The organism is Nonomuraea sp. NPDC049625 (genome assembly GCF_040675285.1).
Lineage (GTDB): Bacteria > Actinomycetota > Actinomycetes > Streptosporangiales > Streptosporangiaceae > Nonomuraea > Nonomuraea angiospora_A.
The window spans coordinates 1-55,837 of record NZ_JBFAOQ010000016.1 but is presented as its reverse complement, the minus strand read 5'-3'; the positions used below and the strand labels follow the sequence as shown (position 1 = coordinate 55,837).

The window sequence follows — 55,837 nt, the reverse complement described above, 5'->3', positions numbered from 1 at the left end:
GCCTGCGTCCGGGGGCGGAGGGCATGGACGTGCCGGATCGCATCGAGGTCCACGGGCATTTCGTAGTAGTCCTCGGCGAAGCGCTGGAACGCCTCTGGCGACGGATCCATGAGCAGCGCGAACAGGTGGGCCGACCCGTCGGGGTCGCGCTCGCCGTCCGGATAGTCGATCTCGCCCACCCGCCAGGCGTCGTCGCCGGCCTCCCGCCACAGGCAGGCGGTCACGACGGGCATGCCGTCCTCGTCGCGGAACGCCGGCTCCTCCACGCAGCGGCGGAAGACATCAGGCACCGAGTCGAGCACACCCGGCCACGGCCCGTCGTTCCCGTAGGGGCTCATCGCCGCCTCGTGGTCGAAACCGCGCACGTACGCGCCGCCCGCCACGAAGACGATGGAGTATTCGTCTCCGGAACCGTTCCGCATGGACGCCATCTCCTCCCCTGGGGCCCAACCGGCGTCGAAGGAGTGGCGGCGGCTCTCCCAGTCCGGGCTCAGGATGGCCTCCAGCACCGCCATGGATCGGCAGAAGTCACGGAGCGCGGGAATCTCGGGAAGAAGCCGGGCAACGTCATGAGCATTCATGCGCCCCATCCAACCGGCAAAGAGGCCCTTAAATAAGAGGTGGCCAAATCTATAATTTTGGGCGTACATAAACTAGGCTCACCATCGGATTGGCCGAAGTGGGCTGCGGTTTTGATAAGTACTTGACGGCAAGTTGAAGAGCCGCAAAATTTCATCTCCGTAGAGATTGATGAAGAGAACTTTCAGGGATATCTTCATGATCGACCGCCCTCCCCCACGGGCGGTGAGGTGTCGAAATGCTGCCATGTCGCAAATCGACACCATTGGAACTGGGTGCCCGACCGTATCCCCCCACAGCACCTGTTCAGAGAGGTGAGCATGCCCACAATCGGCAGGCCGACCTGGCCGAGAGCCCTCAAACCCGCGATCACCGTCCTGTTGGTCACCGTCGCGGCAGCGCTGATTCCCCAGGCCGCCTCAGCGCAGGACGCCGGCGTCCTGGCTGTGTCTCACAAGAGTCCGTTCAACTGCGGAAAGACCTTCTACGCCAACAACTGGACCGGGACCCCCGCCCACAACCCGTCCGGTTCTATCGACTGGCAGGACTACGGGGGCGACGACATCAACGGCGAGACCGTGCGTGCCACCGCCGCGGGGACCGCGACCTTCAGCGACGCGGGAAGCACCAGCTACGGCAAGTGGATAGAGATCCGGCACAGCGACGGCACCAGGACCCGCTACGCCCACCTGGCGACCATGGTGAGGTCGGCCGGCAGCACGTTGACCGTCAGCCAGGGCACCGTGATCGGGACCGTCGGCTCGACGGGCGGCTCGAACGCGCCGCACCTGCACTACGAACAGCGGACCTCCACCGGTGCGATGGACACCAGCCCGACCGTGGACGGCGTGACCGTGTCCCTGGGCCAGAAGAAGGCCATCACGAGCACCAACGGCTGCGGCAGCAGCAACCCCTACACCCCCGAGGAGGTCTGCGGCAGCGGTTACTCGGTCATCGACTCGGCCGCTCTCACGGGTGGCCGCACGTACCTGCTCTACAACTCGGGTAACGGCTACAACTGCGTCGTGACGCTGAAGTCGACGAACCTCGGCTCGGCGTCGGCGGTGTCGGCCTTCCTGGAGCCGCAGAACGAAAGCAGGACGACCGACTCGGGCAGCTACGACTACTACGCGGGTCCCGTCAGGCGCGACGCGGCCGGGCAGTGCGTCAAGTGGGGCGGCTCGGTCGGCAGCAGCTCCTACACCAGTGGCTTCGAACACTGCGATTAAGAGCATGACGTCAATGGCCACTCCCCGATCGCGGGGGGTGGCCATTGCGCTGTTCGGGGTGGCGCGATGTTCCGGCAGGTGAGCGGCTCCGGCCAAGCGAGCGGGGAGAGTCAGGCAAGACGACGCCCAACAGGTTCCAACTCCTGTCCAAGATGGCTACAAGTCCCCACGCCTATACCTGATGTCGATCAGCCGATGGCCCCGGGCCCGCGCTGATCATCCAGTGGATAGGGGAGCAACGTGGGGGAAGACCAGACCGGCGTGGATCGGCACGTCCTGGAGGACGTCGCCAAGGCGGCCTTGGGCCGGGCGGCGACCGGTGAGCAGGAGGACGCCTGGGAGATCCGCACCCGCAGGCCGTGGACGTATGTGACTCCGGCAGGCGCGGCGAACCGGGCGCAGGGTTGGAAGCTGCACGTCTCGGCGACGCCGCTGTCGGCGCCGGTGGTGCTGGCGCGCGCGGTGGAGGTGCTGGCGCGGCACCGCTGCTCGTTCAAGTTCGCCGCGACGCTGGCCGAGCTGTCCGGCCTGGTGGCCAGGGAGCAGGACCGCGGGTCGGTGGGCAAGTTCATCACCGTCTACCCGCCCGACGACCGGGCGGCGACCGTGATCGCCGAGGAGTTGCACGCCGCCACCCTGGGCCTGCCCGGGCCGCCCATCCTGTCCGATCGCGCGTACAAGCCGGGCAGCCTGGTCCACTACCGCTACGGGGTGTTCTCCGCTTCCTCCGTGCTGGACAACGACGGCTCCTACGCCTCGCAGCTGACCGCCCCCGACGGCACCCAGGTGACCGACAAGCGCAACGCCTGGTACTCGCCGCCCCCGTGGGCGCCCTGCCCCTTCGAGTCGGGCAAGGCTCCGGTACGGGTGGCCGCGCCGCAGGCGGTGCTGCTGGCCGACCGGTTCGTGGTGCGCCAGGCCGTACGGCACAACGCCAAGGGCGGGGTCTTCCTGGCCGAGGACCGCGACACCGGCGGGAACGTGATCGTCAAGCAGGCCCGGCCGCACGTCGGCGCCAGGATGAACGGACATGACGAGCGCGACGCGCTGCGCCACGAATGGCGGATGCTCGACCTGTTCGGGCCGCTCGGCGTCACGGCGCGCAAGGTGACGCTGTTCGACAAGGACGACAACCTGTTCCTGGTCCAGGAGCGCATCGAGGGGACCGTGCTCACCGTCTGGGCCGGCGAGCGCGGAGCCGAGGGCCCGGACCCGCGCCGGCGCGAAACGGTGCTGGGCCTCGTGGGGCGCCTGGTCGAGCTGGTGGCGACGGTCCACGAGCGCGGCCACATCGTGCGCGACCTGACCCCGAACAACATCATCGTCACCGAGGACGGCGACTGCCGGCTGATCGACCTGGAGACCGCGGCGAGGCCCGGCACCCTGGTCGGGCGCACCCACACCCCCGGCTACGCGCCGCCGGAGCAGGAGAACTCCCCCGTCCTCGGGCCCTGCCCCGGCGTCGAGGTGGACCTGTACGCGCTGGGCGCGACGGTGTTCTACCTGGCCACCTCCTGCCAGCCGATGCTGGTCAAGGATCAGGACGAGCACGCCAGACCGTGGGACTCCCGGGTGCGCACGCTGGTCGACGTGGCCGTCGCCGGCGATCCCGTGGCCACCGAGCTGGCTCCCATGATCTTGGGGTTGATGGCGGAGGATCCCGCCCGGCGGTGGGACCTGGCCAGGGTCCGTACGTTCCTGGACGGCCTGACCACCGGCCCGGAGGCGGGGAACGGCTACCGGCTCGCCACGGCCGACCAGGACCGGCTGCTGCACGACGGGCTGGCGTACACCCTGCGCACCATGGGCGGGGACGCGCGGCTGTGGCCCAGCACCGGGTACGGCGCCACCGCCGACCCCTGCGGCGTGCAGTACGGCGCGGCCGGCGTGCTCCAGCTGATGGCCTCCGTGCTGAGGACCTCCCCCCAGGAATCCCTCGCGACCGCCCTGCGCGACGGCGCGAACTGGATGATCCACCGCCTCGCGGGCGAACACCGCCCCTCGCCGGGGCTGTACTTCGGCCGGGCCGGCATGGCCTGGGCCCTGTACGAGGCGGGCGCGGCGCTCGACGACCACGACATCCGCTCGGCGGGCCTGGACCTCGCCCTCGACCTGCCCGTCAGCTGGCCGAACCCGGACATCTGCCACGGCCTGGCCGGGACCGGGACGGCGCTGCTGCACCTGTGGAACGCCACCGGCGACACGAGATTCCGCGACCGGGCGAGCGACTGCGCCGACGAGCTCCTCAAGGTCGCGCAGCGCACCCCCGACACGGTGCTGTGGCCCATCCCCAAGGACTTCGACTCCGCGCTGGCGGGCGTCGTGCACTACGGCTTCGCCCACGGCGTCGCCGGGATCGGCGCGTACCTGCTGGCCGCCGGCGTCGCGCTCGGGCGCGAGGACTGCCTGGAGACCGCCGTCGCGGCGGGCCGCACCCTGCTGGACGCGGTCGACTACCACGGTGAGGCGGCCTGGTGGGGGGAGGGCCCGCACGGCGGGGCGAAGATGCCCCACTGGTGCAACGGATCCTCGGGGATCGGAACGTTCCTGGTGCGCCTGCACACGGTCACCGGCGACTGGGACGCGCTGGAGGTGGCCAGGGCCGCCGCCAGGGCGGTACACGGCCACCGGCTGCGCTCCGGCACCGCGGCCTGCCACGGCCTGGCCGGAGACGGGCAGTTCCTGCTGGACCTGGCGGAGCTGGCCGACGATCCGATCTACCACGAGCAGGCCGAGGAACTGGCCGCCGTGCTGTGGACGCGCGCCACCGTGCGCGACGGGCTGCTCGTGGTGCCCGACGAGAACGCCCTTGAGGTGACGTTCGGCTGGAACACCGGGCTGGCCGGGGTGCTCGCCTTCCTGTGGCGGCTGCGCCACGGCGGTCCCCGCCCGTGGATGGTCTCCGACGAGGTGGCCGCGCGATGAGCACCGTCACCACCCTGCCCACGGAACTCAGGCGGATCAGCTTCCGGTTCTCCGGCAACGGGCGCCATGCCACCTGCCTGGCCGCGTACGGCCGTGACAAGCTCATGCCGGAGCTGTGGGACCTCACCGGTCCCGCGCCGCGGCCCCGCCTGTTACCCACCCGCGAAGGCGAGACCTCCTGGACGCTCCCGCTCCCGACCGGGGACGGCGACGTGCTGCTGTGCCGCCACGGCAAGGGGTCGGCGCGGTTGCTGCTCGCCGTCCCCGGCTCGGACGGCGCGCCGGCCGAGGAGTACGAGCTGCTCACCCCGCGCAGCGGAGGGCTCAGGCTGGTCGCCGGTGTCGCGCCGGGCACCGCCGCCCTGCTGTTCGAGAGCGGCGCGGACGGACGCACCACGGTGTGGCGCGTGTCGGGGCGCGCCGAGGCTCCCGAGCAGGTCGCCAGGCTGACCGGTGCGGTCGGCGGGGGAGTCTGGCTCGACGAGGACGGCCGGCGGCTCGCGCTGGCCCGCCCCGAGCCGGGCACCGGCGGCACGCTCGTCCTCGACCTCGCCACCGGTCTTCTGACGGCACTCGACGGGCTGGCGGACGGCGAGCACCTGCTCATGGCCGCGCCGCGCACCGGCGTGCTGCTCACCGCGGCACAACGCGATGGAGCGTTCCGGCTCGGCGTCCGGCACCGCGACGACCCGGCGCCGACGGCGTTCCCCGAGCGGCTGAACCGCGTCGAGGGCACCGTCGCGCCGCTGACCCTGGACCCCGACGGGCGGCACCTGGCCCTGTCGGTCGTCCGCCGCAGCCGCTCCGACCTGCTGCTGCACGACCTCGTGGCGGACACCGCCGTCGAGGCCGAGCTGCCGGCCGGGACGTTGCAGCCGCTGGCGCGCTGGACCACCGGAGGGCTGCACCTGCTGCACAGCACGCCGGACCGCCCGCTCGGCGTGGTCACCCTGCCCGATCCGCTCCGGCCCCGGGCGCGGGCCGCCGCCGAGGAGCACGCGGGCGGCTGGGCACCGGCCCGTACGGTGGACCACCAGGGCCCGGCCGGGCCGATCGAGGCCATCGTGTACGGCGACCCGGCGACGAGCGAGCAGGTCGTCCTGGCGCTGCACGGCGGCCCGGAAGCCGCCTGGCCCTTCGGGTTCGATCCGCTGTTCCAGCGGATGGCCGCGGCGGGCATGGCGGTGGTCGCGCCCAACCAGCGGGGGAGCACCGGCTACGGCGCCGCGCACCGCGACGCCATCCACGGCGCGTGGGGCGGCCCCGACCTGGCGGACGTCCTGCAGCTCGGGCGCACGCTGGCCGACGCGCGCGGCCCGGGCCGGCAACGGCCCATGCTGTACGGCATCAGCTACGGCGCCTACCTGGCCCTGCTGGCCGCCGCCGCGGAGCCGGACCTGTGGACCAGGGCCGCGGTCATCGCGCCGTTCCTGTCCGGGCGGGAGCTGTACCAGGACGGGGCGCAGCGCGTACGCACGCTGCTCGATCGGCTCGGCGGCTGCGCGGAGGCGGACGACGAGCTCGGCCCGCGCGACCTGGCCCGGCTGGCGGACCGGATGCGCCTGCCGATCATGATCATCCACGGCCTGCAGGACTCGATCATCCCGGTCACTCACTCCCGGCGGTTGCACGACCGGCTGCTGGCGGCCGGTCACCCGGTGCCACCGGTCTACCTGGAGATCCCCGTGGCCGACCACGACCCGCTGGCCTCCGGAGACGGACACCTGGTCACCGGCCTGCTCATCGACTTCCTGAGCGGCAGGCCCGTCACCGCCTAGCGGGTGCTCACAGACTCCGGCCCGTCGACGCGGGCCGGTACTCCACGCCGTCTCGAAACGAGCGGCAACTACCCAAGAAAGGAGAACGCGATGGAAATCGACATCAAGGCCCTGGACATGCTGCCGGCCGCCGAGGAGGCCGCGCTGTGGCCCTGCCTCATCACCTGCGAGGTCAAGACCTGCAAGGACAGTTGCTGGGTCACCATCTGACGAAAAATCCCCACTACTGAAGGAGAGAACACCATGGAAATCGACATCAAGGCTCTCGACATGCTGCCGGCCGCCGAGGAGACCTCGCTGTGGCCCTGCGTCATCACGTGCTTCATCTCGTGCAAGAACGACAGCTGCTGGATCACCGTCTGATGGAAATCGACATCAAGGCCCTGGACATGCTCCCGGCCGCAGAAGAGTCCTGGCTGTACCCCTGCACGCTGAGCTGCTTCGGCGTGACGTGCGAGGGCGATGAGACCTGTTTCATCACCCTCAGCCTGTCCTAGTGAAATCCCCGGGTCACCGCCGCCGGCGGTGGCCCGCCGGGTCCGTCGAGAGAGGAGCGTAAGGATGTCGGATCCCGTGGCAGGCACCGCCGGGGAGCGGGTGACGCACGAGCACGGCGACCGCCTGCTCGCCTCTCTCGCACGGCGCGCCTGGCGGCCGCTGGCGGTGGTCGCCGCCGCGACCGCCGCCGCCTCGGCCGCGACACTGGCCATGCCCGCCCTGCTGGCCGCCGCGGTGGACAGGGTGCTCGCGGGCGAGGACGTGCTCGCCGCGGCGGCGCGGCTGGCCCTGGTCCTGGCCGTCATGACGCTCGCCGATCTGGTGTGCCACGTCGCGGGCACCGCGGCCAACGCCTCGGCGACCTCCACGCTGCGCCTGCGGTTCACCGGCCACATCCTGCGCCTCGGCGTCGGGGAGGCCCGCCGGTTCCCGACCGGGGAGCTGGCCAACCGGCTCGTGAGCAACACCGCCGGGGCCGGGCAGGTCCCGCTGGCCCTGCTGGACACCGCCGCCGGGCTCGTCACCGCGGCGGGCGGCATCACCGCGCTCTTCCTCATCGACTGGCGCACCGGGCTCGCTTTCGTGGCCGGCCTGCCCGTCGCGCTCGTGATCATCCTCATGTTCGTCTCCCGGATGTCCGGGTTGTACGACCGCTACCAGGAGACGCAGGGCCGGCTGGCGGCGCGGCTCACCGACACCCTGGCGGGCATCCGTACCGTGCGGGCCTCCGGCACCGCCGACCGCGAGATCGCCCGCGTGCTCACCCCGCTGCCCGAACTGTCCGAGACCGGGCACGCCCTGTGGACGGCCCAGGCCCGTGGCGGGTGGCGGATCGGCCTGGTGCTGCCGCTCATGGAGGTGGCGGTCCTCGCCGTGGCGGGCCTCGGCGTCGTGGCCGGCCGCCTCGAACCCGGGCAGCTGCTGGCCGTGGCCGGGTACGCCACGCTGGGCCTGTCGTTCATCGAACACGTGGACGCGGTGATGAGCGTGGCGCAGGCCCGCTCGGCGGCGCGGCGGGTCTCGCAGGTGCTCGCTCTGCCCACCCAGACCCTCGGTACGCGCCCGGCCCCCGAAGGCCCCGGCACGTTGTCGTTCCGCGGCGTCACCGTCACGCGGGACGGCGCCCGGCTGCTCGACGGGCTCGACCTGGAGCTTCCCGCAGGATGCTTGACCGCCGTCGTCGGGCCGTCCGGCGCGGGCAAGACGACGCTGGCCATGGTGGCGGGCAGGCTGCTGGACCCCGACCGCGGGCAGGTGCTGCTCGACGGCCGGCCCCTGGCCGAGCTCGCCCCCGACGCGCTGCGCGACGTCGTCGCCTACGCCTTCGAACGCCCCGCGCTCCTCGGCGGTGACCTGGCCTCGGCCATCGCCTACGGGCGGCCCGGGACCAGCCTTGCCGCCGTACAGGAGGCCGCCGCGTCCGCCCGCGTCGACGACGTCATCCGCCGGCTCCCCCAGGGGTACGACACCCCGGCCGCGGGCGCGCCGCTGTCCGGCGGCGAGCTCCAGCGCCTCGGCCTGGCCCGCGCGCTCGTACGGCGCGCCCGGGTGACCGTGCTCGACGACGCCACCTCCAGTCTCGACACCGCGACCGAGGCTCAGGTGACCCGCACCCTCGTGGACGGGATGCGCGGACGCACCCGCCTGGTCGTCGCGCACCGGGCGACGACCGCCGCCCACGCCGACCTGGTCGTCTGGCTCGAGAACGGCCGGATCAGCGCTCAGGGCACACACCGGGAGCTCTGGAACGACCCGTCCTACCGAGCCCTGTTCGCCGCCGATGAAAACAGTGGAAAGGAGGAGGCGTGTCCGGTGCTTCGCTGACCCCGCTCCTGGGGCCGCGCACGCTCAGCGCGCCGCGTCTGCTGCTGGCCCTGCTCCGGCCGCGCAAGCGCCCGCTGGCGGTCGCCCTGGCCCTGTCCGCCGTCGAATCGGCTCCGACGCTGCTGTCCGGGCTGCTCATCGCCGCCGCCATCGACCGCGGGTTCCTGGCGGGGCGGCCGGGGACCGGACTCGCCCTGCTCGGGCTGCTGGCCGCCGTCATGTCGCTCAAGGCGGTGGCCACCCGGTTGACGCTCCCCGTCCTGGCCAAGGTCGTCGAACCGCTGCGCGACGACCTCGTACGGGCCGTCGTCACCGCCACGGTGACCCGCGCGGCCGGCGGCGCCGAACCGCCCGACACCGCCGCCGTCAACCGGCTCACCGCGCAGGTGGAAACGGTGCGGAACCTGGTGTCCGCCCTGCTGCGCAGCAGCCGCCAGCTCGGCATGTCGTTGATCGCCGCGCTGGTGGGGCTGCTGGCCCTCTCTCCGCCGGCGGCCGCCATCGCCGTGGGACCGGTGGTGCTGGCCCTGGCCGTGTTCGCCTGGCTGCTGCGTACGCTGGCGAGCCGGCAACGCGCGCTGATCCTGGCCGACGAGCGGCTCACGGCCGAGGCCACCCCGATCCTGTCCGGACTGCGGGACGTCGCCGCCTGCGGAGCCCACGACCAGGCCCGCGCGACGGTGGACGCCGCGGTCTCCGCGCAGGTGGCGGCCACCATGTCCATGGCCTGGGCGGGCACCGGCCGGCGGCTGGTCGTCACGCTCGGCGTCCACGTCCCGCTGCTCGTCCTGCTGATCGCCGCCCGTCCGCTGGTCGACGGCGGCCACCTGAGCGCGGGAGAGGTCATCGGCGCGGTGACCTACCTGGCCACCGGGCTCGACCCGGCGTTGCGCATGCTCATCAGCACGGTCGGCGGGTGGGGAGTGGCCCTCGCCGTCACGCTGCGCAGGATCGCCGAGTCCGTCACCGTGCCGGCGGGCTCCCCGCGGACCGGGACCGGGCCCGGCCCGCTCGGGCACCGGCTCGACGCCGAACGGCTGACCTTCGGTTACGCGCCCGAGGCGACACCGGTCGTACGCGACCTCGACCTCACGATCCCCGAAGGGGAGCACCTGGCCGTGGTCGGCCCGAGCGGCGCGGGCAAGTCCACCCTGTCGATGCTGCTGACCGGGCTCCTGCCACCGACCGGCGGCCGGATCCTGCTCGGCGGACTCCCGCTCGACGAGACTCCGGAACACCGCCTGCGCACGATGATCGCCCTCGTGCCCCAGGAGGCGTACGTCTTCGCCGGAACCGTCCGCGAGAACCTGGCCTACCTCGGCGCGGACACGGACGCGCGGCTGCGGGCGGCGGCCGCCGCCGTGGGAGCCCTGCCGCTGGTCGAACGGCTCGGCGGGCTCGACGCCGTCATCGAGGAGCCCTCCTCGCTCTCCGCCGGGGAGAAGCAGCTCATCGCCCTGGCCCGCGTGCACGCCTCACCCGCGCGGACCGTCGTGCTGGACGAGGCCACCTGCCACCTCGACCCGGCCGCCGAGCAGCGCGCCGAGGAGGCGTTCGCCGGACGCGACGGCACGCTCGTCGTCATCGCGCATCGCATCAGCTCCGCCATGAGAGCGCGGCGCGTCCTGCTGATGGACGGCGGCACCACGACCGCCGGAACGCATCAGGAACTGCTCACCCGATCCCCCCTGTACGCCGACCTGGTCGGCCACTGGCGCACGAACGAGAAAAGGACCATGCCATGAGCACCCCGAACGGGCCCAGCGACATCGTCTGGGACGTCACCTACGCCTGCCCGCTGCGATGCGTGCACTGCTACTCCGAGTCCGGCAGGCGGCCGGCCCGGCAGCTGGACCACGACGAGATGCTCAAGGTCGCCGACGCGATCGTCTCCTTCGGCCCGCGGGCGGTGGAGTTCGCCGGCGGCGAGCCGCTGCTGGTCAGAGGCATCACCGAGGTCGCCGGGCGGCTCCGCGAAGCGGGGGTGGGCGTCAACGTCTACACCGGCGGATGGACGCTCGACCGCCGCTCGGCCGAGGAGGTGACCCGGGTCTTCTCCCGGATCACCGTGAGCGTCGACGGGGCCGACGCCGAGGTGCATGATCGGATCCGCGGGCGGGCCGGTTCGTTCGAGCGGGCGATGAACGCGCTGACCCTGCTGAACGACCTCTCGGAGGAGCGGGTGGCGAACGGCCTCGACCCGGTCGAGTTCGGGGTCGACTACGCGGTCCTGCGGTCCAACCTCCACCAGCTGGAGGAGTTCTGCCGCACGCTCGCCCCTCGCTTCCCGTACCTGCGCTTCCTCACCTTCGCCGCCGCGGTGCCGTCCGGGCTCGCGAGCCGGCAGGGGTTCGCCGATCACGAGCTGCTGAGCTTCGACCAGCTGCGCACGCTGGTGAGCGGCGAGCACGTCGAACGCCTGCGCTCCCTCGCACCCCGCCAGGTGCAGGTGGCGACGTCGGACAACATGGTCCTGATGATGCATCCGAACGCCCTGCGCCGCTACGGTTTCCCGCTGCTGCAGGTGGAGCCGGACGGCGAGGTGCGCGCGATGCCGATCTACGAGGGCACCGTCGGCAGCCTCCTCACCGAGGACGCCGGCACGCTGTGGCAGCGCGCGGTGGAAAGGTGGAGCGACCCCGTGGTGGTGGAGGCCCTGTCGGCGGTTCGGTCGATGGACGACTGGGCCGAGGCGACCCGGCGCATCGACTACCACTTCGGCACCGACGAGGTCCGCCGCCGCATCGACCGCCGCCCGTCGCTGGTCCCGGCACCGGCCGGGAGGTGACAGGCGTCAGGCCACGGGGTGCGGTGCGGTGCGGGGCCGGGCGGCCAGCAGGTGGTCGATGAGCGCGAGCAGCACGTCGCGGGCCGCCGTCCGGTCGCGGGCGTCGCAGAGCACCAGCGGCACCTGCGGGTCGAGGTCGAGCGCCTTGCGGATCTCCTCGGGCGTCCGGTCCTTGACGCCGTGGAAGCAGTTGACGCCGACGACGAAGGGGATGCCGCGGCTCTCGAAGAAGTCGATCGACGCGAAGCTCACGTCCAGCCGCCGGGTGTCGACCAGGACGACCGCGCCCATCGCCCCGTGCACCAGGTCGTTCCACATGAACCAGAAGCGTTCCTGCCCGGGGGTGCCGAACAGGTAGAGCACCAGCTCGCGGTTGATGGTGATGCGCCCGAAGTCCAGCGCGACGGTGGTGGTGGACTTGCCGCTCACGCCGTCCAGATCGTCGACGCCGACGCTGGCGTGGGTGAGGTACTCCTCCGTACGCAGTGGGGCGACCTCGCTCACCGCGCCGACCATGGTCGTCTTCCCGACGCCGAACCCGCCGGCGATCAGGATCTTCACCGCCAGGGGAGCGTCGTCCCCTTGGTCAGAGCTTGCGTAAGCCATCCCTCACCGCCTCAAGAATTGTCACATCGGGAAGACCGCCGCCCGCCTGGGCGAAGGCCAGCGGTGGCCGGGCCCGCATCTGACCGTTCTCGATCAGGTCGCCAATGAGGATCTTGGTCACTGACACCGGGAGGTTCAGCGCCGAGGCGACTTCGGCCACCGCCAGCGGCCGCTCGCACAAGGCGAAGATGGTGCGGTGCTCCGGCTGCATTCGCCGCAGCCCGCGTCCGGTCTGCGAGGAGACGCCGGAGAGCGAGGTCACCAGCGTGATCAGCGTGAGGTCGTCCCGTTCTGGGGCGGTCCGTCCGCCGGTGATCGTGTAGGGGCGGACAAGGGACTCGTCGGCGTCATCGTCGTCGAACCCCTCGGTCCAGTGCTTCATCCGCGTCTCCCCGCGTCATCGGCCTGCGGGGTACGCGCGTCGGTGCCCAGCTTCTGGCCGACCTGCTGGACGAGGGTGTGCATCGCGACGCTCATCAGCTCGGCGTCCACCTCCTGGGAGGCGACCACGGCCAGATGGGTGCCGCGGCCGGCGGTCGTGATGAACAGCCACAGCTCGGCCATCTCGATGATGACCTGCTGCACCGGTCCGCCGCTGAAGAGCTGCCCCACGCCGCGAGCCAGGCTCTGCTGGCCGGTGGCGATCGCGGCGAGGCGTTCTGCGTCCGAGCGCTCGATGGTCCGGGACCGGCTGATCACCAGGCCGTCGTCGGACAGCACGATGGCGTGCCGGGTGCCCGCGACCTGATCGACCAGACCGTCCAGAAGCCAGTCCAGGTCTGCGTTGGTGGCGGTGGTTCGCTGCGTCATCATCGATCTTCCGTCGTGGGTGAGCCGGGCGCGGGGGGTCCGTCCGGCCGGGGCTGGAAGGCGTCATCACCGGTCCGGCGCCTGCGAGACTGCCTCTGGAACGCGCCGATTGTCGCACTGGATCGGCCGGGCTGCTCGCGTGGGGCCCAGGCCTCCTGCTCGGTCTGTTCGTCCCCGTTCGCCGGGACCTTGAGCTCGGTGACCAGGCTGGCCTGGCGCACCCGCTGGGGCAGCGGCCGGCGGGCGGACGGTGGGAGCGCGTCGTCCGGGATTCCGGTGGGCGCTGTCACGTACGCCATCGCGCGTCCCCTGGAGCGGGTCGGCAACTGCCCGTCCGCCGGTTCCTCCTGCGGGCGAGGCTCCGGACGGGCCGCCTCCGGGGCCGGCGCCGGGGCCGGGGCCGGGGCCGGGCCGGTCTCCTCGGGCACCGCCCGCGGACGGTCCACCACCAGCGCTTCCGGGAGCAGCACGATGACCCGGGTGCCGCCGAAGGCCGACGACCGCAGCTCCACCTGGAGGCCCAGGCTCGCGGCGAGCCGGGCGACCACGTACAGGCCGAGCCGGACGTCGTCGGCGTGGGTCATCACGTCGAGCTGCGGCGGCGACTTCATCAGGGCGTTGGCGGCGGCGTACTGCTCGGCCTCCATGCCCAGGCCTCGGTCCTCGATCTCCACGGCGACGCCCCGGCTGACCGGTGCGGCCCGCACCTCGACGGGGGTCATCGGCTTGGAGAAGGTGGTGGCGTTCTCCATGAGCTCCGCCAGGACGTGGACGAGCGGTCCCACCGCGCGCTCGCTCACCCAGGACTCGCCCTCGACGTCGATCGAGATCCGCCGGTAGTCCTGGACCTCGCCCTGCGCGGCGCGCAGCACGTCGAGCAGGTGCACCGGCTTGCGCCAGCGGCGCTGCGGCTGCCCGCCGCCGAGGATCACCAGGTTCTCCTCGTAGCGGCGCAGCCGGGCGGTGAGGTGGTCCAGGTCGAACAGGCCCTCCAGCACCTCGGGGTCCTCGTGCTTGCGTTCCAGCTCGTCGAGCTTCTTCAGCTGCAGGCCGATGAGGATCTGGGTACGGCGGGCGATGCGCTGGAGCATGCGCTGGAAGCCGCGGTGCTGTTCGGCCTGCCGCACGGCGGTGAAGACCGCGCTGCGGCTGGCCAGGTTGAGGGCATGCCCCAGCTCGCCGAGCTCGTCGGGGGTGGGCTTGAGCATGTGGATTTCCGCGTCCACGTCGACGTCCTCGCCGCGCTCCAGCCGGGCGACCACCTTGGGCAGCCGCTCCTGGAGCTCCTGGGCGTCCTCACGGAGGTGGAGGATGCGCCGGCGAAGAATGGAGGTGAGACGCCAGCTGGTGAAGATCACCAGGCCCAGGGCGAGCAGGCCCACGCTGGTGACGCTGATGAAGATGACGAAGAGCATGCCGGCGTGGTCGTAGCCGACCTTGCTGACGTCGGCGAGCCGGAGCCGCAGGAGCTGCGTCACCTGCTCGGTGACCGTGTCCACCGAGGAGCGCCATTCGGTGCTGTCCCCGCGCAGGGTCACCTGGTTGCCGCCCGAGGGGGTCAGCCGCTCCTCCAGCGCGGTCATGGCCGTCCACGCCTTGCCGGTGATCAGCGTCTCGTACCGCTTCTCGTCGCCGATGAGGCTCGGGATCACCTGGGAGCGCATGAGGTGCTTCCTGGTGCCGGCGGCGTCGGTGACGAGGCCGTACTCGTCCCTCGTCAGGTGCCCCGACTTCCAGCCGCGGGCCAGGACGGCGTCCTCGCGGCCGATCAGGTTGACGACCCAGAACAGGTCGACCAGGGTCTGCGCGCTGCTGTTCACCTCGCCCTCGTCGGTGTGGCTGAGGACGGTCAGCACGCGCAGGTCCGACTCGATGACCCCGCTGTAGTAGTCGAACGCCTTCTGCGGGCTGGCCCAACCGGCGTCCACCGCCCGGCGCTGCTCGTCGAGGAGGTTGAGGCTGCGGTCGGTACGGGAGATGGCGTCGCCGAGCCCCTCCGGCCCCTTGGCGGTGTCCAGGGCCGTCAGGGGACGGAAGGCGCTCACGGCCTGGTCGGTCACCGCGCGCTGCTTGGCGAGCTTGCCCGCCGCGGCGCCACCGGGGTCGGCCTGCGTCTCCGCGGTGAGCAGCCGTTCCTTGTCGAGGCTGAAGAACAGGTCGGACGCGGGAGCGCCGACGGTCTTGGTGGCCAGATCCATCTGGGCCTTCTCGGCCCGCCACTGGGAGGACAGCTGGAACATGCCCGAGGCCAGCAGCGGGGTGAAGGTCAGGCTCGGCACGAACACGATGATGAGCAGCACCGTACGCAGGGGCAGCCGGCGGGCACCGGCCAGCCGTCGCGGCTGGGACGACGCGCTCCCGTCGCCCACGGTCTCCGTCCGCCGTCGCCCGGCCCTGCCCCATCCAGCCACGTGGAGGACACTCTCCTCACCAATCGGTGACAATCACCCAACTAGGCGATTGGTGCCTGATAGTAGCCATACGGCAGTTGAGTCGAAAGCCCCGCTTTCCCGGGCTTTGCCGCCCCCGGCGTGGGCCGGGGGCGGCGGCGGGTTCACCTGTAGCCGGCGGCGACGATGTTGGCCTGCACCGCGTTCTCGGTGGCGTCCGTCGGATAGCCGGAGGTCATCACGCCTTCGTAGAAGGTGCCGGCGGAGCCGTGGCTGTTGTCTCCGCCGATGCCGAGGATGATGGCCCCTTCCTTCTTCATCGGGTTGTAGCCCGCGACGTTGGGACGTGCCCCGTTGTAGTAGGTGGACAGGTTGCCCGACTGGGCATTGCCGGCCCGGATCGACCAGTGGTTCGGCTCGCCTTTCACGATGGCGGTCAGGTAGCGGTGGTTGACGGTCGGGTCGTTGGCGTTGTAGCCCGGGTTCACCCCGGAGAACAGGCCGTTCTCCAGGTCGGCCATGACCCAGGGGCCGTTGCCCGTGCCGTAGCCCCAGACCTTGATGTTGCCGAAGTAGATGGCCTCCATGGTGCCGTTGCCGTTGTCGCGGCTGTTGGTCTCGGCGTTGCCGTAGTCGAAGCAGCAGCCGCCGTTGTAGTGCGTGCCGTCGAAGATGGCGTACATGCCTTCCGGCTGGTCTCCCCTGGCCACGCCGTTGGTGTTGTTGTTGCGGTAGCCGGTGCCGGGGGCCACGAACACGCCGTACGCCTTGTGGCCGTTGACCGTGGTCGGCGCCGCGGTCGCGTTCGCGAGGTTGTCGTATCCGCCCGGAGCCGGGCCGGGGAACCCGCCGGGAGGCGCCTGGGTGAGGTGGTTGCCGCGGCCGGACTGGTCGTAGATGACGGTGATGAGGCAGGTCGTGCCGGCGCAGAACGAATCCTGCGTGGCGGCGTTGGCGTACCCGCCCGCGCTGAGCAGGCCGATGTTCTGGGTGGCGTTGTCCGAGGAGCGCCGTACCTGGTAGAGCGAGCCGTTGTAGGAGGCGTACAGGGCGCGGGTGGTGCTGTGCGCCGCCACGCACGGCGTGCCGCCCGCGGCGTAGATGTCGCACGGCTGGTTCGACGACGGCGGCGGCGTGACGGTGGGGGTGGGGGTGGGGGTGGAGACGCCGCCGGTGCAGGTGACGCCGTTCAGGGCGAAGCTCGACGGCACCGGGTTGGAGCCGGTGTACGCCCCGTTGAACCCGAAGCCGGTGCTGCCGCCGCTGGGGATGCCGGCGTTGTAGCTGACGTTGGACACCGTGACCTGGGAGCCGGACTGGGTGTAGGTGCCGTTCCACAGCTGGGTGATGGTCTGACCGGCGGGGAACGCCCAGGTCAGCTTCCAGCCGTTGATCGGGTCACCCAGATTGTTAACGCTAACATTTGCGCCGAAGCCGCCGGGCCACTGGTTGGTCACCGTGTAGGTGACCTGGCAACCGGCTGCGACGGCCGACGCGACGTGCGTTCCGGCCAAACCAACACCGGCCGTCAACAGCGCGGCGACGGCCGCGGCCGACAGTTTCCACCGTCGGCGGAAAGAGCTGACATGTCGCACTGGTGTTTTCCCATTCTCCGAGAGGTGGTCGAGCCGACGGTCCTCGGCGGGGAGCGATTAGTCAACGAGCCCGGCTCCCCTCGATTCCGGATCCCCGCCGACCTGGGGCTCGGTAACTCGGGGAACCGGTCGGAGGGAAACTTTCATCCGTTTCTTCGGCAACGATCGGTAGATCGCTCGGGGCTGCTGTGGCGGATGCGCTCAAACACAAAAATCGTGATTACATATGACGCTTGGGCTTTGACGTGCTATTTGCGATTAACGAGGTAACTGAGAATATCTGTATGGGTATGTCCGGTTCCATCTGAGTGTCCGCTGAAACGGCGGATGCCAGGTTCCGGACCGATCTATCCATGAACGGAAACGAGACACGTGAACACCAACAGTCGGCGGACGCAAGGGCGGCTCGCAGCACTAGCTATCACCGGCGCGGTCGCCGGTGTCATGCTCCTTCCACTGGGCCAGGGGGTGGCCTCCGCGAGCGCGGCCGGCGGCCCGCCGGCACCGCGTAAGGTGACCCGCGTGGTGCAGCAGGCCGCGCCGAGGGTCGTCAGCCACGAGAAGCCCGTCTTCATTCCTCGGTTCATCCGGCAGGGGCGCGAGCGCGTCTTCGTCGACGTGGAGAACCGCAACCGCAACCTCAACAGGCACGAGCGCCGGCGCGAGCACCGCCACCACGAGCACCAGGACAATCACAAGAACGATGGCACCTGGACCGACAACTCCGCCACCGAGACCCCGGAGTGGTCGGAAGACACCTCGGCGGAGTGAGGGGTCCTTCCGCTGAGACCGCGGCCGGCGCCAGGTGAGAATCGTTCGCGCCTGCTCGGTGACGGTGGACGATATCGGCGTCGAGGAACAATGGAGCGGTCTATTCCATTGTTCCCGACGCCGAACTCGGCGTTAGGCTTCGGTCGTATGGATGTGATCTCTCCTCCCAAGCTGAACGCAGGCGACGTCGTACGAGTGGTGGCCCCGGCCATGTCCCGCGCGATGGTCATGGAGCACGACCACACCGACCTCATCAGGTCCCGGTTCGCCGAGCTCGGCCTGACGCTCTCCTACGGCGCCCATGTCGATGAGCGGGACGCGTTCGACTCGTCCAGCGTCGCCTCGCGGGTCGCCGATCTGCACGAGGCCTTCGCGGACCCGTCGGTGGCGGCGATCCTGACGGTCATCGGCGGCTACAACTGCAACGAACTCCTGCCGTACCTGGACTGGGAGCTGATCCGCGCCAACCCGAAGATCTTGTGCGGCTACTCCGACATCACCGCCCTGCAGAACGCCATCCTCGCCCGCACCGGGCTGGTCACCTACTCCGGTCCGCACTGGTCGACGTTCGGGATGCGGGATCACTTCGAGGAGACGCTGCGCTGGTTCACCTCGGTCATGTTCGACACCGCTCCGGTCGCGCTGACCCCGGCGGCGCGGTGGACCGACGATCTCTGGTTCCTCGACCAGGACAAGCGCGAACCGATCCCCAACGAGGGATGGTGGCCGCTGCGGCCCGGCACCGCCGAGGGACGCATCGTCGGCGGCAATCTGTGCACACTGAACCTGCTGGCGGGCACCCCGTACATGCCATCCCTCGACGGCGCGATCCTGATCGTCGAGGACGACTTCGAGTCGCACCCGGCGAAGTTCGCCCGTGACCTGACCTCACTGCTGCAGCTTCCCGACGCCCCGAAGATCCGAGGACTGGCCGTCGGACGGTTCCAGCAGGCCAGCCGCATGTCCCGGCCGCTGCTGGAACAGATCATCGCCACCCAACCGGTGCTGAGCCGCGTCCCCGTCCTGGCCAACATCGACGTCGGCCACACCAACCCCCTGGCCACCTTCCCGGTCGGCGGCCAGGCCCGGCTCGCCGTCACCGACACCGAGTCGGACCTGACGCTGCTCCGGCACTGACGCCCGGATCAATGTGCGGGGCGGAGGGCGAAGACGGCCAGCGCGGCGGCGATCAGGAAACCGAGGCCGCCGACGGTGACGTCGGCGTGCAGGCCCGCCACGAGACCGCCGCCCGCGACCAGCGTGCCGACCAGCGCCACCCCGATCGCGCTGCCGGTCTGACGGGCGGCGTTGAACACCGCGGAGGCCGCCCCGCCGAGCTCGGGCGGCGCCGCCTCCATGATCGCCGCGGTGGCGGCCGGCATCGTGAAACCGGTCCCGAAGCCGGTGAGCATCAGCGGTACGACCAGCGCCCAGTAGCTCGTGCCGGCGTCGGCCGGCAGCCAGCTCAGCAGCCCGATGCCGCCGATGACCAGCCCGTACGCCATCGGCGGGCGCGGCCCGGTGCGCGCGGCGACCCAGCCGCTCAGCGGCGAGGCGATCGGCGGCATCAGGGCCATCGGCAGCATCGCCAGCCCGGTCGCCATCGCGTCGAGGTGGCGTACCTGCTGGAAGTACAGCGGCACGACGAACAGCAGGCCGTAGAAGCCGAGGTTGAGCAGCACGCCGATGGCGGCCGAGGCGGAGAAGCGGCGGCTCGCGAACAGCTCCAGCGGCAGCATCGGCGCGCTCGCCCGGCGTTCGAGCAGCAGGAACGCCGGCAGCGCGAGCACGAACAGAGCAAGCCCGCCCAGCACCACCGGCGAGGTCCAGCCGCTCGCGCCGGCCTCGATCAACGCCGCGGTCAGCCCGGCCAGGCACAACGCCCCGGCCACCTGCGCCGGCACGTCCAGCCCCCTGCGCCCCATGCCCCGCCCTGCCCGGCCGGGGACGTGCCGTACGGTGAGCAGGACGCCGAGCAGGCCGAACGGGATGTTCACGAAGAACACCGCCCGCCAGCCGATCGCGGACACCAGCACGCCGCCGAGCACCGGCCCCGTGCAGGCGGCGATCCCCGCGACCATGCCCCACACGCCGAACGCCCGCGCCCGCGCCTCCCGCTCCGGGTACGCGTCACGCAGCAGCGCCAGCGAGGCCGGCACCATGGCCGCGGCACCGGCGCCCTGCACCAGCCGGGCCCCGATCAGCGCACCGGCCGACGTCGCCAGCCCGCACCAGGCCGAGGCCAGGGTGAACACCGCCAGCCCGGCCAGGAAAACCGGCTTCCCGCCGAGCCGGTCGTTGAGCCCGCCACAGAACAGCAGCAGCCCGGCGAACGCCAGCGTGTAGCCGTCGACGACCCACTGCAGCTCGGTCAGCCCGGCGGGCAACCTGGCGCCGATCACCGGGATCGCCACGCTGACCACGGTGACGTCCAGGATGACCAGGAAATATCCGAGACAGAGCGCGATCAGCGGTGACCAGCCCGCGGTCCGCGAGAGGGACGCGGTCGGCTCTCTCGTTGTAGGGGTCATGCCTTCAGTCTGGAACGGAACTACTACGGTGAACGCCGAACTGTCGTCGTCCTAGACTGGCCCCATGTGGAAGACCGCCACGGAGGCCGACATCGCGCACGTCGCGGCGGCCATCGGCGATCCGACCCGGACCAAGGTGCTGCGCGCCCTCGCCGACGGCGGCGTGCTGCCCGCCAGCGCGCTGGCCGCCGAGGCCGGGGTGAGCATGTCCACGATCAGCGGCCACCTGACCAAGCTGCGCGAGGCCAAGCTGCTCACCGTCGAGCACGACGGCCGGCACCGCTATTACCGCCTGGCCAGCACCGACGTGGCGCGGGCGCTGGAGGAGCTGGCCAGGATCGCCCGGCCGCTGCCGGTCACGTCGCTGCGGGAGGACGTCCGCAACCAGGCGCTGCTGCGCGCCCGGCTCTGCTACGACCACCTCGCCGGGCGGCTCGGGGTGGTGCTGCTGGCCGCGCTGGTGGACGGCGGCGTGCTCGCCACCGCCGCGAACGGCTACCGGATCACCCCGGCGGGCCTCGGCAGGCTGGGGGAGTTCGGGATCGACGTCGAGGAGTTCTCCCGGCGGCGACCGGCGATCCGCTACTGCGTCGACTGGGGCGAGGGCCGCCACCATCTTGCGGGCGCGCTCGGCGCGGCCATCGCGACCCGGTTGTTCGCGCTGGACTGGCTGCGCCGCGGCCGGGCCCGCCGGGTCGTCCAGCTCACCGACGCGGGCCGCACCGGCCTCCACGAGGCCTTCGGCGTCCCTCTCGACTGGGACACCCCGCAAGCCGCACCTCGCTGATCCGGGCCGGTCGGGGTGCCGAGGATCGGGTGCGTACGACGGCGCCGGTCAGGGGTCTAGAGTCATCCACCGTGACCGAAACCCCCTCCTATCTGACCACGACGGCGGAGGCCTACGACGCCGTCGCCGTCCTGTACGCCGAGCTTTTCCATGATGCGCTCGACCGCCAGCCCCTGGACCGCGCGGCGCTCGCCCCGTTCGCGGAGCTCGTGCGAACCGGCGGTGCCGGGACCTCGGTCGCCGAGGTCGGATGCGGCCCCGGGCACATGACGGCGCACCTCCGGGACTTGGGGCTGGACGCCTTCGGCATCGACCTGTCCCCAGTGATGATCAACCTTGCCCGTGAGGCCCACCCTGACCTGCGTTTCGAGGTTGGTTCGATGGACGCCCTCGACCTGGCTGACGGGGAGCTGGGCGGCATCCTGTCCTGGTACTCCGTCATCCACATTCCGCCGCAGGAGTTGCCGCCGTACTTCGCCGAGTTCCACCGGGTGCTGGCCCCGGGCGGCCACCTCCTGCTCGGCTTCTTCGAATCCGACGGCGGGCCGCTGGTGTCGTTCGATCACAAGGTCACGCTCGCCTACCGCTGGCCGATCGACGACCTCGCCGAATTGGCGCGCGCGGCAGGGTTCGTCGAAGTGGGACGAATGCTGCGTGAGCCCCAAGAAGGCGAGCGGTTCCGCCAAGGCCGTCTGCTGATGCGTAGGTAGTAGTTCCGACAGACGGATGAAGGCCACTTCCTGATCTCAGGAAGTGGCCTTCGACGTGCAAGCGCTAGACGCGCCTCCGGCTCAGCTGCAGCGCGCGACCCGGCTCACGGAGTACGGCTTGTAGGCGGCGGCGTAGAACTTCTTCTTGCCCTTGGTGTGGGCGTTGACGGTCATGCAGCGGTACTTGGCGGCCTTGTCACCGACCGAGCCCTTCCTGACGAACATGATCTTGACACTGACCTTGTGGCTGCAGTGGTTGTTGAAGTAGATGGTCGCGGTCGTGTTGCCCTCACCCCAGGAGTAGTTGGCCCACTTGCCCCTGGGCTTGGAGCAACTGACGCTGTCGCGCTCGATCCCGGCTCGGGCCGACGCCGCACCAGCCTTGGTCGCGGTGGAGGCCGCGCTTGCCGGTGCCGAGGACAGCAGCAGAGCGGCCGTGGCGGCGGAGCCGAGGAGAACGGATACGAGCTTCTTGCGAGTCATGCTTCAACCTCATGAAGGTAAATAGATCTTGACAAAAGCACCATACCGGTCGTCCGAATCATGCGTAAAGCCGCCCCCTCACCATCCGTAGAACAGCCGGTTACGCAGCGCCGTCCGAAGTCCAAGCTTTCTCTTGATAACATCAAGAGTTGAGGCTATAAAGAGATAGTGCATGAAGAGACGTCGGAGGACACGTTCTTCCGTGAGCTCGGAGGGGCCTGCGCCGAGCTGCGGCAGGCATTCGCCCGGCACGTGGGCATGAGCCCCCACCGCGTACAGCTGCTCGTCCGGCTGTGGCGTGACGGCGAGACCAGCCACAGCGACCTGCGCCGGACCCTGGGCATCGACGGTGCGAGCGTCACCCGGCTGGTCAAGGAGTTCGAGGCCGAAGGGCTGGTCGGTCGCCGCCTGGACCCGGCGGACAACCGCTACACCCTGTCCGCGCTGACCTCCGCCGGCGAGCGCGTCGCGGCCGATCTGGAGCGATCGCACCAGGCGTACCAGGAACGGCTTCTCGACGGCGTCACTCCGCAACAGCAGGAGATCGTGCTGGGCGTTCTACGCCGCATCCGCGCGAACATGATCGAGCAGGAGAGCCGATGACCGAAGACGTGCGGGCCGCTGCCCGGCGCATGTACGCGGCGTTCAACGCCCACGACCACGCCGCCACGGCGGAGATCTTCACCGCGGACTTCTACAGCCACCCTCTGGACACGACCGGCCCCGAGAGCGTCACCCGGTCGTGGCAACGGTTCCACGAGACCTTCCCGGATGCCCGGGTCGTCGTCGAGGACATGGTCGTCGAAGGGGACACGGCCGCCGTCCGTACGAGCGTGCACGGCATTCCCGGGCGGCAACCACCGACCATGCTGGAGATCTTCCGCGTGCGCGACGGACGGATCGCCGAGCTGTGGGGGCTGTCGTCGCTGCGACGCGACTCCTGACACAGCGGTTCGGCGCACGGCTGTGGCGCCGAAACCGCGTGACGTCTCTTCCCTGGTCCGATCCACTGAGCCCGGCTCAGGCGGGGAGCACCTTGAAGCGGCGGTTGGCCAGGCTCGGGTTCTTGGCGCGTACGGCGCGCAGCCGCTCAGCGCCGATGACGGCCGACGCCACTCCCGGCGCCTCGCCCGCCGACGCCACCACCGTGCCCATCGGGTCCACGACCGCGCTCTGCCCGGTGCAGACGGGGCCGGTCTGGCCGCTGGCCAGGACGTACGCGGTGTTCTCGATCGCGCGGGCGCGGACCAACGTGATCCAGTGGTCCTCCTTGGCGGGCCCGGCGACCCACGCGGCGGGTACGACGAAGGCCTCGGCCCCGGCGTCGACCAGGAACCGGGCCATCTCCGGGAAACGGAGGTCGTAGCAGGTCAGGACGCCGAAAGTGAGGTCGTCCAGGGTGAAGACGAGCGGTTCCGGCGCGTGCGCCTGCACCCGGTCGGACTCGCGGTAGCCGAAGGCGTCGTAGAGGTGCACCTTGCGGTAGACGCCGAGCTGGTCGCCGCCCGCGTCCACGGCGAGCACGGTGTTGCTGGGCTTGCCGCGCTCCCCGGCCGGCGCCTCGGTCATGCCGGCGACGACGGCGATGCCGTGCTTCTTCGCCAGCGCGCCGATGGCGGTCGCGAAGGGCCCGTCGAGGGGCTCCGAGTCGGGGACGATGTCGGCCGTCACGTCCGGGTTGGAGTACATGGCGTTCTCCGGCAGGACGACGAGCCGCGCCCCTTGGGCCGCCGCCTGTTCGATCAGCCCCGTGGCGGCGTCGAGGTTGGCGGACTTGTCGGTGGTGGCGCTGAACTGTCCGACGGTGACGAGCATGCAGGGTCTCCTAGTGGGTGAGTTCGTGGGTCTGGTCGAGCGCGGCCTTGAAACCGGCCATGATGGCGCCGTGCTCCATGGTCAGGACGAGCTGGTCGGCGCCGTTCTCCAGGGCGAACGCCTTCTCCTCCGGCGACCACGCGGGCAGCACCCAGGGTTTGCCCGCGGCGCGGGCCGCGTCCGCCACGATCTTGAGGTCGGCGAAGTCCCCCTCCGAGCGGGAGTAGGCGCCCCGGCCGCGGCGGATGGACAGGTCGCTGGGGCCGATGAAGACGCCGTCGACCGTGTCGAGCGCGAGGATGTCGTCGATCTGCTCGATGGCGCCCGCGTCCTCGATCATCGGGTAGACGCGGGTCTCGCGATCTTGGCGTACGATCCACTCGTCGTCGAACCCGCCGTACCGCGCCGTTCGTCCGCCCGCGAAGCTTCTGTCGCCCAGAGGGGGGAACTTCCCGAAGGCGCAGACGGCGGCCGCGTGCGCGGCGCCCTCGATGTGGGGCACGACGACGGCGGTGGCGCCGAAGTCGAGGGCCTGCTGGATCGGCCCCCGCTCGGGCCCGAGCACCTTGGCCAGCACCTCCAGGCCGAGACCACGGAGGAACGGGATGAAGCGTTCGAGGTCGGCCAGGTCGAAAGAGCCGTGTTCGATATCGAGCACCACCGCGCCGTAGCCCAGGTCGGCCACGATCTCGGCCGCGGCGAAACTCGGACCGGACAGCCAGGCGGCGTATCTCCGCTGCAACGGATACTCCTTCTCACGGTTAGTATACGCTGTGTATACACACGAACGTGGGGGTGGCATGAACTGGGAACCGGACATCGCGCCGGCGGCTACCGCGGGCGAGCGCGCCTACCGATGGACGCGCGAGGCGATTCTCGGCGGCCGGTTTCCCGAGGGGTCCTTCCTTGAGGAGAAGCTGGTCTGCGACGAGGCCGGCGTGTCGCGCACTCCCGTCCGTGAGGCGTTCCACCGCCTGGCGGCCGAGAAGTACATCGACCTCCTGCCCAGGCGCGGCGCGCAGGTGCGCAGCGTGACGGCTGCCGAGTTGTTCGAGACGTACGAGATGCGGCTTGTGCTCGAGATCCACGGCTTCCGGATCCTGTGCGACAAGAAGACCGACATCCCGCAGGAGCTGTCGGCGCACCTGGACCTGATGGAGGATCCGGACATGGTGGCGCGGTGCAGGGCGGGCGACCGCGACGCGATCGCCGAGCACGCCAAGATGGACTTCTTCTTCCACTTCGCGTTCGTCAGGGCGACGGGCAACACCGTGCTGACCGACCTGTTCAGCAGCCTCCAGCCACGGCACCAGCGGATCGGGGTCAGCGCCGTGGCGGCGCGCCCCGACCGGCTGGCGGTCATCAACCCCGAGCACCGCACCCTGCTCGCGGCCCTGACCATGCACGACTTCGACACCGCCGAACGCACCCTGCGCAACCACCTGCGGCCCGACGAGCGGGTGGTCTCCCACCTGAGGTGATCACCTGGCGATCGCCCGCCACAGCTCGCGGCGCTCGGCCTGCTCAGCGGGGTCGGGCACCGGCGCCGCCGCGACCAGCCTCCTGGTGTAATCCGTCCGGGGATCGTTCAGCACCTCGCGGGCCGGGCCGTGTTCGACCATCCGCCCCTGCTGCAGCACGGCGACGTCGTGCGAGAGCAGCTCGACCACGCCCAGGTCGTGGCTGATGAACAGACAGGAGAAACCGAGCCTGTCCTGCAGCTCCTGGAACAACCGCAGCACCGTGGCCTGCACGGAGACGTCCAGCGCCGAGGTGGGCTCGTCGGCGATGAGCAGCTCGGGCTCCAGCGCCAGCGCGCGGGCGATCCCGACGCGCTGCCGCTGGCCGCCCGACAGCTCGTGCGGGAACCTGCCGGCCCAGTTCCTGGGCAGCTCCACCTGGTCGAGCAGCTCCAGCACCCGCTCGTGGACGGCGGTGCGGCCCGCGTACCGGTTGATGATCATCGGGGCCGCGATGGAGTCGCCGATCGACCGGCGCGGGTCGAGCGAGGACCCCGGGTCCTGGAAGACCATCGAGTACTTCCTGCGGAACCCGCGCAGCTCCCTGGCGCCGAGCCCGGTCACGTCACGTCCGCAGATCTCGATCGTGCCGGACGTGGCGCGGACCAGCCCGACGATGGCCCGGCCGATCGTGGACTTGCCCGAGCCCGACTCGCCCACCAGGCCGAGGACCTTCCCCTTCCCGATCTCGAAGCTGATGTCGTGCACCGCTTTGAACCCTTTGCGGCCCAGCCGCCCCGGGTACTCGACCTGGAGGCCGGCGACCCGCAGCGTGGCGCCCTCCGGCGTGTCGCCGCCGGACGGCGCCGGCTCGGCCTGGCCGCGCCGGGGCACCGCGGACAGCAGCTTGGTGGTGTACTCGTGCCGGGGTTCGGCGAACAGCCGGGCGACCGGGGCCTCCTCCACGACCTCGCCCTGCTTCATCACCACCACCCGGTCGGCCAGGTCGGCGACCACGCCCATGTCATGGGTGATGACCACGACCGCCGAGCCGAGGTCCTTCTGCAGGCGGCGCAGCAGCTCCAGGATCTCCGCCTGCACCGTGACGTCGAGGGCCGTGGTCGGCTCGTCGGCGATGATGACCTCGGGTGACCAGGCGATCGCCATCGCGATCATCGCGCGCTGCCGCTGGCCGCCGGAGAGCTGGTGCGGGTAGCTGTCGATCCGCGACTCCGGCTCCGGGATGCCGACCTTCCTCAGCAGCTCCAACGTACGTGAGCGGGCCTCGGCGGCCGGTACGCGCTCGTGGCACTGGATCGCCTCGATGATCTGCTCGCCGATGGTGTAGACCGGGTTCAGCGCGGTCATCGGCTCCTGGAAGATCATCGCGATCCGCTTGCCCCGGATGTCGCGCAGGGCCTCCTCGCCGAGGTCGAGCAGCTCGGTGTCGCCGTACCGGATGCTGCCGCGACGGCGCGCGTTCTTGGCCAGCAGCCCGAGCACCGACATCGAGCTGACGGACTTGCCCGAGCCGGACTCCCCGACGAGCGCCACCACCTCGCCCTTGGCGACCGTGAAGCTGACGTTCTTGACGGCGGGCACCCACGTGCCCGCGATCTGGAAGTCCACCGAGAGCCCCTCGACTGAGAGGATCGGCTCGGCGGGACTCGTGCCGGTTGTCATGCGTCCCTCGAGGTGTTCCGGTCGTATTCCTGTATGTAGGCGGAGCAGAAACCGATCACCCGCTCGATCCAGATCTCGCCCGTCTTCGCGTTGCCGAGACTCACGTCGCCGGTGCAGCCGGTCGCGCTCACCTCGGAGAAGTCCCACAGGACGGTCCCGCGCACGTCGTGCCCCGGGATCGCCGCCTCCGTGTAGCTCGTCGGGGTCCAGCCGCTGCCCGACGCCAGGCCGCCCGAGACGGCCAGCTCGCTCTGGACCTGGTCGGGGAACATCGCGAGCATCGCGGAGTGCTCGGGCTCCGCGCCGTGGCCGTACGCCGTGGCCGGGTCGTCGTAGACGTCCCGCATGAGCGCGTAGCCGAGCTGCCACGGGTACAGGTGGCCGACGAGAACGCCCAGGTCATGACGTGCCTGGAGGCCGGCGTCGATGACGGGCCCGACGTTGCCGCCGTTGTTGTTGATGATGATCACGCGACGGAAGCCGGACTGCACCAGAGCCTCGATGATCTCGTACGTGACGGCGCGCAGCGTCGCCGGGCTCAGCGAGAGGTTGCCGTTGAAACCGCGGAAGACCCCGGAGTGCCCGTAGTGGAGGGCGGGCGCGACATAGCACCCGTTCTCCTTCGCCAGCTTGTCGGCCACCCATTCCGCCACGATGGAGTCCTCGTGGATCGGCAGGTGCGGGCCGTGCTGCTCGACCGCGCCGATCGGCAGCAGGATGATCGGGTCCCGTTCCGCCAGCTCCTTGACCTGGGTCCAGGACAGCTCGCCGAGCCTGTGGGTGGAAGGGAGGGTCATGAATGCGGTCCTTTCAGTTGGTGCCACGGCGCCGCGGGTCGAGCAGGTCGCGGATGCCGTCCCCGAACACGTTGAGCGCGAGGACGACGAGGATGATGAGCACGGACGGATAGAGCAGCAGCGTCGGCTGGACCTCCAGGAAGTCGCGGCCCGAGCCGACCATGGTCCCGAGCGAGGGCAGCGGCGGCTGCGCGCCGAGGCCGAGGAAGCTCAGCCCGGCCTCCATCTGGATGGCGAAGCTCACCGACAGGCTCAGCTGGACGATGATGGGCGCCGCCACGTTCGGCAGGATCGTCCCGACGAGGATTCCCGCGGGCCGCGCGCCCATGATCTTCGAGGCTTCGACGTACTCCAGGTTCCGGATGGCCAGAACCTGGGTGTAGACGATCCTGGTGAACCTCGGGATGTACAGGACGCCGATCACCAGGACGACGTTCACCAGGGCCGGGCCCATGATCGCCACCACCGCGATGGCCAGCACGATCGGGGGGAAGCTCAGCAGGACGTCGATCCCGCGCATGATGATCGTCGAAGCCCAGCGGCCGACGTACCCGGCCACGAGCCCGAGCGCGACCCCGATGACCGCCGCCACCAGCACCGCCGACAGCGCCACCCCGAGCGACACCTGGAGCCCGACCAGCAGGCGCGACAGGACGTCGCGCCCGAAGTCGTCGATGCCGAGCACGGAGGCCGAGGTCAACGGCTTGCCGACGATGTCTCGGTAGTCGTACGGCGCGATCAGCCTGGCGAACAGCGTGACGATCGCGATCAGCAGCAGGAAAGCGCCCGCGACGGACGTCCGGCGGTTGGACAGCATGCGCCGGAGGAAGGTCCTCCTGCCGGCGCTCTCGATCGCAGGCGCGCCTGACAGCACGGTGGCCATGATCAGTTATCCTCCGCCCGGGGGTCGAGTGCCCTGGCGACCAGGTCTCCGACCAGGTTGACCAGGATGACGATGGTGGCCGCGGCGAGGACGACGGCCTGGATGACGGGATAGTCGCGCTGTCCCACGGCGTTCATGAGCAGGGAGCTCATCCCCGGCCACCCGAAGATGGTCTCGACCAGGACCGTGCTCCCGATCAGCGTCGTCAGCTCGACCGTCGTCGCGGAGACGACGGCGAGCAGCGCCGTACGCAGCGCGTGCCGGTTGATGACGTGCTTCTCGACCAGGCCCTTCGCCCGAGCCGTGCGGACGTAGTCGGCGTTGAGCGTCTCCAGCATCGACGCCCTGGTCATCCTCGTCACCACCGCGCACGAGGCCGCCGTCAACGTGGCCACGGGCAGGATGAGGATCTGCAGGTGGGCGAGCGGATCGTCGAACGGCGAGGCGAACCGGCGCGGCGGCAGGATCGGGATGAAGAACGCGAACACCAGCAGCAGCAAGGTGCCGATCACGAACACGGGCAGCGAGATCCCGAAGATCGACCCGGCGACCAGCGCGTGGTCGGCCGGTTTGTCGGCGCGCGTGGCGGCGATCCGGCCCAGCGCGATGCCGACCACCAGCGAGATCGCCAGCGCGATGAGGACGAGCTCCAGCGAGTTGCCGATCCGGGACGGAAGGTCCTGCATCACCGGGCGGCCGCTGATCAGCGAGGTGCCGAGGTCGCCCTGGACCAACCGGGTCCAGAACCCGACGAACTGGCTGAAGAACGGCTCTTCGAGGTGCATCGCGGCCCGGGTGGCGGCGACCTGCTCGTCGGTGGCCGCGTCGCCGAGCACCGCCCGGGCCGGATCGCCGGGGATGAGCCGTACGAGGAAGAACACGATGGTTCCGACGAGGAGCAACTGCAGGATCGCCTGGGCGAACCGCTTGGCCAGGAAACGCCTCACGCCGTCTTCTCCATCCAGGTCCGGCGCAGGGCCGTGGCGGTCCAGGCGCCCTTCGGGGGGTGCTCGTAGCCCTTGACGTGGTTGTAGTGGGCCTCGCCCTGCTCGCGGCGGATCGTGTACGTCATCGGGACCAGCTCCAGGGCCCGTTTCTCGACGTCCAGGTAGATCTCGTTGCGCAGGCTCTGGTCGGAGCTCCTGCGTGCCTGGGTCAGCAGCTCGTCGATCTTGTCGTCGGCGAAGTCGAGGTACTTGGCGAAGGCGCCGGTGCTGCCGATGAAGTCGCCGAGCGAGGCGGGATCACCGAACTTCGGCGCCGTCCCCCAGGAATGGACGGGGAAGACCTTGGTCGACACGCTGGAGCGGAAGGTCAGCCACTCCTGCTGGGTGAGGTTCACGTTCAGTCCCGCTGCGCGCAGGCCGGGCAGCATCGCCTGCGCGGGCCTGGCGATGACCGAGTACGAGCTGGTGGTCACCACCGGCAGCGTCAGGCCCTCCTGCCCGGCCTGTTTGAGCAGGAATCGGGCCTGTTCCGGGTCGTAGGGCATGGAGCCGGCGAGCTGGGGCGCGTACGGGGCGAAGGTCTCCGACATCAGGGCGCCGTCCATCGGCTTGCCGTGCCCCAGCAGCGCGGTGTCCAGGACGGACTGCCTGTTGATCGACATCGCGATGGCCTTGCGGACGCGTACGTCGTCGAAGGGGCGCCGGCTGGTCACGAAGCCCACGAAGCCGAACCCGAAGGTCTTGTCCGAGACGAACCGCAGCCGCGGGTTCTCGGAGATGACGCCGACGTGGGTGGCGGGGACGTAGTCGATCATGTCCACGGTCGCCGTGCGCAGCGCCGTCACGCGGGCGTAGTCGTCGCCCATCGGCTGGAAGACGATCCCGTTGAGGTACGGCAGGCCGTCCTCGAAGTAGTTCTCGAACCGGACGTATGTGGTGCTCACCCCCGGGATGCGCTCCACGAACCGGAACGGTCCGGTGCCCATGACCTGCGTCTTGGTGTTCGCTCCCGACTCGATCCACTTCCTGGAGATGATGTTGGTGGTGGGCGCGGCCAGGGCGAACGGGAAGGCCACGTCGGGCTGCTTGAACCGGAACACCACGGTGGTGGCGTCGGGCGCCTCGACGGAGGCCACCTGGTCGAGCAGCGGCGCGGACGCCGCCGCGGTCGCCTTGTCCATCATGCGGCGGAAGGAGAAGACCACGTCGTCGGCGGTCATCATGGACCCGTCGTGGAAGCCGACCCCGGGGCGCAGCTTGACCTTGTAGGTCAGCTCGTCGGCCCAGCCGAACTCGCTCGCGAGATCACCGACGATCTCTCCGGCCCCGTTGTACTGGACCAGCCCGTTGTAGGCGAGCTGGCGCAGGTAGTCGGAGGCGCTGCCGCTGGTGAGGTGGGGGTCGAGGTTGGCCGGGTCGGTGGAGAGACCGAAATACAGCACCCCGCCGCGGTTCGGTCCACCGCCACGCTCGCCCGGGCGGATTTCCTGCATCGATAGGGGCAAGGTCTCTGGGCTGCCGCAGGCCGTCAGGGCAGCTGCCCCCAGCGTGGCTACGCTTCCGGCGAGAAATCCTCGCCTGCTGATCACTGCCATGACATCTCCGCCTCGTCAGGGCCTGGCGCTGAGTCGTTGGGTTGGGGATCCATCAGGTATTGCGTATGTATACATGGCGTTCACACCAGGGTCAACGGGTTGCAGCCTGGCGGAATTTGAGATACCGGCCAGGACAAAACGTCCGCCGATGACCCGTCGTAGGCTGAATCCCGCACGTAACGCACAGGAGGCTGAGGTGGCCGAGACGACGGTGGCCGAGGTGATGGCCGAGCTGGCCGAACTCGAGGACCCGAAGGCACGCGCGGTGAACGAGAGACACGGTGACGATCACGGTGTGAACCTCGGCAAGCTACGCGCGCTCGCGAAGCGGCTGAAGACGCAGCAGGAGCTCGCGGGCCGGCTCTGGAAGACGGATGACACCGCGGCGAGACTGCTGGCGATCCTGATCTGTCGGCCGAAGGCGTTCGAGCGGGACGAGTTGGACGTCATGGTTCGCGAGGCCCGCGCACCCAAGGTGCACGACTGGCTCGTGAACTACGTGGTGAAGAAGAACCCGCACGCCGAAGAGCTGCGCGTGGCCTGGTCCGCCGATCCGGATCCAGCGGTCGCGAGTGCCGGCTGGGCGCTGACCACCGAACGGGTGGCGAAGAAGCCCGAGGTCCTTGACCTCTCAGGGCTGCTCGACGTCATCGAGGCGGAGATGAAAGAGGCCCCGGATCGCCTGCAGTGGGCGATGAACCACTGCCTGGCCCAGATCGGGATCGAGCACGCCGAGCACCGCGCCCGTGCGATCGACATCGGTGAGCGCCTGGAGGTGCTCAAGGACTACCCGACCTCCCCGGGCTGCACGTCTCCGTTCGCGCCCACCTGGATCGCCGAGATGGTGCGTCGGCAGGACGATCAGTAGTGGCCTGATGCGTTTCTGATCTGTACGGCCCGCAGCACGAGCATGAAGCCCAGCAGCGCGCCAGGCGCGCCGGGCGGTCCGGCACGGGCGCGGTCTGCGGCATCTGCCCCGTCAGCAGGCCCAGTAGTTCCTCGGCGCTGGGCCGTGCCTCCGGGTTCTTGGCCAGGCAGCGCGCGAGCAGCGGCCGCAACCCCTCCGGCACCTCGGACAGATCCGGCTCGGTGGTCAGGATGGCGTGCATCAGGGCGGGCATCGTGTCCCCTTTGAACGCCTGCTCCCCGGTAGCCGCGAACACCATCGTGCTGGCCCAGCTGAACAGGTCCACCGCCGGCCCGACCACCCCGCCCGCGAACTGCTCGGGCGCCATGAACGCGGGTGTCCCCATCACACTGCTGGTGGCGGTCTGATCCAGCGCCCGGGCGATCCCGAAGTCGATCACGACAGGCCCCTCGGGTCCCATGATCACGTTGCTCGGCTTGAAGTCCCGGTGCACGATCCCGGCCCCGTGGACGGCGGCCAGCGCGGTCAAGGTGGTCACCCGCCAGCCGTTCCAGCCCGCTGCCGAACCGTACCCCCTCGCCTCTCTTTCGCCCCGGCGGCGTCCTCCCCTGAATACACCGACCCCTGCCCGCCCCGGCCGAGTACGCCGCTCAGCCGGAAGGCGCTGATCTGGCCCGGATCCGCAGACGAGAGAGGCAGCACGAAATGACCTTAGTGCGCCCTCCATCCCCACCACCGCCGTGCAGCTACGTCAGGCCCCCATGCCCTCTTGCGGCATGACGGGACACTACGTATCGTGCCGATGTATCAAGTCGATATATCGGGCTGACGGTTCGCCGTAGCCCGGCTGATGCGGGAGCTGCGATGAGGCGGATCGACTACGACACGGAGCAGTACCAGGACTACGCGCGTGGCCGTGCGCTCTCCGAGCAGCAGCTGCGGACATGGATCAGCGCCTTCGAAGCGGTGCTGCCCGAGCGGCGTCCGCTGACGGGGCTGGACGTCGGCTCGGGGACCGGCAGGTACACCCCCGCGCTGGCGCGAACATTCGGGCCGGTGACCGGCGTCGAGCCGTCGGTCCGCATGCGCGAAGTGGCGCAGGCGCAGTCCCGGCATCCCGGGGTGCGCTATCTGGCAGGCTCCGCCGAGGACATACCCGTGCCGTCCGGCAGCGCCGACTACGCTCTCATGTTCCTGTCCTGGCACCACGTCCAGGACAAGCCGCAGGCGGTCCGAGAGCTGGCCAGGGTGCTTAAGCCCACTGGGCGGCTACTGTTGCGCGCGAATTTCAGCGACCACCATCCCAGGCCGTGGTGGCTGGAGCACTTCCCCCGCGGCTTCGAGGCGGACGCCTCGCTGTTTCAGCCGCTGCACGAGGTCATCGCGATGTTCACGTCGGCCGGCTGGCGCGTTGCCGGCTTCGGCACAGTCACCGAGCCGTCCGTCGGCACTCGCGCTGACATGCTCGAACGGCTGCGCCTGCGCACCCTCTCGTTCTTCGCCCAGCTCAGTCCCGACGAGCTGGAGTCCGGCTTCCGCCGCCTGGAGCAGGCCGTCGCCGCCGATCCCGACGCACCGGCGCCCGTATTCTCCGAGCCGCTCCTCACGCTCGAACGCTTCCAGTAGTCCCGACGGCGCCTGCACGACACCGGCCGGGGCGGGCACCGGCTGTGGGCGTCAGCACTCCACGAAGATGCTCTTCCAACCGACGCCCGTCCCCTGCTTCGCGTTGCCCATGGCGGGCAGCGTGAAGTGCACCGGCCCTCTGGTGTTGATCTGGTTGTGCATCCGGCCGGCCTGGCCGGAGCCGTACCACTTGTACGACCCGCGGTAGCGGAGGTTGGTCACGCCGCACTTGTCGATGACCTGAGTTTGGCCGGTGAAGCCCGGCCCCTCGTAGGCCACGTACGTCGAGCCGGCGTCCTCGGCCGTCGAGGCGTTGGCGGCGCCGCCCATGATTGCGACCAGGGAGGCAGAGACGGCGCAGACAAGGGCGATTCTCTTGATGCTCTTCACGTCGATTCTCCAGGTGCATCTTGGGTTATGGGCGAAAGCATTTTTCCTGACAAGAGGAACATATGGATCAACCCTTGATCGTCACTTGCGCCTCACTTACACCACACGTGACAACGGCAACGATCACGAGTGGACGTCCCCGATCGGCAGGGTCCGGTTCGCTCGCGGCAACCGGTGAAACCCGGTCGAGGGCACCGTGAAACCGGCACCGCCGAAAGTGAAGCCATGAGCATCACAGAACTCGGACGTACCGAGGGCCGCCCCGTCCTCGGCGGGGGCGCCGATCTGGCCGTACGCGCGCAAGGGCTGGTGAAGACGTTCGGCGAGCACCGCGCCGTCGACGGGATCGACCTGGAGGTACGCCCCGGTGAGATCTTCGGAGTCCTCGGCCCGAACGGCGCCGGCAAGACCACCACGATACGGATGCTGGCCACCCTGCTGACGATCGACGCGGGCCGCGCCGAGATCTTCGGGGTCGACGTGGCCGGCAACCCGCACATGATCCGCCAGTTGGTCGGCGTCACCGGACAATACGCGTCGGTCGACGAGAACCTGACGGCCCGCGAGAACCTCTGGCTCTTCGGCCGCCTGCAGGGCATCGCCGCGCCGCGCGCCCGGCGCATCGCCACCGAACTGCTGGGCCAGTTCGGCCTGGAAGAGGCCGCCGACAAGGCGATCGCGCACTTCTCCGGAGGCATGCGCCGGCGCCTCGACCTGGCGGCCAGCCTGATCACCAGGCCACCGCTGATCTTCCTCGACGAGCCGACCACCGGTCTCGATCCGCGCACCCGCGGCCAGATGTGGGACACCATCCGCGGTCTGGTCGCCGACGGCTGCACGGTGCTGCTGACCACGCAATATCTGGACGAGGCCGATCAGCTCGCCGATCGTGTCGCCGTCATCGACCACGGCCGCAAAGTCGCCGAGGGCACGCCCGACGAGCTGAAGACCGAGGTCGGCAACTCCACACTCCAGCTGCTGCTCGCCGACCCGGGCGAGGTACCCGCCGCTGTGGAGGTCGTACGGCGCGTCCTCGGCGACGACCCAGTACTCAGCCCGGAGCAGGGCCGCCTCAACGTCGCCCTCGACCAGGCCGACCTGGCCGCGGACGTACTGATCGCGCTGCGCACCGCCGGGGTGTCGATCTCCTCGGTGAGCGTGGCCAAGCCCAGCCTGGACGAGGTGTTCCTCGCCCTCACCGGTCACGAGACGAATGGGTCCGATGGGGCCGGCACGAAGGAGAACCGATGAGCACCGTGATCGCACCCGCCCGCGAGGCCGTACGGGCCGCCGACCGTGTGGAGGCCGCCCGGCGGCGCGTCTCCATGGGGGAGACGATCGGTCAGACCCTGACGATGGCATGGCGGGCGCTCAAGAAGATGCGCCGCAACCCGGAGCAGTTCTTCGACGTGACGCTGCAGCCCATCCTGTTCACCGCGATGTTCGCCTTCATCTTCGGCGGCGCCATCGCCGGTGACGTGGAGAGCTACCTCCCCCTTATGATCCCCGGCATCCTCGCCCAGACCGTGCTGACGACGTGCATGGCCACGGGCACGCAACTGCGCGAGGACATGGAGAAGGGCGTCTTCGACCGGTTCAAGTCGTTGCCGATCGCCCGGATCGCGCCGCTCGCCGGCCCTATGGTGGCCGACCTGGTGCGCTACGCGATCGCGGCCACTCTGACCTTCGGCATGGGCCTGGTGATGGGCTACCGCCCGGGTGGTGGAGCGGGCGGCGTGCTCGCCGCGATCCTGCTGGCGATCTTCACGGGCTGGTCGCTGGCGTGGGTTTTCACCTGGGTCGGCACCATAGCCCGCAGCGCCCAGGCGGTGCAGGGCATCTCCATGATGATCCTGTTCCCGCTGACGTTCCTGTCGAACGCGTTCGTCCCCGTCGAGACCCTGCCCGGCTGGCTGGCCGCGTTCGTCCGCTTCAACCCGGTCTCACACCTGGTCACGGCCACCCGCGACCTCGCCAACAGCGGCCTCGTCAGCGGAGAGGTGGCCTGGACGCTGCTGGCGTGCCTGATCGTCATCGCGATCTTCGCGCCGCTGTCGGTACGCAGCTACAAGCGGCACATGTGACCTGCGCCCGTCACGGCCGGAGACCCGCTCGACGAGACTGCGCGCCTCGTCGAGCAGGTCGGAGCCGCGCCGATCGCCGTACTCGGCCCGCAGGGCGGCGATCATCCCGGGCGCGGCCCGCTCCGCGTGCGGTTCGATCCGTTCGAAGGCCATGCTGGGCATGCTGGTGTTGTACGCGAACCGTTCGGCCAGCACCAGCAACCCGATCGCGTCGCGCGGGGCCATGGCTCCGCGCAGCACCCCCCACGCGCCGAGCGCGAAGAGCATCGAGCCGCACAGCGGATAGTCGAGGACCGGGCTGTCCGTGGCCAGCAGGTCGTAGTCCCGGACGGTGGAGAACAGTTCCTCGCCGTACCGGGAGTCTTCCGGCGGCGCGTGGTACGCGTACGCCGTCAGAGTGACCGACTCCGCCATGATCGTCCACGGCGTGACCTCCGCGCGCAGCACCCCGGGCAGACGCAGGTTGTGGGCCCGCTGGACGGCCAGGCGGTATTCCGCGAGCGCGGCGGCCGTCCTGCCGCGGGCGAGGGCCAGCTCGGCCGCGCACAACGAGGCCATCGCCACCCCGCCGAGCACGGTCTCGTTGTCGTTGATCCGGATGATCCCGGCGAGTTCGGCCTCCGCGGCGTCGAGGTCGCCGTCGGCGAGAGCGGAGATCAGCAGCAGCGCGCGGAGCTGAACCTCGTCGTCGGCGGCGCCGATCCGGCTCAGCACCGGGATGGCGGTACGCGCGTGTCCGACCGCCCGCCGTCGGTCGCCTTGCTGCATGACCAAGTGGGCCAGCATGGCGTGCATGATCGCGGCGAACCACGGCCCCTCGTCCTCGCGGACCATCGTCAGGGTGAGCTCGGCGGCCTCGATCGCCCCGGTGACGTCTCCCGTGTTCTCCAGGACTTGGGCCCTCATCTGCGTCGCGGCCCAGACCACGTAACGGTCGGTGCTCCGGGACAGCTCCTCCAGCCGACGGCGCACGTCGGCGCCGTCGTCCGCGTCGCACGCGAGCAGCACCGTGGCCATCGCCGCCATTCGGTGATCCGTCGCGTCACCGGTGGGCAGCCTACGGAGGAGGTCGCGCATCGGACCGCTGCCGCGGTCGGTGAAGTTCAGGCTGTTCATGAGCGTGATCAGCATGGCGGCCCTGGCCACCTCGAAGAGATGCGGCGGCGGCAGCCAGCCGCTGACCACCTGGGCGATCGCGTCGCGGTGAACGAGAATCCGGGAGTGGTCGCCGCGGATCGACCACAGCGCGCCGACGCCGGCCAGCAACTGGGCCATCGTGACGGGATCGGGCTCGCCGAGAGCCTGCCGGAGCAGATCGGCGAGGTTGCTCTCTTCCGCGTGCAACGCGTCGGCCGCCGCGAACTGCCCCGGACCGAACAGCTTGGAGCCGTGTTCGAGGGTGTACGCCGTCGCCCAGGCCCGCTGCGCCGCCCGAGCGGACGCCTCTTCGCCGGCCTCCTTCAGCCGCATCCGCCCGAACTCCCTGACGGTCTCCAGCATCCGGTAGCGCAGGCCGTACGTCGTCTCGCGGACACTCAGCATCGACTGCTCGGTCAGCGCGTTCACCACGTACAGGGCGTCCGAGCCCAGTACGTCCTCGGCCGCGGTCAGCGTGAAACCGTCGCCGAACAGCGACATCCACCGCAACGCCAGCCGTTCCGGCTCGTCCAGCAGATTCCACGACCACTCGATGACCGCGAGCAGCGTCTGGTGCCGATCGGGGGCCGTACGGTTCCCGCCGCGCAGCAGGGCGAACCGGTCCGCCAGGCGCCGGGCGATCTCCTCCACCGACATCGCCCGTACCTTGGCCGCCGCCAGCTCGATCGCGAGCGGCAGCCCGTCAAGGCGGGCGACGATCTCCTCGACCACTCCCTCGTCGATCCGCACACCCGGGCGAGCGGCCGTGGCGCGCTGGCGGAACAACTCCACCGCGTCGCCCGTGGGCAGCTCGCCGAGCGGGTAGACGCGTTCGGCGGGGATCGACAAGGGGGCGCGCGAGGTCGTGAGCACCCGCAGGTCGCGGGTCGTCACGGTCAGGAACGCCACCAGGTCGGCGACGGCCTCGATCACGTGCTCGCAGTTGTCCAGGATCAGCAGTGCCGGAGCCTGATCGAGATGCTGGGCGATCCGGGCGCGAACGTCCGAGCGCTGCTCGGCGGTCAGGACACGACGCCCGCTGACCGAGTCCCGAACCCCGAGTGCCGAGCCCACCTCGCCCACCACGCCCTCGGGCGAGGACACGCCGACGAACTCGACGAAGTGAGCGACGGGCTGCGCGACGTCTCTGCCGACGACATGGGCCAGCCGCGTCTTGCCCAGCCCGCCAGGGCCGATGACGGAGACCACCCGGTTGGTTCGCAACAGGGCGTGCACCGCGCGGATGTCGTCATCGCGGCCGAGCAACGAGGAGCCGTCGAACAGGATGCCCGCACGCACCGGCCGGTCCGCGACGAGGAGTTCGGCGTACACGCGGGCGAGCTCAGGCCCCGGTTCGGTGCCGAGCCGGGCCACCAGGCCCGCGCGATACCGTTCGTAGCGCTCCAGAGCGGCGGCGGCACCTCGTACGGCGGCCTCGCTCCGCAGCAGGCAGGCCAGCAGTTCCTCGTCGCGCGGCCCGTCGGCCGCGGCCTCCTCCAGCAGCGGCAGCGCGGCCTCGTGAGCGCCGCTCCGGCCCCGCGCGATCGCCGCCACCCGCCGGGCCTCGGCCGCCCACTTCGCCGCCATGCCCCTCAGCTCGGCTAGCGCGCCCGTGGCACCGTCCGAGCCGCCGGCCACGAGACCCATGGCCTCTTCGGCGCGGCGACGCGCGAGCGCCACGTCGTCCTCGCCCAGTGCGGCCCGCGCCTCCGTCACCAGCGCGCCGACCAGCAGCGCGTCCACCTGATCGGCGGCCAGCCCGAGCCGGTAACCACGCGGGATCCGCACCACGACGTCGGCACCGGTCGCCGCCCTGGTCCGCGAGACGACCACTTGAAGCGCCTTCGTCGGATTGGCCGGCGCCTCATCGGGCCACAGCTCCTCGACCAGGCGCTCGTCACTGACCCCTGCACGCCCGTGCAGGGCCAGCACGGACAGCAGGGTCTGCGCACGATCGCCGACCACGGGCACACCCTGCCAGCGGACGCCGTCGAGCAGGACCAGAGCGGGGGACACACCCACAGCTTACGGACGAGTCAGACGCGAGCGGCGTGACCGCTCAGTCTGAAGCGGTCGAGTCGCGGAAGAGGAAGCTGTTCGAACGATCCGTGTGCAGGTAGTGGTGGAACCGCGTGGCCTTCGCCTGGGCCGTCCTGTCGGCGGTGACGATCGTGAGGAGGACGTACCTCTTGGTCACGGCCACCCGCTGCTTGCCGTAGACGTACCTGTCGAGCATCTTGTCCCGGCGCCACTTCACCGCCCGGGAGGAGCCCGCCAGGTGGACGGCCGTGGCCTTGGCGGCCTTCACGGTGGGGAAGGACATGATCACCTGGACCGCCGTGAGATGCCCTCGGTAGGCCTTGTAGGCCAGTTGAACGACGCGCTCGCACTTGTTCCTGGCCAGCACGCCGTTCCTGTCCACCGGCGCGCAGGAGCCGTAGGTCCAGCCGCCCACCTTCTCGGCCTTGAACGTGACGCCGCCCAGACGGAAGTTCCAGTCGCCGTACGCGTCGGCGTCGATCGGAGAGTCCGGGCGGCGCTCGTTCTCGCTGGGGCTCGGCTCCTTGGGCTCGGGTGTGGGCTCTGTGGTCGGCGAGGCCGCGGCGGTGCTCGGGTCGGGGCCGCTGAGGTACTTGTACACGCTGAACGTGAAGCCGCCCGGCAGAAGCACTGCCAGGATCACGACCAGAGCAGAAACAACACCGGGGTATTCCCGCGGACCGGGTTGCCGAGGGTGTCCCATGCGTCAATTGTGCTGTACTTCATTACCTTCTGCCCCAAAACACCGTCAGCAGAACATCGGCTTGCCGGCATCCTTCGGAACCTCCGGCATGGAGTCGACGACCTTCACGGTCATCACCGCCGTGCTGGCGCCCGGAGTCTCCGTGACCTGTCCGCCCTCCTGCCGCCCGATCCAGCTCCGGTAGCCGAGGAACCGGTAGGTGGCCGGCTCGAAGATGAGCTCCCCACGTTCCCAGCCGTAGGGGTTCTCAAGCTTGAGCGAGGCGCCCACCCCGTGTCGTCCGGCGGGGTCGGTGAGGTCCGGGACGATGGTCACGGTCGGCAGCTTCGACAGCGCGCCGAAGACCGTGGCCCTGGTCCGGGAGGAGGTGAGCGGGTCCTGCGCCAGCCCGAGCAACGAGCTCGCGACGACCTTTTCGACCCGCATGTCGATCTCGTCCTGGCCGAGGTCCGTCTCTCCTCGTCTGCGCTGGTCCGACCGGACGAACGTCTCCGCGCCCTGGCGGATCTTCGCCAGAACCCAATCAGGATCGGCGGGAAGATCGGCGGCCTGGAACGGCAGGCTCAGGGAGTGCTCGGGGCACTGCCCCGCGCGCTGATACTCCACCGTTCCGGGGGATTGCACGTGCTCAGGGCGCCCGCTGGTGGCGTGTGTCTGACCGTACGTCGAGCGCGTCAGGGCCTTGCCGGGATCCCCGGCGGGCATCCATACCTCTCGGCGCACGTCCTGGGTGTACTCGCCCTCGGAACCGCTGGCGAACGTGACGTTCTTCTGGTCGACGTAGACGAACTGCCCCGGCCCGGGCCGTACGTCCTCCCGCGCCGCGACCGAGGCCGCCTGCCGGAGCAACTCGGCGGCGCTGGCCGGAGGGGCCCCGAACGGAGCGGAGTCGTGACCGCCACGCACCACGACCAGTCCCGCGGTCACCGCCGTCGCGAGGCCCACGGCCACGCCGGCCCTCATCGCCCACCAGCGGGTCGGGAACCGGCCACGTCGGCGCCTCCCGATCCGCTCGGCCTCGATCTCCTCGGCCACCAGCACCCATGCGCGCGCGGTCACCTCGGGCGCGGGTCCGGGCAGGCTGTCGTGGTGGGCCTTGATCGCTTCGAGTTCGTTCATCACAGTGCCTCCCCGGCGGGACCGATGATCTTGCGGAGCTTCTTGCGGGCGCGGTTGAGACGTGATCCCACCGTTCCCTGAGGTATGCCGAGAGCCTCGGCCACCTCCTCGTAGCTGAGTTGCGCGCAGGCGACCAGCAGCAGGACGTCCCTGTCCCCGGACGAGAGCCGGGCGAGACCGGCGGCCAGCCGCGGTTGCATGACCGCAGCGGAGACCCGCTGCACCACGCGCTCGTCGTGGCTGGCGATCTCCGTGGCATCGGCGCTCCTGGCCAGCGCCCGATACCTGCGCGCCTCACCGCGACGGTGCTCGGCGACCAGGTTGGAGGCGATGCCGTACAGCCAGGGCCGGGCGCTGGGGCAGGTGAGGTCAAAACGGTCCCGGCTACGGAAGGCGCGCAGAAAGGTTTCCGCCGCGAGGTCATCCGCGGCCGCCTCACCCAGGCGCAGGTGAACATAGCGGTGGATGGAGGCGAAATAGCGATCGAAGACGGCGCCGAAGCGATCAGGGTGACGCCACGACGCCTCTATCACCTGCGCGTCGGTGCCCTCGCTGGGAGGCGCCGAATCTTGAGGGGGAGCTGTCATGCATGCCGGCCTTTCAGGCGATTACCTCGGAACACCCCTAGTTCGGCGAACCCCCCATTCCTCTTCACGGTCCATCACGCCGGCCAACGATCTCCGGCATACCGGCAACACTGTCGCGGCTCAAACCACCGGGGAGAAGGCCCGCATCAGCACGGCACCGGTCGCGAACGCCAGCGCCACGCACAACGGGGTGTAGAGCAGCAGGTTGAGCCAGTAGAACGGGGTGCCGGTGTCCGTGCCCAGCCCGAAGGCCCAGGCGAGGCCGAGCTCCGCACGCGCGAGCAGCCCGCCGCCCAGAGCGAGAGCGACCGCCTTGGCGAGCCGACCGCCCCGCCCGCGGGAGACGGCGACCACGGAGAGGGCGGCGACGGTGAGCACGACGATCAGGGGAACGAGGACGCGCGCCTTGAAGGGCGTGTCGAAGTTGAGCAACGCCAGGGAGAGCGCTCGCGGGTCCGCCGCCGGCCGTACCAGCCAGGAAAGGTGAAGGAACGCGTCGAGCAGCAGGACGGCGGCGACGAAGGCCGCTGGGAGTGAGATTCTCATGCCCGGCAGGAGGAGCGGAAATCGCCGGTGGTTCCATGGAACCTTCTCCACGGTCGACGCCTCTGGATGGATATGACTTGGCCTGTTGCTGATCTGGACCCGGTACGGAGGCTGCGGGTGCTCGCCTCCGCCATCCCCGGGGCGTACATGGCGGAACGCGTCATCCCCGCCCCGTTCGAGGACGTCTGGTCCGTGGTGAGCGCCCTGGAAGAGGAGTTCGGCACCTTCGAGCCGGACATGCGCCGCTTGACCATCGTGTCCGGGCACGGGAGCGAGCGCCTGGTGGCCAAGGCGCGAAGCAGGTACGGCATGCGTGCGAGGTTCGACGTCGAGCTGCGGCCCGGCTGGTGCTGGATGCAGAGCAGGTTCCTGATCATCGGCGTCGCGGCGGCAACCGTACCGGGAGGAACCCTGGTCGCCCAGACGGGAGGAATCCGCGTCCCCGGCCGGGCGGCGCTGGTGCCCCTGGGCGTGCGGGTCGCGGGAGAGAAGGCGCTGGCCAGGCTCGAGGCGAGGGTCGTGCGTCGATGAGCGCCGACCTGGTGCGCGCCGCGCAGGGCGGCGACACGATGGCCATGAACGACCTGCTGAGCGAGCTGACGCCCTACCTCGGCCGGATCTGCGGGCCCATCGCGCTCGACAACGGGCCCGACGCCGTCCAGGAGTCGCTGATCGCGATCTTCCGGAACCTGGGGAGCCTGCGCGATCCGCAGGCGCTCCACGGCTGGGCTCGGGCGATAGCCGTACGGGAAGCAGTCAGGATCGCGAAACGGCGGCACCACGCGGTGGAGCTCGCCGAACTCCCGTCGAGGCAGGACGTCGAGAGCGCGGTGGACATCCGCGACGTGCTCGAGCGCCTGTCACCCGAACACCGGGCGGTGCTGGTCCTGCGTGACCTGGAGGGGTTGCCGGAGGATGAGGCCGCACGGCTCCTGCACGTACCGGAGGGGACGGTCAAATCGCGCCTGCACCGCGCCCGCCGGAGCTTCCGCAAAGCATGGCAGTCCTGAGGTCGTGAGGAACCTCGTGAGGCTCGGACGCCTCCTTCTGGTGGAATCCCACAGATCGGAGAGCATCCATGAGACCTCGCACGCTCGCGGTCCTGAGCCTGATCCTCACCCTGGCCGTCGGCGCCGTTCTTTATGGCGCGTACGGCTACCGCCCAGCGGTGGCCGCCTACCGGCCGCCGGCGAACGCGCGGTTCCTCGACACCCCACTCGCTCGCTTCCACTACGTCAAGGAGGGCTCCGGCACCCCCGTCGTGCTGCTGTCGCCCGGGGCTTCATGGACGTACGGCTGGCGCCGTCAGGTGCCGGAGCTCGCCCGCGACCACACGGTCTACGTCGTGGACCTCCCCGGCCAGGGATTCACCCGGCTTAAGGACCGCGACTTCACCTGGGACCTGAGGGGGATGACCACGGCGATCGGCGTGTTCCTGAACGCGGCGGGCATCGAGCGTCCCGCGCTCGGAGGGCTCTCGTGGAGCGGAGGCTGGGCGCTGGCCTACGCCCAGCGCCACCCCGAACGCGTCAGCCGCCTGCTCCTGCTGTCCCCCTCCGGCGCCGCCACCCGCGATACCTGGGTGTATGAACTCATGAAGTACCCGGTCATCGGGGAACTGTGGAACAACTGGTACTACGCCGACAGGTCCAGCTCCCGCGCCGCGCTCGACCGCATCCACGTCAACCGAAGCAGGATCCTCGAGCAGGACGTCGACGCGTTCTGGGCACCCGGCACCTTCCCCGACAACCTGGAGAGCCAGGTCCTGCTCGAACGCGGCCTGGACTGGCGTGAAACCCTGGCCGCCATGCCGTCCACCACCACTCCCACCTTGGTGATCTGGGGCCGCCAGGACACCGTCAACCCGGTGTGGCAGGCTCAGGAGTACGCTCGCCGAATGCCCGCCGTGCAGGTGCGCGAACTCGACGGCTGCGGCCACGCGCTGACGACCGATTGTCCCGAGGAGGTCGTACGGCTGATGGCGGACTACCTGGCTTCAGCGCCCGCATCTCCATGATTACCGGCACATTGGGGACACGCTCGCGGCCCAGCCCGGCGGACCTCAAGGCCATGACAGCGTTCGAGCAGCACTGATCTACCAGCACTGATCTACCAGCACGCCACGCGCCAGCGAATCGCCGACGCCCTGAGCGCTCGCGTTGAGGTGGCACAGCAGAAGATCGTCAAGGTTCAGCGTGCTGATCGCCTTCACTGTGACTCCCCGCCGTCCCCGTCGCTTCCTGCCCGGTCCGGGTACGCGACGGGCACGGCGGCATCCTCGCTGGGACGGTCTTCGGCATTGCACCGCGCCTCTCCGCATGGGTACAGCTTGGCAAGCCAACCAGTAGGCGATCGGGCACGGCGCCGGGGACGCTGGACAGCACCGGAGGCCGTCACCCTGCACGCCGGGGAGCGAGTTGACGCAGGAACCTGCGGTCAACGTAGGTGAGAGGGTGTGCGCGATCCGTCCTGAACACCCTCGGACGGCTCTGTATTGCAACCCGAATTGCAACTCTGAGGCAAGTCGTCTGCGGCGTCCGAGGAAGCCAGGACGATGGCGACGATCAGCCGTATCGCGGTGACGAGCGCGGCTGGAAGAACGAAGAAGAGCCAGAACCCCCATGCATCCCGCCCCGATGTCCAGGCGATCACGAGCACCAGAATCATGGCAGCGAGAGTGAAGACCAAATTGAGGATCTTGCGGCGCGGGCTACGGGACATCACAAAGAGCGATGCCGCCACGATAACGACCGGTATTGCGTACACAAGGATCATGGCGAGCAACACGCTGGACTCCTCGGCTTCCACGAGCGTTCGCAGTGGTTCCCTGCCCGGACCGTCTCACAGAGCTTGAGGTCGGATTCACTTGGACTCTCCCGAGGCGTCTTGTCCTCCTGGCTGGGCGAGGATGATCCGTGCATAATCCGTATCTTGATGGCGGCCCAGTAATCAGGCTGGGAGACTCGACGGTGTGAGCAAGAAGGAGCAGCCGCTCGTACGAGAGTTGTTTCCCGGCCTCGTGACGGAGCTGATCGCGTGCCTGAGAGAAGAGGGGGAGGAATACCTCGCCATCTCTGCCTGGGACATCCGGTTGTACGAGGATTGCGGATGCGGTGACGACTTCTGCCAGAGCTTCTATACGGCTGAACGTCCACCCGGGGCATATGGTCCTGGGCACAGGAATGTGCTGCTGACTCCGGCAGAAGGTGATCTCATCCTTGATGTTGTCGAGGAGCGAATCGTGTTCGTAGAAGTGCTGTACTATCCCAGGCTGCAACGCCCGCCGTATTGAAGACTGTCAGCCTGGGAATTGCAGCCATCACGGCCCGCTGGGTGCTGAGCTGGGCAAAGAACCGGTCCTGATTGACTGCCCTTAATGGCACGGCTTCGTATCAGCTTGTCCAGAGAACGATCTTTCCCACAAGGATCGCGCCGAACCAGAAGGTAAACATCATGGCCACTATCGAGCGAGCCTGCTTGCGCTCCTGATCATTCCGACCTGGCCGCCGTACTCTTGCGATCAGCGTGATGGCCACGGCTACAAGAGCAAGGGTCATCGAGATCTCGACAGAGGTCATGAGGTGAAGGTACTGCGGCCATAATCCCCTCTGTATCCCACTTTTCCCGTCTGCCTCGTCCACCCGTGGGCGAGCAGGCCAAAGGCCGGGGCCACGGTGGAGCGCCCTACTGGGTTCTGGTTCACTGGCCAGCACGAAGCCGACCGCCAACCCGACGGGAACCGCCAGGAATCGGCCGATGCCCAGGGCCGTGAGTACGGCGAACCGCGTGCTCGAAACCGCCGCCACGTGGCAGCGACCAGAACGGCACCGCCCGGAGCCGAGCCTCCGCCGGAGGCATCGAAGTGCCCAGCTCAGCAGACATACGGTCCAGAGCGGTTGGTAGACGTTGAATGACAGTTCGGGCACACTTGTCGTCCCCCTATTGGAGGATCAGATGTCGGCGGTTGGATCAGCTGAGGCCCTGATTCTTTTGGTGATCTGGGTCGTTCCCGCAGTGGTGCTCTTCTTCCTCATTTACTGGGCGGTCCGGCTGGCGATCAGGCATGAAGGGCGACGGGTGCCGAGCCTGCACGAGCGTGTGACGGCGGAACGCGAGGCTCAGCGTCGTGAATGGGCGGAGCGCGAGGCTCGGCGGAATACGGAAGCGCCTGATGAGCTGTAGTCGGGCGTCTCGTCGGCAAGATGGGGCGGCGATATGACAGCGCACCGAGCTGCTGGCGGCCGGGACCGCCTCCAGGCTGCATGCCCGGCGGCGCGGTGATCTTGGGCCGGGCTTTGCCCTGTCGTGCGATTACCCTCCCACCATGACGATCAGATTCACCGCTCAGGTCGCCGGAGCTTACGAACACCCCGAGGACGAATGCATGTCCGCCGGTATGAGCGAAACCGAGCACGGCGATGGCATGGTGCTTACCTTCCAGTGCTGTACCTATGAGCCTGACGATCAGGACATTGCCCTGGGCTTCGACACCCACTGTGTTGTTACCGCCAACCAGGGCACCGCCTATGGAGCCGTCCAGGAGCTCACTCTGCGAGACAACGTGCTGCGTGTTGTCCTTGACCTCGACGCTTTGGAGGCGCTTGGTCTTGCCGAGCCCGAGATTGAGGCGGTTCTCGATGCAGACGAGCAGTCCCTCGAACGATTTCGGCAAGGACTGCGCCACATCCTTGCCTACGGTCGTGCTGAAGCCCGCCCTCGGGTTCTGGAGCTATAGAAGGCCATTGCCGGAGCGAAGCACCGAGGACATGAGTCCGGACAAAGCTGAGAGCCTGCTGACAAAGGATTTGGTCGCTGAGGCTGGGACAGGGATGCCCTGGTCGAGCCCCTCTTCGAGCGATACGCCTGCGGACAGGAGCGGGCTCCTGATAGCTGAGGTGTTGGCTACGCAACTCGGCAACCAGGAGCCCGCTGCCGGTCTTGTCCAGTCCCGACCGGCGCGGCAAGGTTCTGGAACTCCTGGCCGCCCGCCCAGGCGTGCCTGGAGAGGGACCGAGCTGGCCGCCATCCCCAGTGGGTGACGCCGGGAGAGCCGCTACGCTCCCGTGGCCCCATCGATGCGCTCCCGGATCAGGTCGGCGTGCCCGGTGTGCTGCGCGTACTCCTCCAGGAGGTGGATGTAGATCCAGCGGAGGCTGACCTTGCCGGTCGGCGCCCGGGGGTCGTCGGCCAGCTCATCGAGGTCGATGTCCGCAACCGCGGCGTCGCAGGCAGCCGTCTCCGCGAGGAAGGCGGCGTAGTCCGCCTCGGCGTCGGCGTCGGCCACCAGGTCGAAGTCGCCGTCTTCGTACTCCTCCGTGATGTGCAGCTCGGGCAATTTTTCGTGCAGGAACTTCTCCCGGAACCACCAGCGCTCGACTTCCGTCATGTGTCGCAGGAGGCCGAGCAGCGTCAGGTTGGACGGTTCCACGGAGGCGGTCTTCAGTTGCTCGGAGGTGAGGCCGGCGCATTTGCGCAGCAGGAACATCCGGCGGAGCTTCAACCAGTTATCCAGCATCTCGCGTTCGCCACAGGCCATGTCCGTCCGAGGTCCCCGCTCTACGTCGGGTGCTGTCCACGTCATGTCACCATCTTGACGACCTGCGCAACCGATTTTGCGGGTACGTATCTTGCCCGCCGGGCCTATCGCTCGAAGATGAGGCTCGACCAAGGCATCTCTGCCCCGGCCTCAGCGACCAAATCCTTTGTCAGCAGGCTCTGAGACGTTCGTCAACTCCCGCTCCCGGGCCGCAGTACAAGATCGAAAATGCTACTTCTCGATCACTTGAACGGGCGCCCGCAAGTGACCGTGATTGACCGCCTCTAATAGCACGTTAATGGCACGGCGATCACGCCAAAAATACGCCTCCTCCAACGGCTCTGGGCCCGACACCGCCCAGCGGGCGGAGGCTGAGGAGTAAGCCCCTGGACCGGCGATCGCCTCAGGCCACGTACAGGCGACCGTGAGGGGCGTATCAATGCGGTGCATACCACTCACCAAACCGTACAAGCAGCTCAGGAAGGGCCGTCCCACGTTGTCCATGTGGGCCCCGCCAGTTGTGGCCACGCGCCGCCACCCGGTTAAGACGGCCGCCCCAGGTTTCTTGGAGACGCGTCCCGGTGCCGGCAACTAATATGCGCGGCATGTCGTCTCCGTCCCGCCATGAGGTACCGGCTATTCGTCCTGCTGCCTGGCGTGTGCAGCCAACTTGGACCAGTCTGCTGCCGACGGGCGTGAAGTCATGCCCGCCGCTGGGCACCACCGACGGCCACACCAATTGGGTGGCGGCGGTGACGACCGCGGTCTTCGACGGCCGTGCCGTAGCGGTCACCGGGGGCGGCGACGACACAGTACGGGGTTGGGATCTGTCAACCGGCGAGCGGGTCGGCGCCCCGTGGACTGGTCACACGAACGCGGTGCGGGCGCTGGCGATGTCCGTTCTGGACGGTCGCCCCGTTGTGGTCAGCGGTGGTGACGACGGCACCGTACGGGTGTGGGAACTCGCGTCCGGTAGGCCGGTGGGCGAGCCGTTCCACCTTCAGGCTGACAGCGTGGAGGCCCTCGCGATCGCGGAACGCCATGGCCGCAGGGTGGTGGTCACCGGTTGCTACGACACGACGGTACGGGTGTGGGACCTGGAAACGCGGCAGGAGGTGATGGCACCGATCCGCGGCCACACCGGCCCGGTGTACGCCGTGGCGACGGCGGTGCTGGACGGCCGCTGGGTGGCTGTCACGGGCGGCGACCGAACGGTCCGGGTATGGGACCTGGATATCGGTGATCCGGTGGGCAGCCCGTTCACCGGCCACAGTGGATACGTGAGCGCGGTTGCGGTCGCGGAGCTGACTGCCGGCCATCTGGTGGTCGTCTCCGGTGGCTACCAGACGATCACACGCGTGTCGGACCTGGCCACCGGACTGCCGGTCGGTGACCTCCCCCGATCTGAGGACTTGGAGGCCGTGACGACCACGGTCGTCCACGGCCGGCTGGTGGCGATCACCTGCAACTCCAATGAGCCGACCATCCAGGTGTGGGACCTGAAAACGGCCGAGTTGGTCGGGGAGCTGTTCCCTCAGCATCGCCGCACGGTGCATGCGGTGGCGACGGCAGTGGTGAACGGCCGGCAGGTGGTGGTGTCGAGTTGCGACGGTGGGTCGGTCCGGGTGTCCGATCTGGTCGTCGGTCAACCGGCCGACAAGCCAGTTCGCCACGACGCCGCGATCACGGCGGTGGCCACCACGTCAGTGGCCGGCCGACCGGTGGCGGTCACCGGTAGCGATGACGAAACCGTACGAGTATGGGATCTGGACACCGGCGATCAGGTGTGCCAGCCACTCACGGACCACACCGGCGCCGTCACTGCCGTGGCCGCGACCCAAGTGGACGGTCGCGCGGTGGCGATCACCGGAGGCAAGGACAGCAAAGTCCACCTCTGGGACCTCGCACTGGGGAAAGCGGCCGGAGCACCGTTGACCGCCCACCGCGGCCCGATAACCGCGGTCGCGGCCGACAACACGGACGACCCACCCCGGGCCATCACCGCCAGCGACGACAAGACCATCCGGGTATGGGATCTCCGCACCGGCGAAGAGACCGGAAACCCCCGCAAGAGCGACCATCGATGGGTACAAGGCCTCACCACCACCACGCTCGACGACCAGCCCGTCGCCGTCCTCGGACGGTGGGGCGGCGGCTTCCGGGTCCGTGACCTCACCGTAAAGCGCGACACCGGACTCCAGACCACCGGTAGCAACGGCAAACCGGTACGCCTCGTGGCCGCCACCGTCGTGGACGGACGACCCATCGCCATCACCACGAACGACGACTGGCGCGACCCACCGATGAAGGTATGGGACGTCGCCACCGCTCAGCAGATCGGCCGGCTTTCCATGGGAACCGTGGTCGCACTCGCCGCCACCACGATCGACGGCCACCCCATCGCAGTCGCCGCCAGCCACAGAACGGTAGCGGCATGGAGCCTCACCACCTTTGACAGGATCAGCCCCGACATCGAGTTCCTCGACCCGGTCAACGCCGTCGCTGCCACCCCACAAGGCCACATCATCGTCTGCTTCGACCGTGACATCGCCGTACTCACCGCAACCCGATCGAGCTGACCGTGGCATGGTTCGACAGGACCCCCTGCGCCAGGCCCTCAACCTCCTCGCCGAGCATGGCCCTCAAGCCCTGATCACGCAGGTCCGCCAAGCCGAACACCCCGACCCCGAAGGCAAGCGCTGACCGCGAGGCAAGGTGTATGACGACGTCACAGCGGTTATATAGCGAGGTCTCGTCCGCAGAGACGCGCCGAGCGCTCAAGAAGCTCGGTGATCAGTTGGAGTCGTAGCAGCGTCCAGCACCGGCGAAGGCCAACGAGGCCATTCCCTCGATCATGGGGTATGGCCTTCCGCGTGGAGCAGACGCCGACGTCTCTTCCTGCCGTATCTACGTGGACCCCGTTGACGCCCTGTGGTGGCTTGCGGTTCGTAGCCAGACCATCGAGTCAAGACGATGGAGAGGCCGACGAGGATTGTGACCACACCAGAAGCGAAGGCCAGAAACGCTATGACGGACTCGCCGTCTGGATCGCCGACTCCGGACGGTCGTCCGTCGATCCAGCTCATCGTGGGCCAGGCCTGGGTGGCGACGATCGCTCCGAACGCGGTCGTGATCGCACCCAGGACATGGCTAGGAGGACGCGTCCACGAGCCCATGGCGGCCAGCACGAACCCGACCGCCAACCCGACGGGAACCGTCAGGAATTGGCCCATGCCCAGGGCCGTGAGTACGGCGAACCGCGCGTGCTCGAAACCGTCGCCACGTGGCACGGACCAGAACGGCACCGCTACGACACCGCTGAGAAGGCCGATCGCCAGTAACCGGAGCATCGCCACGTACACATGATTGTGGACTGGTTGGTTGCTGTGCTACCTCACCAGAGCGTGAGGCGGCGAATGCTGCACGGCTGAGGGCGGGGCATCGGGTCGTGTGCTTCCAGTCGCCATGGTCCCGGTCCCTTCTGCAGACGGCCGAGTATGCGCGGTTGGCGCTCGCGAACGTTGGCCTCGGGGGCAAGACTTACGATGACGCTACCGCTGCTTATGTTCCTCAATGAGGACAACCCGTTGCGATGCCATGATCAGATCAGCTGCCGTAGCCCGATCCATCATGGCCCTCTGTCTCATGAGAGCTTCGCTTCATTTGATGATCGGGTCAGACATCCCTGGAGCTTGGATGTCAAGCTGCGAGGTGTTCCATGGAAAGTGGCCTTTGTGGCCAGCCAGTCCGGCCGGGGGAAATCCGGTCGACAGGCAAGCCACAGTGCACTGTGATAGTCCAGCCCCCGCCGCACGGAGCGGGCCGATCGCAGGAGGTGCTCTTGGCAACCGTGAGAACCGCGGACACCCGCCCCACGATCAATGCCTCACTGGTCAGGAGGCTGGTCGATACGCAGTTCCCACAGTGGGCCGCGTTGCCTCTGGAGCTGCTCGATCCGGCCGGCTCGGACCATGTGATCTACCGGCTGGGCGAGCAACTGTCCGTCCGGCTGCCCCGCCACGACGGCGCCATCGGACAGGCCGAGAAGGAACTTGAGTGGCTGCCCCGGCTCGCCCCGCGACTGCCCCTGGCCATCCCGGTACCGGTGGGAGTGGGTGAGCCCGACTTCGGCTATCCGTGGCGGTGGGCGGTGTCCCGCTGGCTGGAGGGCGAGGTGGCGACCGTCGAGGCGCTCGCCGACTCGTCCGCGGCCGCCGTCCAACTGGCGGAGTTCCTGGTCGCCCTGCAGCAGTTCAGGTCCGAGGACGTTCAGGCCATGGAGGCCCGCGGGGACCTCGCTGACCAGCCGTTGGCGGGCCGGGATCGCGCGACGCGGGCCGCCATCGCCAAGGCCGACGGCGTGTTCGACACTACCGCCATGACCGAACTGTGGAACGCGGCCCTGAGCGCCCCCGGATGGGATCGCCCTCCGGTCTGGTTCCACGGCGACTTCCACACCGGCAACCTGCTGACCGTCGGCGGCCGTCTAAGCGCGGTCATCGACTTCGGCGGGCTCGGCATCGGCGATCCGGCCTGTGATCTGATCATCGCCTACACGCTGATGTCGGCCGACAGCCGTGCGGCCTTCCGCGCCGCGCTCGATGTAGACGACGCCACCTGGACCCGGGGTCGCGGCTGGGCCCTTGCCACCGGTCTGAACGCCTACACCACCTATGCCGCCGTCAACCCGAGGGTCGCCGCGCAGACCACCCGTCAGATCACCGAGGCCCTCATCGGCTAGATCAGACTTCGGCGGAAAGCGGAGCCGTAGCTGTACTCTGCAATTGTAGAAGATTGAAAAGGCTACAGTGGCCTTTGACCTCCCGTGAAGCCTAAGAGATTCGAACTCCTGACTTCCTGCTTGCAAATGGCTACGACGATCTTGAGTGATCTGCGTAGAAACTGCTCAGGGGACTGATCGTGTCCCCGTGACTCCCCGCTGTTCCCTCTGGTTTCCCGTCCGATCAGGCACGCGACGGGCACGCCGTAGGCCCTCATTGTGGTCGTTTCGGGCGCTCAACTACTCTCATTCCACCTTGAAGCAGGGAGGCGGCAAGTGACCGTAAGGCGTGCGCGATTCGTTCTGATGTGGATCGGCTGCCTGGTTCTCGTTCCAAGCATCCTTCTCGAACGATACGCACAGGATGCCAGAGAGAGGGCCAGATCTAGCGAACTCTGGACGCTGATGCGAGAGAACCAGTATTTCGGAAGCACACCGCACGCTGATGCGTCCTATGAGTCCTTGATTATTAGTGGATGGATGGGCATCGGCCTTGGCGCCCTCTGGATTCTGGCCGCTATAACGTGTTTCGTCCTCGCTCGGCCCCCGTTGGACCTCACGCCATCTACAAGGAAACCGAGGAAGTCCGGTACAGGCATACCTATCATCCGGCCCTTTCCCTGATCTTCCCATCGCCGTTGTCCCACCCGTCAGGGGAGCGGGCCAGAGGGCAGGGGTGGAGGTGGAGCTCCCCGCTGGAAGAACGACCTTCGCCCCTGCCCCCTGGTCTGCTCGGGCTCGCCCTGGGGGCGATGGCGACGGGAAGATCAGGCTGGCCGGCGGACCATCAGCATCCCCTCAGTCATCGTCCCCTCGCTGGTCGAGCACTTCGCATTGTTCGTCGACGAGGCAGAAGACAATTTCGGGTTCCTCGGCAAGCGGGGCGCGTTCCTGCGGGGTGGCAACTTCCGGCGTGAGGCCCGATGGGCGGACGCGTTTAAGGAGATGGGTCTCCTGGGCTTGCACTCTCATGATCTCCGGCACACGGGGAACACGCTGGCTGCGCAATCGGGGGCATGCCTCGCTGATCTCAAAGCACGGATGGGGCACGACAGCGACCGTGCGGCGCTGATCTACCAGCACGCCACCCGAGACGCGGACCAGAGGATCGCCGATGCGCTCAGTGCGCGGGCGAAGGCCGAGCGGAAGAAGGCGGAGAAGAAGCGCAAGAGGGGAGATGACGATGGCAGCGCGGGCGCGCTGGTCCCCGCGAGCTAATGGCACGAACACCCCGTCACATGATCTGTGGCGGGTTGTTTTTGCTGGTGGAGCCTAGGAGATTCGAACTCCTGACTTCCTGCTTGCAAAACGGTCTGATCTACGAGGGCAACTGCCTCGACCTGGGCGACAGGCAACTCGCCAGCGACCGTGACTGACCCCTGTTGACCGCCTTAATGGCACGCCGATCGTGCCTCCACCTGCGTCTCCGAGCAGGTCGAGGCCGCCTGGAAAGACAGAGCCCTGAACGCCGAGGACGGCATCGAGGCCGCTCACGTCGAGATCGTCACCCAACGCCGCCAGATAGGTCAGCTCCTGGCCCGCCTGCGCGATTACGAGACCGACCTTCCCGATGACGCCCACGGCCGGCTCCTCGCGGAGAACACCACTCTCAAGCAGTAGGTCCGCCGCCTCACCGACGAAACCCGGACCCTGAACGAACGGCTTCAAGCCGCCCGCTCCAACGCCCGGTTCGCCGACCGACGCATCGCCGAACTCGAAGCTCAGCTGCTCGAACGCCTCGGTTCCAAAGCGGGCAGCCGCGAAACCCTGGTGCATGCCGTAGCGCACGAAAAGTACGGTGAGGAACCTCCAGCCGAGGATGGGCTGGGATGGGGAGGCAGCGCAGGTGAAGAGCCTCGAACTGGTGATCGTAAGATCTACGCACATATGTGCTCGTCGCCGAAGACCAAGTCACGGTATACGAGGGAGGCAACCGTGGGGGTCTGCATCTACATCGACGTCGTCAGGGATGGAAAGAAGCTTGGTAGCTACGACCTCGACAATAGTGCGTACTACCTTCGCGTGGGGCTGGAGGCATTGGGGCTCGACGGCGACGAGATCGTTCACGGGGTGGGGGGTCCGGACGGCGTCGACGCCGAGGAGTCGGAGGAAGGATTCGTGGGCCGACTCGCCCCCGAACAGGTCAGAGCCTTCTGGGAGCGCCTTTCGCCCGTCACTGTCGAGCAGTTTATGACGGGCCTACGGGCGACCGAGAACGTCAACGGCGACGACGAGGAGTACTTCACGCTGTACTTCGCCGACCTCAAGGAGACGTACAGCGCGGCCGTTCGCGCGGACGCGGGTATGACGATGTCCTGGTACTGACGGCCCGCGCTAGTCCGAGATCCCTCTTTCGTGATCGACATGTTGGGGATCGGGGGGTTGAGCTGGACTTTCGACCCGAGGTCGCGTATTAGCCATATGGTCAGCGCGGCCGAGGTCGCCGCGCGGGTGGCCGATCGGCGCTGGCACCGCTACCGCGCCGGGCAGGGCGCCAAGGGCCCGCGCTGGTACGCCTGGGCCTGGGCACGCATCGACGACAAGACGACGGACGGCTGTCGGTGGCTGCTGATCCGACGCAACCTGACCACCGGTGAGCCGGCGTTCTACCGCTGCTACGCGCCCCCTTAAGTCGTTGATGACCCTGGTCAAGATCGCCGGTCTCAGATGGGCGGTCGAGGAGTCATTCCAAGCCGCCAAGGCCAGGTCGGGCTGGACCACTACCAGGTGCGCGGCTGGACGGCCTGGCACCGGCACATCACCTTGGCCATGCTCGCACGTTAATGGCACGAACGCCCCGCACCAAGATCGGTTGCGGGGCGTTCCATGAGGTGGAGCCTAGCCTGCGGCTTTCACGGCGAATTTGAGCCGGCCTGATCGTTCACATAAGAAAAGTGCCCTTGAGCTGGGAGGATCGGACTTGTCTAAGGCCCCGTC

56 protein-coding genes and 2 pseudogenes (1 of these 58 cut by a window edge) are annotated in these 55,837 nt (G+C 69.1%); 31 read left to right on the top strand and 27 right to left on the bottom strand.

The window, feature by feature from the left end; genetic code table 11:
- Positions 1 to 581 carry the 5' portion of a hypothetical protein gene (locus AB0J87_RS48100; RefSeq protein ID WP_363978595.1) on the bottom strand. 85 nt of this gene lie to the left of the window's left edge, so the window shows 581 of its 666 coding nt (coding positions 1-581); the start codon lies at positions 579 to 581; its stop codon lies off the left edge, out of view.
- 318 nt (positions 582 to 899) lie between these two features.
- Here AB0J87_RS48100 and AB0J87_RS48095 point away from each other — a divergent pair, with 318 nt between their 5' ends.
- The 9 genes from AB0J87_RS48095 to AB0J87_RS48055 all read left to right on the top strand — a co-directional run bounded on the left by AB0J87_RS48095 (position 900) and on the right by AB0J87_RS48055 (position 11,621).
- Complete coding sequence (locus AB0J87_RS48095; protein ID WP_363978592.1) at positions 900 to 1,808, top strand: M23 family metallopeptidase; 909 nt, start codon at positions 900 to 902, stop codon at positions 1,806 to 1,808.
- A gap of 240 nt (positions 1,809 to 2,048) precedes the next feature.
- Positions 2,049 to 4,733, top strand: a complete 2,685-nt coding sequence (gene lanL, locus AB0J87_RS48090) for a class IV lanthionine synthetase LanL (protein WP_363978589.1) — start codon at positions 2,049 to 2,051, stop codon at positions 4,731 to 4,733.
- Positions 4,730 to 6,511 (top strand): prolyl oligopeptidase family serine peptidase, encoded by a 1,782-nt coding sequence (locus AB0J87_RS48085; RefSeq protein WP_363978586.1) that lies wholly within the window; start codon positions 4,730 to 4,732, stop codon positions 6,509 to 6,511. Before lanL ends, AB0J87_RS48085 begins: the two co-directional genes overlap by 4 nt.
- Positions 6,512 to 6,601: 90 nt before the next feature.
- Positions 6,602 to 6,721: an ALQxL family class IV lanthipeptide gene (locus AB0J87_RS48080; protein ID WP_350742721.1), complete on the top strand. Its 120-nt coding sequence runs from the start codon at positions 6,602 to 6,604 to the stop codon at positions 6,719 to 6,721.
- Between the two features lie 33 nt (positions 6,722 to 6,754).
- Entirely contained in the window at positions 6,755 to 6,874 is a 120-nt protein-coding gene (locus tag AB0J87_RS48075) for an ALQxL family class IV lanthipeptide (RefSeq protein ID WP_350742719.1), read from the top strand.
- A complete protein-coding gene (locus tag AB0J87_RS48070; protein WP_363978582.1) occupies positions 6,874 to 7,008 on the top strand; it encodes an ALQxL family class IV lanthipeptide in 135 nt (44 codons plus the stop codon). Before AB0J87_RS48075 ends, AB0J87_RS48070 begins: the two co-directional genes overlap by 1 nt.
- Before the next feature lie 64 nt (positions 7,009 to 7,072).
- Positions 7,073 to 8,833, top strand: a complete 1,761-nt coding sequence (locus AB0J87_RS48065) for an ABC transporter ATP-binding protein (protein ID WP_363978579.1) — start codon at positions 7,073 to 7,075, stop codon at positions 8,831 to 8,833.
- Positions 8,815 to 10,578, top strand: coding sequence for an ABC transporter ATP-binding protein (locus AB0J87_RS48060; protein WP_363978576.1), 1,764 nt, complete (start codon positions 8,815 to 8,817; stop codon positions 10,576 to 10,578). Before AB0J87_RS48065 ends, AB0J87_RS48060 begins: the two co-directional genes overlap by 19 nt.
- Positions 10,575 to 11,621 (top strand): radical SAM protein, encoded by a 1,047-nt coding sequence (locus tag AB0J87_RS48055; protein WP_363978573.1) that lies wholly within the window; start codon positions 10,575 to 10,577, stop codon positions 11,619 to 11,621. The genes AB0J87_RS48060 and AB0J87_RS48055 overlap by 4 nt, the downstream gene beginning before the upstream one ends.
- 6 nt (positions 11,622 to 11,627) lie before the next feature.
- Here AB0J87_RS48055 and AB0J87_RS48050 read toward each other — a convergent pair whose 3' ends face one another.
- The 5 genes from AB0J87_RS48050 to AB0J87_RS48030 form a co-directional block, all read right to left on the bottom strand.
- Positions 11,628 to 12,227 carry an ATP/GTP-binding protein gene (locus AB0J87_RS48050; RefSeq protein WP_350742709.1) on the bottom strand — a complete coding sequence of 200 codons (600 nt, stop codon included), beginning with the start codon at positions 12,225 to 12,227 and terminating at the stop codon, positions 11,628 to 11,630.
- Complete coding sequence (locus AB0J87_RS48045) at positions 12,208 to 12,609, bottom strand: DUF742 domain-containing protein (RefSeq protein WP_363978570.1); 402 nt, start codon at positions 12,607 to 12,609, stop codon at positions 12,208 to 12,210. Before AB0J87_RS48045 ends, AB0J87_RS48050 begins: the two co-directional genes overlap by 20 nt.
- Positions 12,606 to 13,037 carry a roadblock/LC7 domain-containing protein gene (locus AB0J87_RS48040; RefSeq protein WP_350742758.1) on the bottom strand — a complete coding sequence of 144 codons (432 nt, stop codon included), beginning with the start codon at positions 13,035 to 13,037 and terminating at the stop codon, positions 12,606 to 12,608. The genes AB0J87_RS48045 and AB0J87_RS48040 overlap by 4 nt, the downstream gene beginning before the upstream one ends.
- Positions 13,037 to 15,448 (bottom strand): nitrate- and nitrite sensing domain-containing protein, encoded by a 2,412-nt coding sequence (locus AB0J87_RS48035; RefSeq protein WP_363978567.1) that lies wholly within the window; start codon positions 15,446 to 15,448, stop codon positions 13,037 to 13,039. Before AB0J87_RS48035 ends, AB0J87_RS48040 begins: the two co-directional genes overlap by 1 nt.
- A 143-nt stretch (positions 15,449 to 15,591) precedes the next feature.
- On the bottom strand, positions 15,592 to 16,941 hold the full coding sequence (locus AB0J87_RS48030; RefSeq protein ID WP_363978564.1) for an arabinofuranosidase catalytic domain-containing protein: 1,350 nt from the start codon (positions 16,939 to 16,941) through the stop codon (positions 15,592 to 15,594).
- Between the two features lie 453 nt (positions 16,942 to 17,394).
- On the opposite strand from AB0J87_RS48030, the gene AB0J87_RS48025 reads away from it, so the two are divergent.
- Positions 17,395 to 17,793, top strand: coding sequence for a hypothetical protein (locus tag AB0J87_RS48025; RefSeq protein ID WP_363978561.1), 399 nt, complete (start codon positions 17,395 to 17,397; stop codon positions 17,791 to 17,793).
- A gap of 147 nt (positions 17,794 to 17,940) precedes the next feature.
- Positions 17,941 to 18,930, top strand: coding sequence for a S66 peptidase family protein (locus tag AB0J87_RS48020; RefSeq protein ID WP_363978558.1), 990 nt, complete (start codon positions 17,941 to 17,943; stop codon positions 18,928 to 18,930).
- An 8-nt stretch (positions 18,931 to 18,938) separates the two neighbouring features.
- Here AB0J87_RS48020 and AB0J87_RS48015 read toward each other — a convergent pair whose 3' ends face one another.
- A complete protein-coding gene (locus tag AB0J87_RS48015) occupies positions 18,939 to 20,324 on the bottom strand; it encodes an MFS transporter (protein ID WP_363978555.1) in 1,386 nt (461 codons plus the stop codon).
- A gap of 64 nt (positions 20,325 to 20,388) precedes the next feature.
- Between AB0J87_RS48015 and AB0J87_RS48010 the strand changes: the two genes are divergently transcribed.
- Both AB0J87_RS48010 and AB0J87_RS48005 read left to right on the top strand, forming a co-directional pair.
- On the top strand, positions 20,389 to 21,111 hold the full coding sequence (locus AB0J87_RS48010) for a helix-turn-helix transcriptional regulator (protein WP_363978552.1): 723 nt from the start codon (positions 20,389 to 20,391) through the stop codon (positions 21,109 to 21,111).
- A 71-nt stretch (positions 21,112 to 21,182) separates the two neighbouring features.
- Positions 21,183 to 21,821: a class I SAM-dependent methyltransferase gene (locus tag AB0J87_RS48005; RefSeq protein ID WP_363978549.1), complete on the top strand. Its 639-nt coding sequence runs from the start codon at positions 21,183 to 21,185 to the stop codon at positions 21,819 to 21,821.
- An 81-nt stretch (positions 21,822 to 21,902) separates the two neighbouring features.
- Here the strand turns inward: AB0J87_RS48005 and AB0J87_RS48000 are convergent, their stop codons facing one another.
- Positions 21,903 to 22,304, bottom strand: coding sequence for a hypothetical protein (locus tag AB0J87_RS48000; protein ID WP_350742213.1), 402 nt, complete (start codon positions 22,302 to 22,304; stop codon positions 21,903 to 21,905).
- A gap of 168 nt (positions 22,305 to 22,472) precedes the next feature.
- Here AB0J87_RS48000 and AB0J87_RS47995 point away from each other — a divergent pair, with 168 nt between their 5' ends.
- Entirely contained in the window at positions 22,473 to 22,907 is a 435-nt protein-coding gene (locus AB0J87_RS47995) for a MarR family winged helix-turn-helix transcriptional regulator (protein ID WP_350742211.1), read from the top strand.
- Positions 22,904 to 23,248 carry a nuclear transport factor 2 family protein gene (locus AB0J87_RS47990; protein ID WP_192789116.1) on the top strand — a complete coding sequence of 115 codons (345 nt, stop codon included), beginning with the start codon at positions 22,904 to 22,906 and terminating at the stop codon, positions 23,246 to 23,248. Before AB0J87_RS47995 ends, AB0J87_RS47990 begins: the two co-directional genes overlap by 4 nt.
- 76 nt (positions 23,249 to 23,324) lie before the next feature.
- Here AB0J87_RS47990 and AB0J87_RS47985 read toward each other — a convergent pair whose 3' ends face one another.
- Positions 23,325 to 24,119 carry a carbon-nitrogen hydrolase family protein gene (locus AB0J87_RS47985; protein ID WP_363978545.1) on the bottom strand — a complete coding sequence of 265 codons (795 nt, stop codon included), beginning with the start codon at positions 24,117 to 24,119 and terminating at the stop codon, positions 23,325 to 23,327.
- Between the two features lie 10 nt (positions 24,120 to 24,129).
- Positions 24,130 to 24,861: an aldolase/citrate lyase family protein gene (locus AB0J87_RS47980; protein WP_363978542.1), complete on the bottom strand. Its 732-nt coding sequence runs from the start codon at positions 24,859 to 24,861 to the stop codon at positions 24,130 to 24,132.
- A gap of 58 nt (positions 24,862 to 24,919) precedes the next feature.
- Between AB0J87_RS47980 and AB0J87_RS47975 the strand changes: the two genes are divergently transcribed.
- Positions 24,920 to 25,600, top strand: a complete 681-nt coding sequence (locus AB0J87_RS47975; RefSeq protein ID WP_185069639.1) for a GntR family transcriptional regulator — start codon at positions 24,920 to 24,922, stop codon at positions 25,598 to 25,600.
- Here the strand turns inward: AB0J87_RS47975 and AB0J87_RS47970 are convergent, their stop codons facing one another.
- From AB0J87_RS47970 to AB0J87_RS47950, 5 genes are read right to left on the bottom strand one after another with little or no spacing between them, the layout of a single operon-like run.
- Positions 25,601 to 27,262: an ABC transporter ATP-binding protein gene (locus AB0J87_RS47970; RefSeq protein ID WP_363978539.1), complete on the bottom strand. Its 1,662-nt coding sequence runs from the start codon at positions 27,260 to 27,262 to the stop codon at positions 25,601 to 25,603.
- Positions 27,259 to 28,059 (bottom strand): creatininase family protein, encoded by an 801-nt coding sequence (locus AB0J87_RS47965; protein ID WP_363978536.1) that lies wholly within the window; start codon positions 28,057 to 28,059, stop codon positions 27,259 to 27,261. The genes AB0J87_RS47970 and AB0J87_RS47965 overlap by 4 nt, the downstream gene beginning before the upstream one ends.
- Before the next feature lie 13 nt (positions 28,060 to 28,072).
- Positions 28,073 to 28,942: an ABC transporter permease gene (locus tag AB0J87_RS47960; protein ID WP_350742199.1), complete on the bottom strand. Its 870-nt coding sequence runs from the start codon at positions 28,940 to 28,942 to the stop codon at positions 28,073 to 28,075.
- Positions 28,943 to 28,944: 2 nt separating this feature from the next.
- A complete protein-coding gene (locus tag AB0J87_RS47955) occupies positions 28,945 to 29,889 on the bottom strand; it encodes an ABC transporter permease (RefSeq protein ID WP_363978533.1) in 945 nt (314 codons plus the stop codon).
- On the bottom strand, positions 29,886 to 31,331 hold the full coding sequence (locus tag AB0J87_RS47950; RefSeq protein ID WP_363978530.1) for an ABC transporter substrate-binding protein: 1,446 nt from the start codon (positions 31,329 to 31,331) through the stop codon (positions 29,886 to 29,888). Before AB0J87_RS47950 ends, AB0J87_RS47955 begins: the two co-directional genes overlap by 4 nt.
- Before the next feature lie 349 nt (positions 31,332 to 31,680).
- Here AB0J87_RS47950 and AB0J87_RS47945 point away from each other — a divergent pair, with 349 nt between their 5' ends.
- The gene (locus AB0J87_RS47945; RefSeq protein ID WP_363978527.1) at positions 31,681 to 32,352 is read left to right on the top strand and encodes a DNA alkylation repair protein; all 672 of its coding nucleotides are present in this window, start codon (positions 31,681 to 31,683) and stop codon (positions 32,350 to 32,352) included.
- Here the strand turns inward: AB0J87_RS47945 and AB0J87_RS47940 are convergent.
- Positions 32,264 to 32,890: a serine/threonine-protein kinase gene (locus AB0J87_RS47940; RefSeq protein WP_363978524.1), complete on the bottom strand. Its 627-nt coding sequence runs from the start codon at positions 32,888 to 32,890 to the stop codon at positions 32,264 to 32,266. The genes AB0J87_RS47945 and AB0J87_RS47940 overlap by 89 nt on opposite strands.
- A gap of 326 nt (positions 32,891 to 33,216) precedes the next feature.
- Between AB0J87_RS47940 and AB0J87_RS47935 the strand changes: the two genes are divergently transcribed.
- Entirely contained in the window at positions 33,217 to 33,978 is a 762-nt protein-coding gene (locus AB0J87_RS47935) for a class I SAM-dependent methyltransferase (RefSeq protein ID WP_363978522.1), read from the top strand.
- A gap of 51 nt (positions 33,979 to 34,029) precedes the next feature.
- On the opposite strand, the gene AB0J87_RS47930 is transcribed toward AB0J87_RS47935, so the two are convergent.
- Complete coding sequence (locus tag AB0J87_RS47930) at positions 34,030 to 34,368, bottom strand: MiAMP1 family antimicrobial peptide (RefSeq protein WP_350742186.1); 339 nt, start codon at positions 34,366 to 34,368, stop codon at positions 34,030 to 34,032.
- Between the two features lie 225 nt (positions 34,369 to 34,593).
- Between AB0J87_RS47930 and AB0J87_RS47925 the strand changes: the two genes are divergently transcribed.
- The gene (locus tag AB0J87_RS47925) at positions 34,594 to 35,619 is read left to right on the top strand and encodes an ATP-binding cassette domain-containing protein (protein WP_350742184.1); all 1,026 of its coding nucleotides are present in this window, start codon (positions 34,594 to 34,596) and stop codon (positions 35,617 to 35,619) included.
- A complete protein-coding gene (locus AB0J87_RS47920) occupies positions 35,616 to 36,452 on the top strand; it encodes an ABC transporter permease (protein WP_363978518.1) in 837 nt (278 codons plus the stop codon). Before AB0J87_RS47925 ends, AB0J87_RS47920 begins: the two co-directional genes overlap by 4 nt.
- 1,686 nt (positions 36,453 to 38,138) lie before the next feature.
- Here the strand turns inward: AB0J87_RS47920 and AB0J87_RS47915 are convergent.
- From AB0J87_RS47915 to AB0J87_RS47895, 5 genes and pseudogenes are all read right to left on the bottom strand, one after another.
- Positions 38,139 to 39,332 (bottom strand): annotated as a pseudogene (locus AB0J87_RS47915) (BTAD domain-containing putative transcriptional regulator); the annotation flags it as partial.
- A 316-nt stretch (positions 39,333 to 39,648) separates the two neighbouring features.
- Positions 39,649 to 40,272, bottom strand: coding sequence for a hypothetical protein (locus AB0J87_RS47910; protein ID WP_363978515.1), 624 nt, complete (start codon positions 40,270 to 40,272; stop codon positions 39,649 to 39,651).
- A gap of 105 nt (positions 40,273 to 40,377) precedes the next feature.
- Positions 40,378 to 41,451 (bottom strand): CU044_5270 family protein, encoded by a 1,074-nt coding sequence (locus tag AB0J87_RS47905; protein ID WP_363978512.1) that lies wholly within the window; start codon positions 41,449 to 41,451, stop codon positions 40,378 to 40,380.
- Complete coding sequence (locus tag AB0J87_RS47900; RefSeq protein ID WP_355212271.1) at positions 41,451 to 42,038, bottom strand: RNA polymerase sigma factor; 588 nt, start codon at positions 42,036 to 42,038, stop codon at positions 41,451 to 41,453. Before AB0J87_RS47900 ends, AB0J87_RS47905 begins: the two co-directional genes overlap by 1 nt.
- A 120-nt stretch (positions 42,039 to 42,158) precedes the next feature.
- A complete protein-coding gene (locus AB0J87_RS47895; protein ID WP_363978509.1) occupies positions 42,159 to 42,584 on the bottom strand; it encodes a hypothetical protein in 426 nt (141 codons plus the stop codon).
- A gap of 72 nt (positions 42,585 to 42,656) precedes the next feature.
- Here AB0J87_RS47895 and AB0J87_RS47890 point away from each other — a divergent pair, with 72 nt between their 5' ends.
- The 3 genes from AB0J87_RS47890 to AB0J87_RS47880 all read left to right on the top strand — a co-directional run bounded on the left by AB0J87_RS47890 (position 42,657) and on the right by AB0J87_RS47880 (position 44,601).
- Positions 42,657 to 43,115, top strand: coding sequence for a hypothetical protein (locus tag AB0J87_RS47890; RefSeq protein WP_363978506.1), 459 nt, complete (start codon positions 42,657 to 42,659; stop codon positions 43,113 to 43,115).
- The gene (locus tag AB0J87_RS47885) at positions 43,112 to 43,594 is read left to right on the top strand and encodes an RNA polymerase sigma factor (RefSeq protein WP_355212262.1); all 483 of its coding nucleotides are present in this window, start codon (positions 43,112 to 43,114) and stop codon (positions 43,592 to 43,594) included. The genes AB0J87_RS47890 and AB0J87_RS47885 overlap by 4 nt, the downstream gene beginning before the upstream one ends.
- 68 nt (positions 43,595 to 43,662) lie before the next feature.
- Positions 43,663 to 44,601, top strand: a complete 939-nt coding sequence (locus AB0J87_RS47880; protein WP_363978503.1) for an alpha/beta hydrolase — start codon at positions 43,663 to 43,665, stop codon at positions 44,599 to 44,601.
- 419 nt (positions 44,602 to 45,020) lie between these two features.
- Here AB0J87_RS47880 and AB0J87_RS47875 read toward each other — a convergent pair whose 3' ends face one another.
- The gene (locus AB0J87_RS47875) at positions 45,021 to 45,371 is read right to left on the bottom strand and encodes a hypothetical protein (RefSeq protein WP_363978500.1); all 351 of its coding nucleotides are present in this window, start codon (positions 45,369 to 45,371) and stop codon (positions 45,021 to 45,023) included.
- A 184-nt stretch (positions 45,372 to 45,555) separates the two neighbouring features.
- Here AB0J87_RS47875 and AB0J87_RS47870 point away from each other — a divergent pair, with 184 nt between their 5' ends.
- Positions 45,556 to 45,876: a hypothetical protein gene (locus tag AB0J87_RS47870; protein ID WP_363978497.1), complete on the top strand. Its 321-nt coding sequence runs from the start codon at positions 45,556 to 45,558 to the stop codon at positions 45,874 to 45,876.
- Positions 45,877 to 45,976: 100 nt separating this feature from the next.
- On the opposite strand, the gene AB0J87_RS47865 is transcribed toward AB0J87_RS47870, so the two are convergent.
- Positions 45,977 to 46,162 carry a hypothetical protein gene (locus tag AB0J87_RS47865; RefSeq protein WP_363978494.1) on the bottom strand — a complete coding sequence of 62 codons (186 nt, stop codon included), beginning with the start codon at positions 46,160 to 46,162 and terminating at the stop codon, positions 45,977 to 45,979.
- A 376-nt stretch (positions 46,163 to 46,538) separates the two neighbouring features.
- Here AB0J87_RS47865 and AB0J87_RS47860 point away from each other — a divergent pair, with 376 nt between their 5' ends.
- Both AB0J87_RS47860 and AB0J87_RS47855 read left to right on the top strand, forming a co-directional pair.
- On the top strand, positions 46,539 to 46,766 hold the full coding sequence (locus tag AB0J87_RS47860; RefSeq protein ID WP_363978491.1) for a hypothetical protein: 228 nt from the start codon (positions 46,539 to 46,541) through the stop codon (positions 46,764 to 46,766).
- 142 nt (positions 46,767 to 46,908) lie between these two features.
- On the top strand, positions 46,909 to 47,319 hold the full coding sequence (locus AB0J87_RS47855) for an Imm10 family immunity protein (RefSeq protein ID WP_363978488.1): 411 nt from the start codon (positions 46,909 to 46,911) through the stop codon (positions 47,317 to 47,319).
- A gap of 318 nt (positions 47,320 to 47,637) precedes the next feature.
- On the opposite strand, the gene AB0J87_RS47850 is transcribed toward AB0J87_RS47855, so the two are convergent.
- Positions 47,638 to 48,084, bottom strand: a complete 447-nt coding sequence (locus tag AB0J87_RS47850; protein ID WP_363978485.1) for a DinB family protein — start codon at positions 48,082 to 48,084, stop codon at positions 47,638 to 47,640.
- A 641-nt stretch (positions 48,085 to 48,725) separates the two neighbouring features.
- Here AB0J87_RS47850 and AB0J87_RS47845 point away from each other — a divergent pair.
- Entirely contained in the window at positions 48,726 to 50,699 is a 1,974-nt protein-coding gene (locus tag AB0J87_RS47845; protein WP_363978483.1) for a WD40 repeat domain-containing protein, read from the top strand.
- 273 nt (positions 50,700 to 50,972) lie between these two features.
- On the opposite strand, the gene AB0J87_RS47840 is transcribed toward AB0J87_RS47845, so the two are convergent.
- Positions 50,973 to 51,476, bottom strand: a complete 504-nt coding sequence (locus tag AB0J87_RS47840; protein WP_363978480.1) for a hypothetical protein — start codon at positions 51,474 to 51,476, stop codon at positions 50,973 to 50,975.
- Between the two features lie 494 nt (positions 51,477 to 51,970).
- Between AB0J87_RS47840 and AB0J87_RS47835 the strand changes: the two genes are divergently transcribed.
- Both AB0J87_RS47835 and AB0J87_RS47830 read left to right on the top strand, forming a co-directional pair.
- Complete coding sequence (locus AB0J87_RS47835; protein ID WP_363979273.1) at positions 51,971 to 52,861, top strand: aminoglycoside phosphotransferase family protein; 891 nt, start codon at positions 51,971 to 51,973, stop codon at positions 52,859 to 52,861.
- 873 nt (positions 52,862 to 53,734) lie between these two features.
- The gene (locus AB0J87_RS47830; RefSeq protein WP_363978477.1) at positions 53,735 to 54,118 is read left to right on the top strand and encodes a hypothetical protein; all 384 of its coding nucleotides are present in this window, start codon (positions 53,735 to 53,737) and stop codon (positions 54,116 to 54,118) included.
- Between the two features lie 54 nt (positions 54,119 to 54,172).
- On the opposite strand, the gene AB0J87_RS47825 is transcribed toward AB0J87_RS47830, so the two are convergent.
- Positions 54,173 to 54,688 (bottom strand): hypothetical protein, encoded by a 516-nt coding sequence (locus tag AB0J87_RS47825; protein ID WP_363978474.1) that lies wholly within the window; start codon positions 54,686 to 54,688, stop codon positions 54,173 to 54,175.
- Positions 54,689 to 54,835: 147 nt separating this feature from the next.
- On the opposite strand from AB0J87_RS47825, the gene AB0J87_RS47820 reads away from it, so the two are divergent.
- Both AB0J87_RS47820 and AB0J87_RS47815 read left to right on the top strand, forming a co-directional pair.
- Positions 54,836 to 55,225 (top strand): DUF1877 family protein, encoded by a 390-nt coding sequence (locus tag AB0J87_RS47820; RefSeq protein ID WP_363978471.1) that lies wholly within the window; start codon positions 54,836 to 54,838, stop codon positions 55,223 to 55,225.
- 240 nt (positions 55,226 to 55,465) lie between these two features.
- A pseudogene (locus AB0J87_RS47815) lies at positions 55,466 to 55,678 on the top strand (IS701 family transposase); the annotation flags it as partial.
- Positions 55,679 to 55,837 lie beyond the last annotated feature (159 nt).

Coding starts and splice junctions, on each gene's coding strand:
- AB0J87_RS47925 (WP_350742184.1), top strand. CDS start 34,594: ATGAGCATCACAGAACTCGGACGTACCGAGGGCCGCCCCGTCCTCGGC.
- AB0J87_RS47860 (WP_363978491.1), top strand. CDS start 46,539: ATGTCGGCGGTTGGATCAGCTGAGGCCCTGATTCTTTTGGTGATCTGG.
- AB0J87_RS48040 (WP_350742758.1), bottom strand. CDS start 13,037: ATGACGCAGCGAACCACCGCCACCAACGCAGACCTGGACTGGCTTCTG.
- AB0J87_RS48055 (WP_363978573.1), top strand. CDS start 10,575: ATGAGCACCCCGAACGGGCCCAGCGACATCGTCTGGGACGTCACCTAC.
- AB0J87_RS47935 (WP_363978522.1), top strand. CDS start 33,217: ATGAGGCGGATCGACTACGACACGGAGCAGTACCAGGACTACGCGCGT.
- AB0J87_RS47985 (WP_363978545.1), bottom strand. CDS start 24,119: ATGCTCGTCACCGTCGGACAGTTCAGCGCCACCACCGACAAGTCCGCC.
- AB0J87_RS48085 (WP_363978586.1), top strand. CDS start 4,730: ATGAGCACCGTCACCACCCTGCCCACGGAACTCAGGCGGATCAGCTTC.
- AB0J87_RS47855 (WP_363978488.1), top strand. CDS start 46,909: ATGACGATCAGATTCACCGCTCAGGTCGCCGGAGCTTACGAACACCCC.
- AB0J87_RS48065 (WP_363978579.1), top strand. CDS start 7,073: ATGTCGGATCCCGTGGCAGGCACCGCCGGGGAGCGGGTGACGCACGAG.
- AB0J87_RS47920 (WP_363978518.1), top strand. CDS start 35,616: ATGAGCACCGTGATCGCACCCGCCCGCGAGGCCGTACGGGCCGCCGAC.
- AB0J87_RS47865 (WP_363978494.1), bottom strand. CDS start 46,162: ATGACCTCTGTCGAGATCTCGATGACCCTTGCTCTTGTAGCCGTGGCC.
- AB0J87_RS47890 (WP_363978506.1), top strand. CDS start 42,657: ATGACTTGGCCTGTTGCTGATCTGGACCCGGTACGGAGGCTGCGGGTG.
- AB0J87_RS48000 (WP_350742213.1), bottom strand. CDS start 22,304: ATGACTCGCAAGAAGCTCGTATCCGTTCTCCTCGGCTCCGCCGCCACG.
- AB0J87_RS47885 (WP_355212262.1), top strand. CDS start 43,112: ATGAGCGCCGACCTGGTGCGCGCCGCGCAGGGCGGCGACACGATGGCC.
- AB0J87_RS47895 (WP_363978509.1), bottom strand. CDS start 42,584: ATGAGAATCTCACTCCCAGCGGCCTTCGTCGCCGCCGTCCTGCTGCTC.
- AB0J87_RS47960 (WP_350742199.1), bottom strand. CDS start 28,942: ATGGCCACCGTGCTGTCAGGCGCGCCTGCGATCGAGAGCGCCGGCAGG.
- AB0J87_RS47880 (WP_363978503.1), top strand. CDS start 43,663: ATGAGACCTCGCACGCTCGCGGTCCTGAGCCTGATCCTCACCCTGGCC.
- AB0J87_RS47845 (WP_363978483.1), top strand. CDS start 48,726: ATGTCGTCTCCGTCCCGCCATGAGGTACCGGCTATTCGTCCTGCTGCC.
- AB0J87_RS47905 (WP_363978512.1), bottom strand. CDS start 41,451: ATGAACGAACTCGAAGCGATCAAGGCCCACCACGACAGCCTGCCCGGA.
- AB0J87_RS48020 (WP_363978558.1), top strand. CDS start 17,941: ATGGATGTGATCTCTCCTCCCAAGCTGAACGCAGGCGACGTCGTACGA.
- AB0J87_RS47975 (WP_185069639.1), top strand. CDS start 24,920: ATGAACTGGGAACCGGACATCGCGCCGGCGGCTACCGCGGGCGAGCGC.
- AB0J87_RS47970 (WP_363978539.1), bottom strand. CDS start 27,262: ATGACAACCGGCACGAGTCCCGCCGAGCCGATCCTCTCAGTCGAGGGG.
- AB0J87_RS47965 (WP_363978536.1), bottom strand. CDS start 28,059: ATGACCCTCCCTTCCACCCACAGGCTCGGCGAGCTGTCCTGGACCCAG.
- AB0J87_RS48070 (WP_363978582.1), top strand. CDS start 6,874: ATGGAAATCGACATCAAGGCCCTGGACATGCTCCCGGCCGCAGAAGAG.
- AB0J87_RS47900 (WP_355212271.1), bottom strand. CDS start 42,038: ATGACAGCTCCCCCTCAAGATTCGGCGCCTCCCAGCGAGGGCACCGAC.
- AB0J87_RS48075 (WP_350742719.1), top strand. CDS start 6,755: ATGGAAATCGACATCAAGGCTCTCGACATGCTGCCGGCCGCCGAGGAG.
- AB0J87_RS48080 (WP_350742721.1), top strand. CDS start 6,602: ATGGAAATCGACATCAAGGCCCTGGACATGCTGCCGGCCGCCGAGGAG.
- AB0J87_RS48015 (WP_363978555.1), bottom strand. CDS start 20,324: ATGACCCCTACAACGAGAGAGCCGACCGCGTCCCTCTCGCGGACCGCG.
- AB0J87_RS48050 (WP_350742709.1), bottom strand. CDS start 12,227: ATGGCTTACGCAAGCTCTGACCAAGGGGACGACGCTCCCCTGGCGGTG.
- AB0J87_RS48010 (WP_363978552.1), top strand. CDS start 20,389: ATGTGGAAGACCGCCACGGAGGCCGACATCGCGCACGTCGCGGCGGCC.
- AB0J87_RS48045 (WP_363978570.1), bottom strand. CDS start 12,609: ATGAAGCACTGGACCGAGGGGTTCGACGACGATGACGCCGACGAGTCC.
- AB0J87_RS47990 (WP_192789116.1), top strand. CDS start 22,904: ATGACCGAAGACGTGCGGGCCGCTGCCCGGCGCATGTACGCGGCGTTC.
- AB0J87_RS48095 (WP_363978592.1), top strand. CDS start 900: ATGCCCACAATCGGCAGGCCGACCTGGCCGAGAGCCCTCAAACCCGCG.